At 71.1% G+C, this 57,671-nt stretch carries 48 protein-coding genes, 1 tRNA gene and 1 pseudogene (1 of these 50 running past the window's edge); 23 read left to right on the top strand and 27 right to left on the bottom strand.

Features of this window, described 5'->3' with window-relative positions; all coding sequences use genetic code 11:
* Both FB453_RS25900 and FB453_RS25895 read right to left on the bottom strand, forming a co-directional pair.
* A protein-coding gene (locus FB453_RS25900) for an NACHT domain-containing protein (RefSeq protein WP_145794418.1) crosses the window boundary here: on the bottom strand, positions 1–2,855 show its beginning. Its footprint begins 3,451 nt before the window's first position; only the first 2,855 of its 6,306 coding nucleotides appear in the window; it begins with the start codon at positions 2,853–2,855; its stop codon lies beyond the left edge, outside the window.
* 224 nt (positions 2,856–3,079) lie between these two features.
* Positions 3,080–3,636, bottom strand: a pseudogene (locus tag FB453_RS25895) (transposase); the annotation flags it as partial.
* 207 nt (positions 3,637–3,843) lie between these two features.
* Here FB453_RS25895 and FB453_RS25890 point away from each other — a divergent pair.
* Entirely contained in the window at positions 3,844–5,361 is a 1,518-nt protein-coding gene (locus FB453_RS25890; protein ID WP_486480453.1) for a recombinase family protein, read from the top strand.
* A 2-nt stretch (positions 5,362–5,363) separates the two neighbouring features.
* Here the strand turns inward: FB453_RS25890 and FB453_RS25885 are convergent.
* Positions 5,364–5,447 (bottom strand) — tRNA-Leu (locus FB453_RS25885).
* A gap of 232 nt (positions 5,448–5,679) precedes the next feature.
* Here FB453_RS25885 and FB453_RS35070 point away from each other — a divergent pair.
* The 5 genes from FB453_RS35070 to FB453_RS25855 all read left to right on the top strand — a co-directional run bounded on the left by FB453_RS35070 (position 5,680) and on the right by FB453_RS25855 (position 15,893).
* On the top strand, positions 5,680–8,562 hold the full coding sequence (locus tag FB453_RS35070; protein WP_486480452.1) for a tetratricopeptide repeat protein: 2,883 nt from the start codon (positions 5,680–5,682) through the stop codon (positions 8,560–8,562).
* Between the two features lie 171 nt (positions 8,563–8,733).
* Positions 8,734–11,358: a fibronectin type III domain-containing protein gene (locus FB453_RS25870; protein ID WP_486480451.1), complete on the top strand. Its 2,625-nt coding sequence runs from the start codon at positions 8,734–8,736 to the stop codon at positions 11,356–11,358.
* A gap of 28 nt (positions 11,359–11,386) precedes the next feature.
* Positions 11,387–12,382 (top strand): AAA family ATPase, encoded by a 996-nt coding sequence (locus tag FB453_RS25865; protein WP_112583044.1) that lies wholly within the window; start codon positions 11,387–11,389, stop codon positions 12,380–12,382.
* Between the two features lie 14 nt (positions 12,383–12,396).
* Positions 12,397–13,569, top strand: a complete 1,173-nt coding sequence (locus FB453_RS25860) for a DUF58 domain-containing protein (protein WP_145794413.1) — start codon at positions 12,397–12,399, stop codon at positions 13,567–13,569.
* Positions 13,563–15,893, top strand: a complete 2,331-nt coding sequence (locus tag FB453_RS25855) for a transglutaminase TgpA family protein (RefSeq protein ID WP_486480450.1) — start codon at positions 13,563–13,565, stop codon at positions 15,891–15,893. Before FB453_RS25860 ends, FB453_RS25855 begins: the two co-directional genes overlap by 7 nt.
* Before the next feature lie 159 nt (positions 15,894–16,052).
* Here FB453_RS25855 and FB453_RS25850 read toward each other — a convergent pair whose 3' ends face one another.
* Both FB453_RS25850 and FB453_RS25845 read right to left on the bottom strand, forming a co-directional pair.
* Complete coding sequence (locus FB453_RS25850) at positions 16,053–16,844, bottom strand: SDR family oxidoreductase (RefSeq protein ID WP_112698979.1); 792 nt, start codon at positions 16,842–16,844, stop codon at positions 16,053–16,055.
* Positions 16,841–17,824 carry an LLM class F420-dependent oxidoreductase gene (locus FB453_RS25845; RefSeq protein WP_145794642.1) on the bottom strand — a complete coding sequence of 328 codons (984 nt, stop codon included), beginning with the start codon at positions 17,822–17,824 and terminating at the stop codon, positions 16,841–16,843. The genes FB453_RS25850 and FB453_RS25845 overlap by 4 nt, the downstream gene beginning before the upstream one ends.
* A 154-nt stretch (positions 17,825–17,978) precedes the next feature.
* Between FB453_RS25845 and FB453_RS25840 the strand changes: the two genes are divergently transcribed.
* Both FB453_RS25840 and FB453_RS25835 read left to right on the top strand, forming a co-directional pair.
* On the top strand, positions 17,979–19,199 hold the full coding sequence (locus FB453_RS25840; protein WP_145794408.1) for a low temperature requirement protein A: 1,221 nt from the start codon (positions 17,979–17,981) through the stop codon (positions 19,197–19,199).
* Positions 19,200–19,250: 51 nt separating this feature from the next.
* Positions 19,251–20,114: a DUF1028 domain-containing protein gene (locus tag FB453_RS25835; RefSeq protein WP_145794406.1), complete on the top strand. Its 864-nt coding sequence runs from the start codon at positions 19,251–19,253 to the stop codon at positions 20,112–20,114.
* 32 nt (positions 20,115–20,146) lie between these two features.
* Here FB453_RS25835 and FB453_RS25830 read toward each other — a convergent pair whose 3' ends face one another.
* Both FB453_RS25830 and FB453_RS25825 read right to left on the bottom strand, forming a co-directional pair.
* A complete protein-coding gene (locus tag FB453_RS25830; RefSeq protein WP_145794403.1) occupies positions 20,147–20,845 on the bottom strand; it encodes a maleylpyruvate isomerase N-terminal domain-containing protein in 699 nt (232 codons plus the stop codon).
* Positions 20,846–20,868: 23 nt separating this feature from the next.
* Positions 20,869–21,756 carry a phosphatase PAP2 family protein gene (locus FB453_RS25825; RefSeq protein ID WP_186718546.1) on the bottom strand — a complete coding sequence of 296 codons (888 nt, stop codon included), beginning with the start codon at positions 21,754–21,756 and terminating at the stop codon, positions 20,869–20,871.
* 221 nt (positions 21,757–21,977) lie between these two features.
* Between FB453_RS25825 and FB453_RS25820 the strand changes: the two genes are divergently transcribed.
* On the top strand, positions 21,978–22,595 hold the full coding sequence (locus tag FB453_RS25820; RefSeq protein ID WP_145794640.1) for a DUF3159 domain-containing protein: 618 nt from the start codon (positions 21,978–21,980) through the stop codon (positions 22,593–22,595).
* Between the two features lie 337 nt (positions 22,596–22,932).
* Here the strand turns inward: FB453_RS25820 and FB453_RS25815 are convergent, their stop codons facing one another.
* Positions 22,933–25,839, bottom strand: a complete 2,907-nt coding sequence (locus tag FB453_RS25815; protein ID WP_145794399.1) for a glycoside hydrolase family 48 protein — start codon at positions 25,837–25,839, stop codon at positions 22,933–22,935.
* 847 nt (positions 25,840–26,686) lie between these two features.
* On the opposite strand from FB453_RS25815, the gene FB453_RS25810 reads away from it, so the two are divergent.
* The gene (locus FB453_RS25810; RefSeq protein ID WP_145794397.1) at positions 26,687–28,030 is read left to right on the top strand and encodes a GH1 family beta-glucosidase; all 1,344 of its coding nucleotides are present in this window, start codon (positions 26,687–26,689) and stop codon (positions 28,028–28,030) included.
* A 79-nt stretch (positions 28,031–28,109) separates the two neighbouring features.
* Here the strand turns inward: FB453_RS25810 and FB453_RS25805 are convergent, their stop codons facing one another.
* The 3 genes from FB453_RS25805 to FB453_RS25795 all read right to left on the bottom strand — a co-directional run bounded on the left by FB453_RS25805 (position 28,110) and on the right by FB453_RS25795 (position 32,578).
* The gene (locus tag FB453_RS25805) at positions 28,110–28,532 is read right to left on the bottom strand and encodes a roadblock/LC7 domain-containing protein (protein ID WP_088988684.1); all 423 of its coding nucleotides are present in this window, start codon (positions 28,530–28,532) and stop codon (positions 28,110–28,112) included.
* Positions 28,529–30,949: a sensor histidine kinase gene (locus FB453_RS25800; protein ID WP_112583033.1), complete on the bottom strand. Its 2,421-nt coding sequence runs from the start codon at positions 30,947–30,949 to the stop codon at positions 28,529–28,531. Before FB453_RS25800 ends, FB453_RS25805 begins: the two co-directional genes overlap by 4 nt.
* Before the next feature lie 216 nt (positions 30,950–31,165).
* Positions 31,166–32,578 carry an FGGY family carbohydrate kinase gene (locus FB453_RS25795; protein ID WP_145794395.1) on the bottom strand — a complete coding sequence of 471 codons (1,413 nt, stop codon included), beginning with the start codon at positions 32,576–32,578 and terminating at the stop codon, positions 31,166–31,168.
* 204 nt (positions 32,579–32,782) lie between these two features.
* Between FB453_RS25795 and FB453_RS25790 the strand changes: the two genes are divergently transcribed.
* Complete coding sequence (locus tag FB453_RS25790) at positions 32,783–34,705, top strand: anthranilate synthase family protein (protein ID WP_145794392.1); 1,923 nt, start codon at positions 32,783–32,785, stop codon at positions 34,703–34,705.
* Positions 34,706–34,792: 87 nt separating this feature from the next.
* Here the strand turns inward: FB453_RS25790 and wrbA are convergent, their stop codons facing one another.
* The 4 genes from wrbA to FB453_RS25770 form a co-directional block, all read right to left on the bottom strand.
* Positions 34,793–35,410 carry an NAD(P)H:quinone oxidoreductase gene (wrbA, locus tag FB453_RS25785; protein WP_112583030.1) on the bottom strand — a complete coding sequence of 206 codons (618 nt, stop codon included), beginning with the start codon at positions 35,408–35,410 and terminating at the stop codon, positions 34,793–34,795.
* Between the two features lie 292 nt (positions 35,411–35,702).
* Positions 35,703–36,071 carry a DUF3037 domain-containing protein gene (locus FB453_RS25780; protein WP_091404117.1) on the bottom strand — a complete coding sequence of 123 codons (369 nt, stop codon included), beginning with the start codon at positions 36,069–36,071 and terminating at the stop codon, positions 35,703–35,705.
* Complete coding sequence (locus tag FB453_RS25775) at positions 36,068–36,826, bottom strand: HipA family kinase (protein WP_145794389.1); 759 nt, start codon at positions 36,824–36,826, stop codon at positions 36,068–36,070. The genes FB453_RS25780 and FB453_RS25775 overlap by 4 nt, the downstream gene beginning before the upstream one ends.
* Positions 36,827–36,890: 64 nt before the next feature.
* Positions 36,891–37,331, bottom strand: coding sequence for a hypothetical protein (locus FB453_RS25770; RefSeq protein WP_486480449.1), 441 nt, complete (start codon positions 37,329–37,331; stop codon positions 36,891–36,893).
* 90 nt (positions 37,332–37,421) lie between these two features.
* On the opposite strand from FB453_RS25770, the gene FB453_RS25765 reads away from it, so the two are divergent.
* Complete coding sequence (locus FB453_RS25765) at positions 37,422–38,531, top strand: winged helix DNA-binding domain-containing protein (RefSeq protein ID WP_145794386.1); 1,110 nt, start codon at positions 37,422–37,424, stop codon at positions 38,529–38,531.
* A 10-nt stretch (positions 38,532–38,541) separates the two neighbouring features.
* On the opposite strand, the gene malQ is transcribed toward FB453_RS25765, so the two are convergent.
* The 5 genes from malQ to FB453_RS25740 all read right to left on the bottom strand — a co-directional run bounded on the left by malQ (position 38,542) and on the right by FB453_RS25740 (position 45,070).
* Positions 38,542–40,542, bottom strand: coding sequence for a 4-alpha-glucanotransferase (gene malQ / locus FB453_RS25760; protein WP_145794383.1), 2,001 nt, complete (start codon positions 40,540–40,542; stop codon positions 38,542–38,544).
* A 192-nt stretch (positions 40,543–40,734) separates the two neighbouring features.
* A complete protein-coding gene (locus FB453_RS25755; protein ID WP_145794381.1) occupies positions 40,735–41,943 on the bottom strand; it encodes a sn-glycerol-3-phosphate ABC transporter ATP-binding protein UgpC in 1,209 nt (402 codons plus the stop codon).
* Between the two features lie 10 nt (positions 41,944–41,953).
* A complete protein-coding gene (locus FB453_RS25750; protein WP_091404101.1) occupies positions 41,954–42,790 on the bottom strand; it encodes a carbohydrate ABC transporter permease in 837 nt (278 codons plus the stop codon).
* A gap of 1 nt (position 42,791) precedes the next feature.
* The gene (locus FB453_RS25745; protein ID WP_112674542.1) at positions 42,792–43,787 is read right to left on the bottom strand and encodes a carbohydrate ABC transporter permease; all 996 of its coding nucleotides are present in this window, start codon (positions 43,785–43,787) and stop codon (positions 42,792–42,794) included.
* Positions 43,784–45,070, bottom strand: coding sequence for an ABC transporter substrate-binding protein (locus FB453_RS25740; protein WP_112583026.1), 1,287 nt, complete (start codon positions 45,068–45,070; stop codon positions 43,784–43,786). The genes FB453_RS25745 and FB453_RS25740 overlap by 4 nt, the downstream gene beginning before the upstream one ends.
* Positions 45,071–45,481: 411 nt before the next feature.
* On the opposite strand from FB453_RS25740, the gene FB453_RS25735 reads away from it, so the two are divergent.
* Together FB453_RS25735 and FB453_RS25730 are read left to right on the top strand one after the other, a co-directional pair.
* Positions 45,482–45,805 carry a hypothetical protein gene (locus tag FB453_RS25735; RefSeq protein WP_145794378.1) on the top strand — a complete coding sequence of 108 codons (324 nt, stop codon included), beginning with the start codon at positions 45,482–45,484 and terminating at the stop codon, positions 45,803–45,805.
* Positions 45,802–46,200 carry a hypothetical protein gene (locus tag FB453_RS25730; RefSeq protein ID WP_124858603.1) on the top strand — a complete coding sequence of 133 codons (399 nt, stop codon included), beginning with the start codon at positions 45,802–45,804 and terminating at the stop codon, positions 46,198–46,200. Before FB453_RS25735 ends, FB453_RS25730 begins: the two co-directional genes overlap by 4 nt.
* Positions 46,201–46,218: 18 nt before the next feature.
* Here the strand turns inward: FB453_RS25730 and FB453_RS25725 are convergent, their stop codons facing one another.
* The gene (locus tag FB453_RS25725; protein WP_145794376.1) at positions 46,219–46,473 is read right to left on the bottom strand and encodes a flavin reductase; all 255 of its coding nucleotides are present in this window, start codon (positions 46,471–46,473) and stop codon (positions 46,219–46,221) included.
* 280 nt (positions 46,474–46,753) lie between these two features.
* Between FB453_RS25725 and FB453_RS25720 the strand changes: the two genes are divergently transcribed.
* From FB453_RS25720 to FB453_RS25700, 5 genes are all read left to right on the top strand, one after another.
* Entirely contained in the window at positions 46,754–47,554 is an 801-nt protein-coding gene (locus FB453_RS25720) for a Scr1 family TA system antitoxin-like transcriptional regulator (protein ID WP_145794374.1), read from the top strand.
* Entirely contained in the window at positions 47,548–47,730 is a 183-nt protein-coding gene (locus tag FB453_RS25715; protein ID WP_145794637.1) for a DUF397 domain-containing protein, read from the top strand. The genes FB453_RS25720 and FB453_RS25715 overlap by 7 nt, the downstream gene beginning before the upstream one ends.
* A gap of 218 nt (positions 47,731–47,948) precedes the next feature.
* Complete coding sequence (locus tag FB453_RS25710; RefSeq protein WP_145794372.1) at positions 47,949–48,653, top strand: VOC family protein; 705 nt, start codon at positions 47,949–47,951, stop codon at positions 48,651–48,653.
* A 185-nt stretch (positions 48,654–48,838) separates the two neighbouring features.
* Positions 48,839–49,270 (top strand): RusA family crossover junction endodeoxyribonuclease, encoded by a 432-nt coding sequence (locus FB453_RS25705; RefSeq protein WP_112583019.1) that lies wholly within the window; start codon positions 48,839–48,841, stop codon positions 49,268–49,270.
* Positions 49,271–49,317: 47 nt separating this feature from the next.
* Complete coding sequence (locus tag FB453_RS25700) at positions 49,318–49,593, top strand: hypothetical protein (RefSeq protein WP_112583018.1); 276 nt, start codon at positions 49,318–49,320, stop codon at positions 49,591–49,593.
* Positions 49,594–49,606: 13 nt separating this feature from the next.
* Here FB453_RS25700 and FB453_RS25695 read toward each other — a convergent pair whose 3' ends face one another.
* The 3 genes from FB453_RS25695 to FB453_RS25685 form a co-directional block, all read right to left on the bottom strand.
* Positions 49,607–50,392: a L,D-transpeptidase family protein gene (locus tag FB453_RS25695; RefSeq protein WP_186718544.1), complete on the bottom strand. Its 786-nt coding sequence runs from the start codon at positions 50,390–50,392 to the stop codon at positions 49,607–49,609.
* A gap of 410 nt (positions 50,393–50,802) precedes the next feature.
* Positions 50,803–51,513 (bottom strand): HAD family hydrolase, encoded by a 711-nt coding sequence (locus FB453_RS25690; RefSeq protein WP_112700140.1) that lies wholly within the window; start codon positions 51,511–51,513, stop codon positions 50,803–50,805.
* A gap of 238 nt (positions 51,514–51,751) precedes the next feature.
* The gene (locus FB453_RS25685) at positions 51,752–52,330 is read right to left on the bottom strand and encodes a TetR/AcrR family transcriptional regulator (RefSeq protein ID WP_486480448.1); all 579 of its coding nucleotides are present in this window, start codon (positions 52,328–52,330) and stop codon (positions 51,752–51,754) included.
* A gap of 175 nt (positions 52,331–52,505) precedes the next feature.
* On the opposite strand from FB453_RS25685, the gene FB453_RS25680 reads away from it, so the two are divergent.
* Entirely contained in the window at positions 52,506–53,705 is a 1,200-nt protein-coding gene (locus FB453_RS25680) for a low temperature requirement protein A (protein ID WP_145794367.1), read from the top strand.
* Positions 53,706–53,850: 145 nt separating this feature from the next.
* On the opposite strand, the gene FB453_RS25675 is transcribed toward FB453_RS25680, so the two are convergent.
* A complete protein-coding gene (locus FB453_RS25675; protein WP_222431412.1) occupies positions 53,851–54,744 on the bottom strand; it encodes an RNA polymerase sigma-70 factor in 894 nt (297 codons plus the stop codon).
* A gap of 179 nt (positions 54,745–54,923) precedes the next feature.
* Here FB453_RS25675 and FB453_RS25670 point away from each other — a divergent pair, with 179 nt between their 5' ends.
* Together FB453_RS25670 and FB453_RS25665 are read left to right on the top strand one after the other, a co-directional pair.
* Positions 54,924–55,307: a DoxX family protein gene (locus tag FB453_RS25670; RefSeq protein ID WP_145794363.1), complete on the top strand. Its 384-nt coding sequence runs from the start codon at positions 54,924–54,926 to the stop codon at positions 55,305–55,307.
* Between the two features lie 53 nt (positions 55,308–55,360).
* Positions 55,361–55,750: a hypothetical protein gene (locus FB453_RS25665; protein ID WP_145794360.1), complete on the top strand. Its 390-nt coding sequence runs from the start codon at positions 55,361–55,363 to the stop codon at positions 55,748–55,750.
* Positions 55,751–55,805: 55 nt separating this feature from the next.
* Here FB453_RS25665 and FB453_RS34395 read toward each other — a convergent pair whose 3' ends face one another.
* Together FB453_RS34395 and FB453_RS35065 are read right to left on the bottom strand one after the other, a co-directional pair.
* On the bottom strand, positions 55,806–56,126 hold the full coding sequence (locus FB453_RS34395) for a hypothetical protein (RefSeq protein WP_186718542.1): 321 nt from the start codon (positions 56,124–56,126) through the stop codon (positions 55,806–55,808).
* Positions 56,123–56,248 (bottom strand): hypothetical protein, encoded by a 126-nt coding sequence (locus FB453_RS35065; protein WP_486480447.1) that lies wholly within the window; start codon positions 56,246–56,248, stop codon positions 56,123–56,125. Before FB453_RS35065 ends, FB453_RS34395 begins: the two co-directional genes overlap by 4 nt.
* A 345-nt stretch (positions 56,249–56,593) precedes the next feature.
* Between FB453_RS35065 and FB453_RS25650 the strand changes: the two genes are divergently transcribed.
* On the top strand, positions 56,594–57,484 hold the full coding sequence (locus FB453_RS25650; RefSeq protein WP_145794358.1) for a hypothetical protein: 891 nt from the start codon (positions 56,594–56,596) through the stop codon (positions 57,482–57,484).
* The last annotated feature ends 187 nt before the right edge of the window (positions 57,485–57,671 follow it).

The following is a 57,671-nucleotide window of genomic DNA, read 5'->3' as shown; positions in this document are numbered from 1 at the left end:
GCGTACGCAGGACGGCTCTTCGCTTCACGAACCTCCTTCCCGGCAATAGCGCCGGGATCGAACGCCTGCCCACGAACGCGAGCCAGAAGAGCGAATCCAACGAGGAGTTCGAGGGTGCCCCTCTCGTATCGATCTCCGGTACGGTATCCAAGGTCCTCGGGAAGATATCGACCGAGAATCTCGGCCGCCGTGGATTTGTCCACAAGGTCGTAGCGCAGCCCAGAACCGACTGCCCATGTCACCGCTGCCACCCCACCGTCCGCTACGCCAGCCTCAGTGACGTCGTGCGTTGCTCGGTCCGATAAGGGCAGGCGACTCGTCTCCGATCTCAACACGTCGAGCACGCGTCGGACTGCCGGCACTCCAAGTTGCTGGCCTGCCTCGGCACACGCATGCGCAACAGCGATTGCGAGGTACCGCGGGCCCTCCACCGACCCCAGCAGGTCCAGCTCGGCAATCCGTCCCGCGTCGATGAGGCGCCGGGAGACAATAAGGCCCGCATCAAACGCGACAGTCTCCGGCGTCCAGCGGCGTAGGTAACCAGCACACGCCTTGGCACCGTCGGTATTGAGAAGCCCCCATGCCACCAGAGCGATGTCACTGTGGCCGACCTCTGAGCGCTCACCCTGCTCTCGCGCGCCTTGTGTCCATGCCTTCATCCAGGTCTGAGCACTCCGCAGCCGGTTCCGCGCCTGATGGATTCGGCCAGCAGCCCCGGACAGCAACGCTCCTTCAGCCGGAAGGTTCGAGTTGGGCCAGCTACCGGACAGGCTGCGGGCGGCGACGAGTTGCTCAACGATGTGGGGATCGAGGAAATCGGCAGCGAGATCGGTGTGCTGCCGGATGAGTTCCAACCGGCGAGTACGGCCGGCAGCGAGCGCACCCACCTTGACTGCCAACCGTCCCGCCTCGAACTCAAGGCCCTCGCGTAGCGCTGCTTTAAGCGCGAACTGCGCCCGTTCCTGATCGATCTCGGTGCGCTGCAGGTTTCGTGGCTGTTCACCCTCGACGGCGCCGAACGGGAGGTCGTCGTCGGACAGGGCCAAGCGGATCAGGTCGTCGACTCGGCGTGCCTCCCACAGCAACGCGGGAATGGACGCAGCAGCGTAGGGATCCTCGGCAGCCATCGGTCTGAGCCTGCCGAGGAGGTCGTCGAGGCCCTCCCCAACAGGGCGAAAACGTTCCCGGAACCAGGTTTCCGTCGGTTCGTCCCGGAACTGGACGGCCCCTGCGTCGATGAGCAGAGGATGGCCGAGATCGGCGACGAAGCTCTCCACCAGAGCAACGTCTACCTGTGCAAGCTGAGCGAGCACTCGCACGGGAATCATGGGACGCAGGGCAGCTAACCCGACACAAATCTGATCGATCTCAGCCGACTGGTGGTGCCGATCTTTGAGTTGCTCCACCAGCTCCCGCATTACTGCGCCGAAGACATCACGATCAGCTTCGCCAACCTGACCGAGACGGCTGAGAACCTCGGTCAGACTTGCCGCTGAACCAAGCGCAGTGATCTGAACACGAGGGTTTCCGCCGGTCCGTGCATGGAACTCGGCTGCATCGCGATCATCCGCGTCGGGGAACGACGCCCGCAGCAGCGCCGCACTCTCGTCCTGAGTAAACCCCGAGAGCGCGATTGCGCGATAGCCGGCCGGCGGGGTGAGAAGGTGCAGACGTTCAGTCCTGCACAGCGTGATGAGCCGAGTGTTCGGCGGCATCTGCTCCCGGAGAAGCCCAGGGGCGAAGGCACGGGTTCCGTTCTCGTCGGCGACCAGCACCGCGTTGTCCGCCGCGTCGATCACTAACACCAACAGCGTGTCTGGCCCCCGAGTGGCAACAACCTGAGCGGCGTTGGCTACCCGCTTCATGAATACCCGGAAATAGTCGTCGTACCCAGCGGTGTCCGAGGGAATCAGTGGATCACACAGGCCCTGAGCGGCCAACTCATTGACGATTTGAACCAGCGCCCGCTTGGGTTCGTGCCTCCAGCTACTCGGAAGCCGGTAGGAGCCGTTGCCGAAGCAGTCGTAGACCAGCGTCACGGATCCGGCTGGCAGCGAAGCGCCGATACTGTGCGCCAGGACCGACTTGCCGACACCGCCAGGCGCGTGAATCAAAATGGGCCTCGTGTCGGGGTGCCTGAGCTGGTCGACCACCGTAGCGAGATGAGCAGTAGGGACGACCGTCGCAGGCGTTTGCAGGAGGCTGGGCGCAGGCAGCAGCGCCTCCTCCGACACACCGATCGCGGCGAGGACGGCCACCTTGTCGACGCGCGGATTGCCCCCGTGCTGCGACGTGGCTCGGCCGCCGACCATCTCCTTCAGCCGCAGCGCGTAGTCGGCGGGCGCGCCAGGTAGGAGGGCATTCAGGTCTTGTTCGAAGAGCGGTCGAAGCCGGAGCAATCCGGGTGCAGTGTCATCGATACGCAGTTGCCGGCAGAACTGCGCGATCTGTGGTGAAGTTAGGACGGCGGCGAGTTCCCTCCGGATGTACCTGACCGCGCTACGTGATACCGCAGAAGGGGGACGGCCCGACGCGAGATCTGAGATGGCCGCGTGGACGCCAGGCGATGCGGGCCGGTTCGAAACAACCTCAAAAAAAATTCGGTCGCCTAGACTCGGATCTTTTTTCAGAATCTTAGAGAATCGCTCCGCGAATCCAGCGAGAGTGCCTTTCAGGAACGAGGCGGTCCATTCGGTACTTGTTTGTAAAGTCGAGTGTTTTAACTGCCGATAGACCACTCGATCGGCCGAGGCCGGGTCACTCGCGCCCCAGTATTCGGCCAGATCAATGACTTCGAGACTTTTTCCGGTCGCGCCGTCACTAGGCGAAACTCCTTCGACGTAGATCGAGTCCAAGCGGGTGCCAGGCTCAAGCAGTCTCAGCGCCTGCCGGGCAGCCCACACGTAGTGAAACTGGTCGCCGTCGCGGCTTGGCCGCAGCAAGTCCGTCGTCATCGGGCACCATTACACACGGTCGACTCGCCTTGTCGCCAACGGCTACCCGCCGCTGCCCTACCAAATGAGCATCGGCGAAATCCCTTAGAAGGTCTGATTCGCGTATTTTGCGGGTGATGTGATCTTCAGATGCCTCGCGAGGTCGGGGTGGTTTGGTCGGTGACCCGTTTGGTGAGGTTGCCGATCATCGCGATGCGCGATCATGCTGGCTGAGTTGTCGGGTAGGGTTTCGTAGTCGCGGGCCAGGCGGCGTTGCAGCATGATCCAGCCCAGTGCGCGCTCGACGACCCAACGGCGTGTGACCACCGCGAACCCTTCGATTGTGCGGGTCTTTGGTGACGACCTCGACCTCGACGTCGATGCCGAGGGTGGCGCCTTGTCGATGACCTTGTTCTTGAAGCCGGCGTCGACCCAGGTCGTGGCCAGGGCAGGGCGGGGCGGTTCTGGCCTGGCCGGGCAGGTCGATGCCGATGGTGTTGTCGCTGGTGCTGGCTGCGGTGACGATGACGGCGAGGAGCAGTCCGAGGGTGTCGGTGACGATGCCGCGTTTGCGTCCGGCAATCTTCTTGCCGGCGTCGATGCCCTGGCTGGCCAGTGGTGCGTTGGTGGAGGTCTTCACGCTCTGGGTGTGGATCACTTCGGCCGATGGCTCAACGGCGCGCCCGGCCTTGGTGCGGGCCAGGTTGCTGCCGCGTTCTGAACCAGCACGCCACGTGCCGACGGCTAGCTTTGTTGCCGCGCCGCGCCGCATGGCGCTATGCATGAGCCGCACCGGCTAGGGACTATCGATATCACCCGAAAGGGTGATCGACCGGCATGAGTCGTGCAATACCTCTTACCCTGGATGTGGGAACCAGGACGGGGTAGACGCACCGATCGTGGAGGTCCTATGGCGACGAGGGCGGCGGCAGAACCGGGACGGAGCACTCTTTCGTCCTGGGCTGCCGGGCAGCGGAAGCTACGGCCGCAACGGTTCACCCCGTCCGCGGACGGACTGCGGTTCGCGTTCTATGGACGGATGTCCACCGTCAACTTTCAGGATCGGGCGTCGTCGTGCCGGTGGCAGCGTAACTACGCCGAAGACTTGGTCGCCGGTCATGGCCGGATCGTGGTGGAGTACTTCGACGAGGGCGTCTCCCGCCGGGCGCCCTGGCCGGACCGGCCGCAGGCGGCACGGCTGCTCGACGCCGTGATGGACTCGGCACGCGGATTCGACGCGATCGTTGTTGGGGAATACGAACGCGCCTTCCACGGCCAACAGCTTGAACAGTTGACCCCTACCCTCCTTCGGCACGGCGTGCAGCTGTGGCTGCCGGAAACCTACGGGCCGGTGGACTTCGATAACCCGCGGCAGCTGGCCTTGCTGGACCTGCTCGGCGTGCACTCCCAGCGGGAGGTGTCCCGAGCCCGGCATCGCACCACCGCGGCCATGCGCGCTCAGGCGGAGTTGCAGGGCCGACATCTCGGCGGCCGGCCTCCCTACGGCTACCGGCTCGCCGACGCCGGCCCTCATCCGAACCGCGCCCACGCCGCCTGGGGACGACGCCTACACCGCTTGGAGCCCGACCCTGCCACCGCACCCCACGTCCGGTGGATCTTCGAGCAGCGGCTCGCTGGCCGGAGCGTGGCCAGCATCGCCCGCGCCCTCAACGACAACGGCGTCCCGTGCCCGTCCGGCGCCGACCCAGCGCGTAACCCCCACCGCAGCGGCCGCCAATGGATGCTCACCACTGTCGCGGCGATCCTGGCCAACCCCCGTTACACCGGGCGGCAGGTCTGGAACCGTCAACGGACCGACCGTGATGCCCTCCCTGACGAGGGAACCTTCGATCGACACCACGAGATCCAACGGTGGAGCGCCTCAACTGACTGGGTCATCTCCCGCGAGATCGCGCATTGTCCGCTGGTCAGCGAAGAACACTTCGTCGCCGTCCAGGCAATCCACACCGCGCCGATCCCAGCCGACGGCATCCCCCGCTGCTATGTGTTAGCCGGAGTGATCTGCTGCGGCGTGTGCGGCCGGATCATGGACTCCCACTGGGTCCACGGCCGACCCGGCTACCGATGCCGACACGGACACACGAGCACCCGCACCAGGAGCTTCGCCCAACCGAAGATCCTCTACATCCGGGAAGACCACCTGCTCGACCGCATCCGACACGACCGCGGGCTACACCGTCGCCATCCCGCACTGCGCAGCCCCGACCCAGAAAAGCTTGCCGCCTACTTACGCACCAACAACATGATCATTGTGTGTGACCACCACGCGTGGACCATCGAAGCCGAAACCGCGATCTACCCGCTCACCCCGGCGGGGAGCTTCCTCGCCACGACAGCAAAAATCCCCGCCCAACGGGACGGGGATCACGCAAAACACGAACAACCATCACAGTTCGTGTGGAAATAATGTGTCCGAGGGGGGACTTGAACCCCCACACCCTATACGGGTACTAGCACCTCAAGCTAGCGCGTCTGCCATTCCGCCACCCGGACCTACACGTTCAGCCTACCTCGCCGACCAGATGATCTTCCATCCGGCAGTCAGCAAAGCGGGCCGCACGGGGAGTTACTGTACACGCCGCTCGTGGATCATGCACATCGCCTTCCAGCGCCTCTCCCACGGCGCTTCCGCCGCTGCTCAAGCCGCCTCAGAACGGCCGCACCGACACACCGCCGAGGCGTGTCCGGGTAGCGTCCGGCGGCCCTCTGACGGCAGCATTGCCACGTGTCCCATCCCTCCCCCCTGGCGGCCGCCCAGCACCGAGCCCTCGCCCTGCGCGCCGCGGGCGACCTCAGCGCCGCCCGGCAACTGCTCGCGGAGGCCGTCAAATCCGCTCCCCCGCCATACGGTGACGACCATCCCGAGGTGCTGCACACCACGCACCTCCTGGCACGGCTGCACCGGGAGGGGGACGACCCCCTCGCCGCCCGCCGGGTGCTGGAGGAGGCGTTCGCGGCGGGCGAGCGCCGCTGGGAGCACTCCGACCCGCTGATGCTCGCCCTCGCCTTCGAGCTCGCTGAGGTGGCGGAGGAGCTCGGCAACCGGCACGAGGCCCGCCGCAACTACACCCGCGTCGCCACCGCCGGTCCCGCCGCGCTGGGGGAGAACCACCCGGCGGTACGCGCAGCCCGCGACTACCTCGGCCCACCCCCGCCGACGCCGGGCGAGCAGCACCCCGCGCCGACGTCCGGTCCGGCCGCGGTCGCCCCGGTGACCGAGCCCGGTGCCCGGTCGGCGCTCTCCGGCCCGACCCTGTCGCTGGCGACCCTCGCCGCGATGCGGCCCTCCGCCGGTGGCCCGCCGCCCGCCGTCTCACAGTGGGCGCCGCAACCGCCGGCCACGCCCCAACAAACCCCTCCAGCGGTACGCGCACCAGCCACACCCACGTCGCCCGGCCACGCCACCGCGGCATCCGTTCCAGCCCCTCGGGCGACGCCCGTTCAGCCGGCAGAACCCTCTATCGCGCCAGCGCAGCCCGGCCCGCCGACGGCCCCACCCAGACCCGTGACGCCGCCCCGCCCGCGCGCCGACACGCCACCGCCGGCGAATGCGATGTCGCTCGGCTCGGGCGTCAGCGGGCAACCCACCACGGACGCGCAACCACCGCTTCGGCGCACCGATGAGCAACCACCCGAGCGTGCGATGCCACCCGGTGAACACCCCGATGAGCAACCGCTCGGACCGTCCCGGCCACCGGTCGGCCCGATGCTCCGGCCGAAGGCTGAAGGCTCGCCGACGACGCCGGCCGGGCAGCGGTCACCAGACCGACCACCGTCCGGGCCGGCCGTGGCACCACGTCAGCGGGTCGGCGACCAGGCGACCCCGCCGGTCGTCCCCCAGCCGGCGACCGCCCCGCCGGCGACACCGGCGGTGCCGGCACCTCGCTGGGACAACCCCACGATCCGGGTACGCCAGATCGAGCCGCTGCTCGCCGAGGAGGCCGCCCGAGCCGCCGCCCGGCCAACCGCGCCGACCGAATCGCACAACATGTCCGGCGCCGAGGCGACATCACCGGGCAGGCCCTCCCCGAGCGTTGACCACCCGGGGCCGGCGTACCCGGTGAGCGGTCCACCGGCCCAACCCACCAGCGCACCGCCGGTGACCCCGCATCCGATCTCCGCACCACCCAGCCAGCCATACCCGGTCTCCGGCCCACCGGCCCAGCCATACCCGGTCTCGGGACCACCGGCCCAGCCATACCCGGTCTCCGCACCACCCGGCTACAGCCCACCCGTGTCCGGACCGCCCGGCTGGGGCCCACCTGTTTCTGCACCGCCCGGCTACGGCCAACCCGTGCCACCCGGCTACGGCCAGCCCGTATCCGCACCACCCAGCCACGGCCACCCCGTGTCCCGACCACCCGGGCACACCTACCCGGTGTCCGCGCCGCCCGGTTTTGGGCCGCCTGTCTCGGGGCCGCCCTACGGACCACCCGTCTCCGCGCCTCCGGTGAGCGCACCACCCGTGCCGCCCTGGGGGTTGACCGCACCGCCCTGGAGCAGCAGCGCCCCACCGCAGCCCCTGCCAAATCCAGGTGCCGACTCCCCCACCCCCACCACGACACCTCCGCAGACCACGGCGGCTGCGCAGGCCGTCGCCGCCGGGCAGAGCACGCCCGCCGGGCAGAGCATGACGGACGCGGGCGGCACCGGCGCGGACGGCGACTCCGGGCTGGGCATCCTCGACGCCCCGGTGGTGCCGACTCAGCGGGCCCGTAGCGCACTGTCCGACCAGACCGTGGTGTTGCCGTCCGTTCCGGCGCACGGCGGCCCGGCCGGGGCTGAGGCCGGTCCGGGCTGGCCCACCGCCGCCCAGCCCGCCCCGGCGAACCGTGCCCCCGCGCAGGCGAGCCCCAGTGCCGCCCAGGCGCACTTCACCGCCGCCCAGACAAACCCGAGCCTCGCTCAGGCAAGCCCCATCGCCGCGCAGCCGAGCCCCGGTGCGCAACCGGCCTGGTCACCGGGCACCGACCCGGCGCTGGCGCCGCCGGCCGCGCCGCCACCGGTCCAGCAGTACCACCACCAGCCGCCCCAGGCGCCATACCCGACCCAGGGCCAGCACCAGGCGCCGTACCCGGGTCAGCAGTACCACCCGGCACCGGATGCGTACCGGCCGGCGTACGTCGATGAGGGTGGGTCGACGGGCCGCAACCGGGGGGCGCTGATCGGCGCGGTCGTGGCGGCCGGGGTGGCCGTCGTGGCGGTGGTGGGCCTGGGTGCGGTGCTTCTGACCCGCGACGATCCGCCGCCGGCCGGGACCACGCCGACGGCGGCGGCACCGACGGCGGCCGGGCTTCCGCCGGGCGACCTGAAGCTGCGGGACGATTCGACAACGATCACGTTGACCTGGACGGACCCGACCGGCGGCGCGGTGCCGTTCATGGTCGCCGCCGGGCGGGCCGGGCAGGCCCTGGGCGTGATCGCCACCGTGGACCCGGGTCGGACCAGCTACACGGTCAACGGGTTGAACTCCCGAGTGGATCACTGTTTCACCGTGTTGGCGGTCTACTCCACTGACAGCTTTGCGACTTCCGGGCAGGTTTGCACCGCGCGGGAACGCGAAGCCACGTCGAGTGGGGAGCCCTCCGGCCGACCGTCGCCGCGCTGAGTCGAGCAGAAACCACGCTGAGCTGGACGTCCACAACGCACACTCTCGGTATCCACAGGGGTGACGGTGCGGGTTCCCCCGCCACCACCAGCGCCATATGATGGCACCCGGCTCAGGGGAGGGGTCGCCGGAAGGCGCGCCACCTGCCACGACTCAGGGAGGCAGCCGGCTGTGGCCAGCATCGACGACGCCGTACAGACCGAGGCCCCCCGCTCCCGGTCCCGGCTGCGCGGCGGGCTGGTGACCGTCGGCACGGTGGCCGCGCTGTTGGCCGCCATGGGGCTGACCGTCCTCGGGTTGGGCGCGGCGGACAACGCGGTGGCCAACTACGACGCGAGTTCCTGGCTGTGGAGCGCGGCGCGCAGCGAGCTGGCCCGGGTCAACGGGGTCACCGCCCGGGTGGACACCCGCACCGAGATCCCCGGTGCCCGGCAGCACCCGATGCAGATCACCCAGACCGACCGGCTGCTGATCCTGCGGGACCTGCAGACCGGGCAGGTCAGCTCCCTGGATCTGGCCACCCTCCAGCTCAGCGCGACCACCCGGACCACCCCCGGCCTGGGCGTGAGTGTCGCCCTACACGAGGACGCGGCGTTCGTCGTCGACGCCGTGCAGGGCATCGTCCGGCAGCTCGACCCGCGATCGCTCACCCCGGTCGGCGAGCCGGTGCGATATCCGCCGGGCATCACCGGCGGCACCTTCGACGGTAAGGGTCGACTCTGGATCGCGGTGCCCAGCCAGGGCACCGTCTCGGCGATCACCGCCGCAAAGCTGCCCTCCGCGCCGGCGTCGGCCGCGCCCGCGGGTGCCGGGCTCAGCCCGCAGCGGGTCGAGTCGTACGACGTCGCCGACGCCAGCCACGAGCTCGTGGTCTCCACCCTGGACGACGGGGTGGCGGTGCTCGACCGGACGGCCGGGAAGCTGGTGCGGGTGCAGCGCGGTGAGGTGCACCCGACGGCGCTGACGCTGTCCGGCCCGGCGGCGCTGCCCGCGCGCACCAGCGGCCCACGGGTGCCGGTCACGGTGACCGCCGACCGGCGGGTGCTGCTGGTGGGTGACGGTGGACAGGAGAGCGGGTTCACCGTGCCGGGTGAGGGGGACCGGCTCAGCCCGGCGGTGGCCTGGGCGAACCGGTTCTACTGCGCCGACGAGGCCACCGGCACCATCTACTCCTTCGACGCGGCGGGTCAGCTGGTCGAGACCATCCGCGGGCGGGCCAACGGGCCGCTGGAGCTGGAGGTCCGGGAGAACCACCTGTTCATCAACTCCCCCGACTCGGCGACCGCGCGGGTGGTGGACGACAAGCACCAGGTGCGCGAGGTCAACAAGTACGCCAACGACGTGCTCGGCGGTGACCCGCCGCCGGTTCCCCCGCCGCCGCCTCCGCCGAAGAAGCCGCGGGTGGGCAAGCCGAGCGCGCCGCGCAGCGTCACCGCCGCCGCCGGCAACGCCCAGGCGCGGGTGAGTTGGCGCCCGGCCGCCGCCAACGGCGCCGAGATCATCAAGTACGTGGTGCAGGGCGCCGGGCAGCGCCTGGAGGTGGGCGCCAACCAGCGTGCGGTGGAGGTCAAGGGTCTGACCAACGGCGAGACGTACCGGTTCGCGGTGCACGCCGTCAACGCCAAGGGCGACGGACCGCCGCGCAACAGCAACCCGGTGACCCCGACCGCCGCGGTGCCCGACCCACCGGCGAGCGTCACCGCGCAGGAACGGCCGGACGGCACGGTCCTCGTCAAGTGGCCGGCGGCGAACGGGCAGGGCAACACCATCGCGAGGTACGCGGTGACGGCAAGTTCGGCGGGGACGAACGCGCCGGCCGGTGAGTCGACAAAGACGGAGCTGGTGGTGCCCGCCGGTGAGTTGGAGTTCGGCACCCAGTACGCGTTCACGGTGGTGGCGGTCAACAGCAAGGGCGCAGGGTCGGCGGCTTCCCCGGTCAGCAACACGGTGGTGCCCTTCGCGGCGCCCGGTCGGCCGCTCAACCTGCGCGCCGGCACCGTCGCCAACCAGCCGGGCGCGGTGACGGTGCAGTGGGCGCCGGCCGAAGCCAACGGTCGGCCGGTGACGAAGTACCTGGTGGACGTCGGTGGGCGGGTCAGCGAGGTGACCGACACCCGCACGACCGTCACCGGGCTGGGCAACGGCCAGAACGTCACGGTGAAGGTGAAAGCGGTCAACGAGGCGGGGCCGGGCCCGGAGGCCACCGCCACCGCCCGCACGGTGGCCGAGCCACGGGTCACGGTGACCGGCTCGTCGTCGACGGCCACCGGGGCGACTGTCACGTTCACAGTGGACGCCGGTGGCGGTCAGGCCACCTGCACGCTGACCACGACGGGCGAGCCGGCGAAGGCCGGGGCGTGCTCCAGCATCACGATGACGGGCCTGGCGCCGGGCACCAACTACACGTTCACGGTGACGGCGAGCAACGCCGCCGGCAAGGGCACCGCGAAGAAGGCGCAGGCAACCCAGCCGATGTTCGGGATCGCGACCTGCAACAACGGGCCCGACGGTGACCAGCGGACCTACTGCAACAAGGAAGTCGACGGCCGCAACGGCAACGAGGTCTTCAAGGTCACCCGGCAGGACAACGACCAGCAGGCCGGCTGGGCCAAGCCCGGCACCCGGCTCAAGGCGTACTGCAAGAAGTCGGGCGAGAACGTCGACTCGTGGATCTACAACAACCAGAAGCAGAGCAACTGGTGGGTGCAGGTCGAGTTCAAGGGGAAGAACTACATCCCCTGGGCCTGGCTCAACCTGGAGGGCGGCGACAACATCAACGTCCTGCCCACCTGCTGAGGACACCAGGCGAGGAGCACCACCGACCGTGAACACCCACGAGCCGCTCACCCAGCCGGAGGTGCAGGGCTTCGCCGCCCTGGCCGCCCGGCTGGCCGAGAACGTCAACGCGGTGGTGCTCGGCAAGCCGCAGGTGGTGCGGCTGGCACTGACCGCGCTCTTCGCCCAGGGTCACGTGCTGCTGGAGGACGTGCCCGGGGTCGGCAAGACGACCCTGGCAAGGGCCATCGCCGCCACGGTGAAGGGCGAGTGGCGGCGCATCCAGTTCACGCCCGACCTGCTCCCCTCGGACGTGTCCGGCGTGACAATCTTCAACCAGGCGACCCGGGACTTCGAGTTCCATCCGGGGCCGGTCTTCGCCAACATCGTCATCGCCGACGAGATCAACCGGGCGTCGCCGAAAACCCAGTCGGCGCTGCTGGAGGTGATGGAGGAACGGACGGTCACAGTGGACGGGGTCCGGCACCCGGTGCCGTCGCCGTTCCTGGTGGTCGCCACCCAGAACCCAGTGGAGATGGACGGCACCTACCGGCTGCCCGAGGCGCAGTTGGACCGCTTCCTGGTGAAACTCTCCGTCGGGTACCCGGACGAGGCCGTCGAGGTCGAGGTGCTGCGCGGCGCGACAGTGCGATCCCCCGAGGCGCTCGCCCCGGTCACCGACACCGCCACCGTCGGCGAGATGGTCCGGATGGCCCGCCGGGTGCACATCGCCGAGCCGCTCTACGCGTACGCGGTCCGGTTGGCCGCGGCCACCCGCACCCACCCGCAGGTACGCGTCGGGGTCAGCCCCCGGGGCGTGATCGCGTTGACCCGCGCGGCGTGCGCGTACGCGCTGATCGACGGGCGGGGCTGGATCATGCCGGAGGATCTCAAGGCGCTCGTCGAGGCGGTGTTCGCGCATCGGCTGCTGCTCACCCCGGACGCCCAGGTGCGCGGGATGACCCCCGCGGAGGTGCTGCGCCAGGCCGTCGCCTCGGTGCCGGTGCCACTGCCGTCGGGGCAACCCGCTCCGGTGCAGGGCTGACCGGCAGCAGCGCGATGGGGATCACCGCCCGTGGGGTCGGGCTGCTCGTCGCCGCCGTGGTGCTGCTGGGGGTGGGTTTCCGGTTCGCGTACCCCGAGTTGACGTTGCTCGGCGCGGCGGCCGGCGCGGCCGTCGGCTACGCCGCGCTGGTCGCGGCCTGGCGGCCCCGGCTGACGGTCACCCGCCGCGCGGACCCGGACCGTGTGGCGCGCGGCGAGCCGGCGAGCATGACGGTGACAGTGCGCAACACCGGGCGGCTGCGCTCGGCGAACCTGCTGGCCGAGGACCGGTGCGGGCAGCGGGCCGTGCCGGTGCCGGTGCTGCGCCTGCGACCCGGCCGGGACACCGAGGTCCGCTACGACGTGCCGACCGACCGTCGTGGGGTGGTCCCGGTCGGTCCGCTGCGGGTGACCCGACGCGACCCGCTGGGGTTGGTGGCGCTGGCCCGCCCGTACGGTGCGGCGGTGCCGGTCTGGGTGCACCCCCGGATCCATCCGCTGACGGCGGTGCCCAGAGGCGCCGGGCGCAGCCTCGACGGCCGGGTGGACGGGGTCCCGCACGGGTCGATCACGTTCGACTCGCTGCGGGAGTACGTGGTCGGCGACGAGCTGCGGCGGGTGCACTGGCGCACCAGCGCCCGGGTGGGTGAGCTGATGGTGCGGGAGAACGTGGACACCAGCCTGCCGCGTCTGGTCGTCCTGCTGGACAACCGTGCCGCCGCGCACCCGCAGCGGGTCGGCGGGGTGGCGGAGTCGTTCGAGTCGGCCTGTGAGGCGGCGGCGTCGGTCGTCACCGCCGCGCACCGCGCCGACCTGCCGGTGCTGTTGCTGTTGGCCGCCGCGGAGCCGGCGGAGGTCACGGGCCCCGACGGCGAGGCCGACGGCGCGCTCGGGCCGCTGGACCGGCTCGCCGCCGCCGACCTGTCCGTCGACGGTGACGCGGTGCGGGCGGCCACCACCCGGCTGCGGCAGGACCGGCTCGGCGACACGCTGATCTTCCTGACCGGGCCGGGTGGTCGCGACGAGCTGGGGCACGTCGGGGCGCTGCGCGGGGCGTACCCGTCGGTGGTGGTCGCTGTGTTCGGCGCGGCCGAGCCGACGCCGCCGGGCGCCGCCGGCCTGGTGGTCGTCGACGCGGCCGACGGCGCGCAGTTCGCCGCCGAGTGGGACGGGGTACGCCGGTGGTGACGGGCGCCGTGCGGGTGCTGCGGGCGGCGGTCCTGCCGCTGGCGCTGATCGGGCTGACGGCGCTCGCCGGGGTGGTGCTCGGCCGGGTGTACGCCGGTGGCCTGCTGACCTGGCTGGTCGTCGGCGCGGCGGCGGGTTCGGTGCTGGTCAGCGTGGCCGCCCGGCGGCTGCCGTCCTGGCTGGTGGCGCCGGTGTCGGTGGCCGCGATGGCCGGCTGGACACTGTGGTCGCTGCGGCTGGCCGCCACCCAAGCGGAGTTGCCGGGCGGCCTGCTGGAGGTCACTGCGGACGCCGCCCGCAACGGCATTCCCCGGCTGCTCACCGCGATGATCCCGGTGGAGCCCACCCCGGACACGGTGCTGGTGCCGGTCGTCGCGGCCTGGCTGGCCGGGCTGACCGGCGCGGAGGTGGCGCTGCGCACCGGCCGGGTGCTGCTGGGTTACCTGCCGGCGGCGGGGCTCTACGCTGCCGCCCTCTACGTGGTCGGCCCGAACGCCGAACCGGCGCTGGGTTCGACAGTGGCGTTCGTGGCGGTCGCGGCCCTCGGCCTGGCCACCCCCACCCGGACCGCGTCCGGCGGCGGCGATCCGACCGCCGAGCTGACCCCCCGGGTACGCGCGGCGGTGCGACTGCGGCTGGCCACCAGCGCGGCGTTCGGGGTGGCACTGGTGGTTGGGCTGGTGGCGTTGCTCGGTCCGGTCGTCGCGGAACAGGTCGACGGCCGGCCGGTGGACCCGCGCCGGTACGTGGAGCCGCCGCAGGTGCAGACGCTCGACGAGAACCCGTTGATCCGGATCTCCGGCTGGGCGCTGCACCCGGAGCAGAAACTCCTCGACGTAAGCACGCAACGCCTCGACGCACCGCCCGAGGCTGACCCGGCGTCGGACGCCGTGCGCAGTGTGCGGATCCGGTTGGCGGTGCTCAGCGACTACGACGGGGTGACCTGGCGCGTCGGCGCGACGTACCGCAACGCCGGTCGGATCCTGCCGGCCGCGACCGCGGCGCGGGACAGCACGGTGCAGACGGTCCGGCAGCAGATCAGCGTGGCCGAGTTGAGCGGCCGGCTGCTGCCCGCCGTGGCGACACCCCGGGAGGTCAGTGGGGCGCGGGTGGCGTACGACCCGGCGAGCGGGACGCTGATCCGGCCGGAGGGGCTGACGCCAGGGCTGCGGTACTCGGTGACCTCCGCCGAGGAACGCCCCGACTCGAACCTGTTGGCCAGCGCGAACGTGCCCGCCGGCGACGAGGTGGCCCGGGTGCTGCGGGTCGCGGACGGGGTGCCCGACCCGATGCGCCGGCTGGCCACCCAACTCGCCGAGGAGAACGGCGCGCCGTTCGCACGGGCGTCGGCGATCGAGCAGTTCCTGGCCGAGCACTACCGGGTGGTGGCGGACGCCCCGAGCGGGCACGCGTACCCGAATCTGGGTTTCTTCCTGTTCGGGCCTCGCAACGGCGGCGGGCAGGAGGGCACCTCGGAGCAGTTCGCGGCGGCGTTCGCGGTCCTCGGCCGGCTCTCCGGGCTACCCACCCGGGTGGTGGTGGGCTTCCGGACCAGCGGGCAGGGGCCGGTGCTGGCCGGTGACGCGTACGCCTGGCCGGAGGTGCTCTTCGACGGGCTGGGTTGGGTGGCGTTCAACCCGCTGCCCCGCCCGAACGACGAGCCGAGACCGGTGGAGGAGGATTTCCGCCCGACGCCGGAGGACCCGCCGCCGTCGGAGGCGCCGGCACCGACCGCGGAGCCGAGCGCCTCACCAGAACCGGCGGCCGTCGCCGACGCCCCGACCGGCCCGGACGGGGTCTCCACGCCGGTGCTGGTCGCCGGCGGCAGTGGCGGCCTGCTGCTGGTGGTGGGGGCACTCCTGCTCACCCTGCTGGCGATGCGCCGCTCCCTCACCCGCAGCCGGCTCGTGCGGGGCGACCCCGGCCAGCGCATCGCCGGCGCCTGGCGGGAGGTCACCGACGCGCTCCGGCTGGCCGGCAGACCGGTCGGGGACGACCTGGCCGCCACCGAGATCGCCGGGCACGCCCGCCGGACCCTCGCCGACGCGCGAGCGGGCACGACCGGCCACGACACAACCGCCGACGCGTCCATCGGCAGCGCAGCGGCGGTGGGCGAGTCCAGCCCGGCCGTCGACGAGTTGGCGGCCCTGCTCAATCAGGTGGGCTTCGCCCCCGGCGCCGCGACGCCCGACCAGGCGGCTCGCGCCGCCCAGGTGGCCACCGCCTACGTGGCCGCCCTGCGCTCGGCCCGCCCCTGGTGGCGCCGCCTGCTCTGGTCCGTGCACCCCACTCCCCTGCGCCGCGCCCGCCGCGCCCCGCGCTGATCAAGAGCTTTGCGTCGACTGCGGGTCCACTTCTGACGCAAACTTCTTGATCACCGGCGGCGGGGTCCGTGGCGGCAGGGTCAGCGGCGGCGGGGCGGCGCTGATCAGTTCCAGTGCCCATCTCCTGGCCGCCGGGCACGTTCCGGCGCGGTAGCGGGGTTAGGCGGTCAGCCGGCGGATCAGTTTTCGCATGCCGGCCTGCCAGCCGTCCGGGTCCTCGGCGCGGCGGCGCGCGTAGTCGGCGACCTCTGGGTGCGGCAGGATCAGGAACCGTTCCTCGGCCAGCCCGGCGATGGCCGCGTCGGCGACCTGGTCCGGGGTGAGCACCGCACCGGACGCGGCGACCACCCGGGCGCCCAGGTGACCGTCGGCGAGCCCGTCGGCGAGCATCGGGGTGTCCACCCCCTGCGGGCAGAGTGCGCTGACCCGGATGCCCCGGTCCCGGTAGGTGATGGCCAGCCACTCGGCGAACCCCACCGAGGCGTGCTTCGTCGCGGTGTACGCGGCGTCGCCCACCGCGGTCAGCACACCGGCCGCGGAGCAGGTGTGCAGCAGGTGCCCGCCGCCCCGGGCCAGCATTCCGGGCAGCACCGCGCGGGCCGAGTAGACGTGGGCCAGCACGTTGACCCGCCAGGAGCGGTCCCAGCCGACGTCGTCGACCTCCACTCCCCCGCCGGTGGTCACCCCGGCGTTGGCGCAGAACAGGTCGATCCGGCCGTACCGCTGCTCGGTGTCGGCGACCAGCGCGCGGACCTGCTCCTCGTCGGTGACGTCGAGGGCGCGGGCGTGCGCGACCGGGCCGATGCCCTCGGCCACCGCGCGGGCCGCGTCGGCGTCCAGGTCGGCGACCACCACGGCGGCGGCCCCCTCGGCGGCGAACCGGCGCGACAGCGCCGCGCCGATGCCGCCGGCTCCGCCGGTGACCACCACGATCCGGTCGGTGAGGTTCACGCGGACGCCTCCACGGAGTTGGTGCCCAGTTGGGCGATGAGGCTGAGCAGCGCGGTCGCGCCGCCGGCGGTGACCTCGGGGGTGGGCAGCAGCGCGACGATGGGCACGTCCACCCCGTTGTCGGCGTAGCGGCGCACCTCGGCGCGGCACCGCTCTGGTGAGCCGTGCAGCACCAGCGCGTCGACCACCTCGTCGGGCACCGCCGCGCTGGCCCCGCGCCGGTCACCGGCGGCCCAGGCCGCCCACATGGGCGCGAGCGCCTCGTCGCGGCCGAGCCAACGGTGGAACTCGGCGTACGCCGGGACGGTGAGGTAGCTGGTGATGAGCCGACGGCCCAGCGCCCGGGCGTACGCGGCGTCCTCGGTGGGGCAGACGAAGATCCGGGCGGCGACCTCGAAGCCGGTGCGGCGCTCGCCCAGCTCGGCGAGGGCGCGCGGCACGTCGTCGGCGCTGAGCCAGTTGAGGATGACCCCGTCGGCTTCCGCGCCGGCCAGCCGGAGCATGCCCGGGCGCAGCGCGGCGAGCAGGATCGGTGGCGGCACCGCGGGCGGTCGTTCCAGCGTGAACCGGCGGACGGTGAACGTGTCGTAGGCCTCGTCGACGGTCTCGCCGGCCAGCGCGGCGCGCAGGAAACGCAGCATGTCGCGGGTGCGGCGGAACGGCTCGTTGAACGGCACCGCGTTCCAGTCCCGTACCAGCACGGGTGAGGACGCGCCGATGCCGAGCGAGAACCGGCCCGGCGCGGCCTCGGCCAGCGCCGCCGCGCTCATCGCGAGCAACCCGGGGCCCCGGGTGAAGACCGGTGTGATCGCGGTGCCGAGCCGCAGCCCCGGCTGCCAGGCCGCGGCGAGCGCCAGCGGGGTGAACGCGTCTGTCCCGGCGACCTCGGACGACCAGACGTCGGTGAACCCGGCCCGGTCGAGGGCCGCGTAGGCGGCGTCGTGCTGCGCCAGCGCGATTCCGCCCAGCGGCACCGTCATGCCCCATCGATTCGTCACCGGTCGATCGTGCCCGTTGACGCGGGCCCGAGCAAGATCCCCGGGTTGGGCAGAATCGCCGGTTTCCGGCCGTGCGCGCCGGTGGGAGGTGCTACCACTTCGGGGTGGACCGGACCGAGGGCGCAGGCCGCTGACCATGGTTTCCAGGGCGGCGGGACACCTGGAGCCGGTCCCGGCGGCGACGGGGCCCGGTCGGGCGACGTTCCTGGAACTCTTCTTCGACCTGGCCTACGTCTTCGCGCTCACCCGCATCTCCGCGCGCGCGTTCGAGGATCTGACCAGTGGGCCGGGCCGGGAGAACGGCTGGGCGGCGGTCACCGGCGGCGGCAAGACGCTGCTGTTGCTGCTCGCGCTCTGGTCGATCTGGCAGGGCACCACCTGGACGACCAGCCGGTACGACCCGTACCGGATTGTGTTGCAGAGCGTGGTGCTGACCGCCCTGGTGGCCGGGATGGTGATGGGGGTGGCGATCCCCCAAGCGTTCAGCCAGACCGCGCTGATGTTCGCGGTGGCGTACGTGGTCGCGCAGGTCTCCCGACCGGTGGTCCTGTCGATGGTGCTCGGGCCGCGCCCATACCGCTGGCTGAAGGTGCGCATGGCGGTGGTGTTCGCGGTGACCGGGGTGCTGTGGATCACGGGGGCGCTGCTGGGGACAGGCGCTCAGGTGCTGCTCTGGACGGCGGCGCTGGTCCTTGAGTACGCGGCCGCCTGGTTCGGCTGGCCGGTGCCCGGGCTGGGCCGGTCGACGGTCTCGAAGTGGGAGGTCGCCGGGGAGCACCTGGCCGAGCGGTACCAGCAGTTCTTCCTCGTCGCGCTGGGCGAGACGCTCCTGGTGGCGGGTCTCACCTACAGCAAGGCACCGTACAAGGCGGGGCACGCCTGGGCGTTCTCGCTGGCCCTGGCGACGTCGATCCTGCTGTGGCGGGTCTATGTGCAACGGGCCGGGCAGGTCTTGGCCGAGGCGGTGATGAAGGCCCGGCGCCCCGCCAGTATCGGCCGCTCCGCGGCCAACACCCACCTGGTCATGGTGGTGGGCCTGGCCGCGACCGCGATCGGCTACGAGCTGATCATCGAACACCCGTTGGACCGAATCCCGGGGCCGTGGCTGGCCACGGTGCTGGGTGGGCCGGCGCTGTTCCTGGCCGGCCGGGCCCGCTTCGAGTACGAGGTGTTCGGGCGGGTCTCCCGCGCACGGTGGATCGCCATCCTGGTACTGGCGGCGGCTGCCGTCCCGTTGCTGCACCTGCCCGGACTGGCCGCCACCGCCGTTACGGCGCTGGTGCTCGGCGCGGTCGCGGTCGCCGACGCCCGCCGGGCCCACGGCGCCCCACCGGAGGCCGCCGCGCCACCGTCCTGATCGAACGATGTACGACGATGTGAAGCCGGCGGGTCCGGTTAGTCTCGGCGGGTGACCTTCTCGCTCGTCGCCCGCTCCGCCGACGGCCGCCTGCACGGCGTGGCCGTCGCCAGCAAGTTCCTCGCCGCCGGGGCGTTGGTGCCGGCCGCCGCCGCCGAGGTGGGCGCGCTGGCCACCCAGGCGCACGTCAACCTCGCCTACCGCCCGCAGGGCCTCACCCTGCTGCGCACCGGGGTGGCCGCCGCCGACGTGGTGGCCGGGCTGATCGCCGCCGACCCCGAGCGGGAGCACCGCCAGCTCGGCATCGTGGGGGCCACCGGCTCGGGCGCCAACTGGACCGGGCCGGCCTGCCATCCGTGGGCCGGCGGCCGGACCGGCGACGGCTGGGCAGCGCAGGGCAACGTGCTCACCGGCCCGGAGGTCGTCGACGCCCTCGGCGAAGCCTGGCTGGCGGGAACGGCGCTGCCCTTCGCCGAGCGGCTGGTCGCCGCGCTGCGGGCCGGCGACGAGGCCGGCGGCGACCGGCGTGGCCGGCAGAGCGCCGGCCTGCTCGTGGTCGAGCGCGGCGGCGGGTACAGCGGCACCAGCGACGTGGTGGTGGACCTGCGCGTGGACGACCACCCGAACCCGGTCGCCGAGCTGGGTCGCCTGCTCACTGTGCACACCATGCTGTTCGGCCGACCCGACCCGGCCACCCTGCTCGACCTGAGCGGCGCGGTCGCCGACGAGGTGGCGGCGTTGCTCGGCGCGCTGGGCCATCCAGTGCACGAGGACGGCACGGAGGCGGCGTTGGTCTCCTGGGCCGGGTTGGAGAACCTGGAGGAGCGGCTGGTGCCGGGGCGGATCGACCCGGTGGTGCTGACGCACCTGCGCGGTGTCGCCCCGCACGTCCCCGCGCCCCGTTCCGCGAGCTGACCCGCCCAGGCCGGTGCCGGCCGCGACCAGGGTCAGCGGCCGAAGGCGAGCCAACGGAAGTTGGCGGCGTCGATCGCGGCCTGTTCCGGGGCGGTCAGCGCCGCTCGGCCGGTGGTCTTGCGGATCAGGGTCAGCTCGTCCCAGCGCAGCCCGGCCGGTGTCGGTCGTCCGCCGGTGAGCAGCTCGGCGATGACCACGGCCGCCGGTGGGGTGAGCCACGGGGGCCGGCCCAGCGCGGCGGCCAGGTCCAGACCGTGCACACCCACCTCGACGACCCGGGTCCGCAGGAACTCGGTGAGGAGCATTGCGTCGCCGTGCCGGGTGCGTACCACCCGATCGGTCGGCGCGGCGGCGACCGCCACGTCGGTGGTCCGCCAGGCCCGGTCCAACTCGGTTGCCAGCGCTGCTCGGTCCACCTGTAGCGCGTCCTGCCGGCCACCGGCGATCCGGTCGGCGTCCACCTGCGCGGTGAACTTCGCCCTGCCGAAGTAGCCCGCGGCGTCCACCTCGGGGCGTGGCGGGGCCGGCGCAGCGAGCATGTCGGCCAGCCGGCCCACTCCGGTGCGGATGTGGGCGATCAGCTCCCGGACGGTCCACGGCGGGCAGCCGGTGGGTCGGTCGAGGTCGGCATCGACCAACTCGGCCAGGATCTCGGTGAGCTGCGCGCACTCGGCGGAGAACGCCACGCGGACGGGGTCCCGCAGGCTGCGGGCATCGAGGTTCCCGATCATCCGCGGATCCTCCTGATGCCCGCTCAGCCCTTGACCCTGGGCACCAGCCGGTGCACCACGGTGAGCGCCAACGCCATCACCACCGCCATGGTGCCGGCGATCCCGGCGGCGCTGCCCGCGTACCCGACGAACAGGGGGCGGCGGGCCAGCTCCTCCGGCCCGGTGCCGCGCAGGTCCAGCAGCCAGGACAGGGAGAGCCCGCAGACCACCAGGGCGAGCACACCACCGAGCCCGAGCACCAGCGCCGCGACCCGGTGCGCGTCACCGGGGGCGATCTCGGCCTGCTCCCGCTGGGCGACCAGCAGCAGCAACCCGGCCAACGCCGCCCACACACCCACCACCAGGTACGCGGCGACCGCGTCGCTGGGCCGGTGCCAGCCGGCGGAGAGGGTGGCGACTCCGGCGACGGCGGCGTAGCCGGCACCGATGAAGGCGCCGACGGCCCGCACCTTGCGCGGCAACACGAGCATCAGCGCGACCGCCACCGAGGCGGCCACCGTGGCGTGCCCGCTCGGGAGGCTGTTGCCCACCGCTGCGCGTTCCGGGTCGACACCGTAGTCGGGCCGGCTCAGCCCGTACTTGAGCAACTGGGTCGTGACGTTCGCTCCGGCAATAAGCAGAGTCGCGGTGATCGCCAGGGCGATCCGCCCCCGGATCAGCGCGATGAACCCGATCATCGCGGTGGCGGCCAGCAGCGAGACCACCGACATCGCGTTGAGGATCCGGTCGACCGGACCGTCGATGGTGTCCTGCCCGATCCGGTTGCCGGTGAGGGCTACCGTGTCCACCCACTGACCGATCTCAAGGTGCACGGCCACCCGCCACACGGCGAGGAAGGCGGCCGCCTGGACGAGGGCCAGTACGACCAACCAGACCGCGGTCCAACCCCGTGCCGTCGCGCGCATCCGCACACCGTAGCGGCAGGTGTCGGCGGTCCGGCCGGTGGCCTGCCGCCAACCGCCGGTTAGGTTGTGCCGGAGGCGAGGAGGCGGTGGTGAGCGGAACACCGGAGCGCGACAACGGCCCGGCCGAACCCGGCCCGGAGCAGCGTGAAGGCGACAACCCGGGGTCGCGAGGGCCGGCTCGGGCCGGCGCGGACACCGGTCCGGGTGGGCCGGCGCGCGCCGAGTCGCTGACGGATCTGCTGGGCGGGCGACGCGGTGCCATCGACGCCACCCTGCCGCCGCTGGCGTTCGCGGCGGGCTGGCTGCTGGGCGGCGAGTCGCTGTGGGGCGGGGTCGGCGCGGCGCTGGTCGTGGGCGCGGTGGTGGCCGGCGTACGGTTGCGTCGAGGTGACCGGCCGCGCTCGGTGCTGATCGGGCTGCTGGCCGTCTGCGTTGCGGCGTTGATCGCGGTGCGCACCGGCCGGGCCGAGAACTTCTTTCTGATCCAGGTGCTGTCGAACGCCGCGAGCGCTCTGGCGTGGACGGTCAGCATCGTGGTGCGGTGGCCACTGCTCGGTGTGCTGGTCGGCGCGGTGCTGGGCCAGCGCGCCCGGTGGCGGCGCGACCCGGCGCTGCTGCGCGGGTACGGCCGGGCCAGTTGGGTGTGGACGGCGACCTACCTGCTGCGGCTCGCCGTGTTCGTGCCGCTCTACCTGGGTGGGCAGGTGCTCGCGCTGGTGGTGGCCCGGGTGGCGCTGACCTGGCCGCTGGTCGCCGCGGCGCTGGCGCTGAGCTGGGTGGTGCTGCGGCGCTCGCTGCCGGCCGGGCATCCGGGGCTGCGTCACCCGGTCGCGCCGCCTCTCTGAAACCAGTCCCGCAGGGCCAGACCGGGGCAGAGAAGCGGCCGGACCCGGGGCAAAAAAGTGGAGAGGCCGCCACGGGGGGAGCGGCCTCTCCGGTGACGTACGTTACTCCGTCACAGTCCTCGGTGTGATCCCGCGACGGCCCGAATTTCTGGGCTTTTTCGCGCGTAGCTCCAGTCCGGGCGGTGGGGTGGGCCAGCCGATCCGCTGCGTCGGCCAGATGGCTGGCCCACCCCGGCCTGACCGTGGGTGTCAGGCCGTCCGCCAGCCCCGGTCCGCGTTCCCCGGACCCGGGCCGGATCCCGGGGTGGGCGGTCCACGCCACCCACCCCGGGTCGTCTCAGCCGTTCGGGAACATGCTGCCGTAGTCGGCGTACGCCATGGCGACGTCAGCCTGTGCCCAGAACCGGTGGTAGTTGAAGCTCGGCTCCGCACCACCGTCCAGGTACGCCTGCACCTTGGGCCAGTCCGGGTCGTTCTTGTAGAAGGACCGGATGTCGAGGAAGCTCTTGCCGGCGGCGATGGTGTCGCCGTTCGGCATCTTCCCGGTCCAGCCCGACGGGACGTAGAGGCCCTGCCCGGTGGACGCGTTGTAGACGTCGTCGAAGCGCCGGTAGTCGCCACGCTTCTCGGTGGTGGAGACGCCCTTGGCGTCGCTGGCGGCCGACAGGGCGTCGAGCAGCCCCTTGGCGGTGTTCTTCGCCGCCACGTTGCCCGACTTGGCCGCGTAGGCGATCAGGATCCGGGCGTAGGCGGCGGTGACACCGACGTCCTGCCCCTTGCTGATGACCTCGACGTGCAGGCCGGTGTTGGGCTGCGGGTTGGACGGGTTCCAGGTGGTCGGCTGACCGGTCCACGCCATGTCCGACGGGATCGACCAGTTGGTGCCGAGGGTGGTGTTGGCGATCGCCCACGGCACCCACTTGTCCAGCAGCGCCTTGGCCTTCGCGTTGCCGGTCTGCTGGTACAGCTCGGCGATGCGCTGCATCGACCAGGCCTGCATACCGAACCACTGGTTCGACGGCGGGTCGTTGTAGACCGGATCGACGTCGTAGAACATGCCGTAGAAGGTGCTGGTGCCGGCCGGCGGCTGGGCGTAGCTACCGTCCCAGCTGTTGGTGGCGCCACCGGCGATGCCGCCCTCGGCGGACTGCAACCAGGTGTAGAACTCCAGCTGCCGCTCGAAGCTCTTGGTCCAGTCGGCGACCGCTGTCGACGACTGCGGCTTGAGCTCCGGGGTGTTGGTCAGCGCCCAGGCCGCGAACGGGTTCTGGTAGCCGAAGTGGTTGTGGCTGGAGCCGATCCGCCAGGACCAGTTCTGGCTGGCGTCGTACGCGCCGCCCCAGGCGTAGTACCAGGACAGCAGGTAGTGCGCCGAGTCCTTGCCGCTGCCGGCGGGGCAGGTGCTGGCCCCGACGCAGTTGCCGATCTTCTTGAAGTACTTGTCGAACATCGCGTACCGCAGGTAGTCGCCCATCTTCGCGGCCTTGGCGATGGTGGCCGCGACATCGGCCTGCTTGTTCTGCGCCTTGGACCAGGTCAGCGCCCAGTACGCGGCCTGCACGGCGCGGGCGTCGGCGTCCGGGGCGTTGGTGTACTTCCACTGCTTGGCGGGGGCGCCGGTGTCCTTGACGAACAGGTCGAGGTAGCCGTACTGACCGCCGTGCTTGAAGGTGTCGCAGGAGGGCTGCGGAACGGTCTCCCACACCGACTCCTGGGTGCCCCGCTGGAAGGTGTTGATGTAGGCCGGCTTGGTGGTGCCGTCACCGCAGCGGCCGAAGCCGTAGGTGTTGTCGACGTCCATCAGCCAGTGCATGCCGTAGATGTCGCCGGTGCCGTAGGTGGACTGCAGCTCCGAGCGCAGCGGGTCCTGACCGACCGGGACGTTCGGGTTCAGCGCCGACGGGTACTGGCTGGGCAGGTTGTACTCCGCGGCGTACTGCGGGGTGCCCGCGGAGCCGGCGGTCGGCTGGTCGGCGTGCGTGGGGATGATGTACTTCTCCATCACCGTCCAGGCGTTGTTGAACGGGGCCCAGTTCTGGGTGACCTTGCCGTAGTAGGCCTCCAGCCAGAGCCAGAAGCTGAACGCCTCGGAGGTCGTTTCGTGGCCGTGGTCGGGCGCCTCGACGATCAGCGTCTCCACCGAGTGGTACGGCACGCCCTCGGGGCTGAAGTAGCCCGAGTTCTTGATCTTGCCGTACTGCTCGAGGAACTTCGCGGTGTAGGCGTTGTCGCCGCCGGGGGTGTCGTTGTCGATCTCGGTGGCGCTGACCGCCAACGAAGCGAGACCGGTGGCGGAGGCGGTGATGGTGGCGGCGCCGCCGACGGTGTCGGTGTCCTCCGCCGCGGCGACCGTGACGGTGACCCCGGTGTTCCAGTTGCTCGGGGTCAGCGTGGCGGTGGCCGGCGAGACCGTGACGTCGGTGTCACCGGCGCGGGTGAGGGTGACCGGCACGTTGGCCGTCGGGGCGGCGCTGAGCTTCAGGTTGAAGGTGGCGCTGCCACCCTCGGTGACGCTCACCGCGGACGGGGTGGCGACCAGTGTCGGGCCATTGGCGGCTCCGACGGTGAACGCCTTCTCGTCGACCCCGATGCCGTTGGCGTTGTCGTACGCCTTGGCCTGGACGGTGTAGCTGCCGGCCGGCAGGTCCTCCTGGGTGTACGCGTACGGGGCGGAGGTGTCGGTGTTGATCAGCAGGCCGTTGCGGTAGAACTCGACCTTGCTGATCGTCCCGTCCGGGTCGCTGGCGGTGGCCGTCAGCGGCACGTCGGCCGGCGCGGTGAACGGCCCGGCCGGCACGCCGAGGGAGACCGTCGGCGGCTGGTTGGCCGGGGTGCCGTTGCAGGGAGTGCCGTTGAGCGTGAACGAGGTGGGCTTCGGGTTGCTGCCCGAGTGGGCGCCGTTGAAGCCGATGGTGGTGGAGGCGCCGGTGGCAAGGTTGCCGTTGTACGACTCGTTTGTCGCGGTGACCTCGCTGCCGGTCTGGCTGAACTTGGCCGACCAGCCCTGGGTGACCCGCTGACCGCTGGTCGGGAAGGTCCACTTGAGCGTCCAGTTGCTCACCGGGTCACCCAGGTTCTTGATGGTGACGTTCGCGGTGAAGCCGGTGTTCCAGTCGTTTGTCGCGTAGACCACGTCGCAGGCTGGTGCGGCCTGTGCGGCGCCGGCAGGCAGGGTCACCCCGCCGATGGCGAGCAGCGCGGCGGCGGCGATCGCCACGCGCCGGCGTATTGCCAGTTGTCTCATGTGCGCGGTGTCTCCTCGGACCAGGCCGGGATGGTCCCCGGCGAGGCGCCTGCCCGCGAGGGTGGTGGTGGTCCGCGGGGATGTCGAGGCGCCGGGAAGGTGGTCTTCCCCGGGCCCGGCCGGGGTAGGGCGTGCGGCCCGCACGGGAGGGGGTCCCGCCGGCTGCGCTCGGGTGACCGTGACCGGAGCTGGTGCTGCCGGTTGCCCTCGGTGGACCCGCACTACGCGATGTGGCTCCTGTCGCGTCGAATCGACAGTGTGCCATGGAAGCGCTCCCACAACAAGCGAACGGGGCGCTGGATCAGCTCCTTGTTTCGATCTCGTTTTGGGTCTTTCACAAAGGCGTGACGGGCGTTACAGTCGCAACATCGGTCGATGGGAGCGCTTCCATCGACAAGGTTCCAACAAGAAGATCGCTGGGGTCGTTCCTGACGAACCCAGGGAACCAGACCGAGGGCCGACGACGGGCCAGCCCGGACGCCGTCGTCAGCCATCGCCCCGCCACACGGAGGGAGGTGGAACCAGAGCCACTCGCGTGGCCCGGCTCCCGCGCGACACGCACGGCAGGACCCAAATTCCGCCCGTGTGTGTGCAGTTACGGTGGGGACGGGGGTTGCCCTCCCCCGTCCCCACATTAAACCCCCGTACACGATAGGAAAAGAGGCCGACGGGACAGGCGCGCCGCGCCGCCCGGACGGCCTCGTTCGCTGCCCGGGGCCACACACCCGCCTCCCATCCGCCAGCGCCGGCCGTCCTGACGGCCGGCTGACCGGCCGGCAGCGTCTGCCCTATCATGGGAGCGCTCCCGAATCTTTCGGCGGTGGCCCCGTATCCATGAGGAGAATCCATGTCGATACCTATCGGGCCCGCCGGCCCGCTGCGCTTCCCGGACAACTTCGGCTGGGGCGCGGCCACCTCCGCCTACCAGATCGAGGGCGCCGCCAAGGAGGACGGGCGCGGCGAGTCGGTCTGGGACACCTTCAGCCGCGTCCCAGGGCGCACCCGCAACGGCGACACCGGCGACGTGGCCATCGACCACTATCACCGCTACGCCGAGGACCTCGACCTCATGCGCGACCTCGGGTTGCGCAGCTACCGCTTCTCCATCTCCTGGCCCCGGATCCAGCCCGACGGCACCGGCACGCCCAATCAACGCGGCCTCGACTTCTACCGCCGCCTCCTCGACGGCCTGCACGAGCGCGGAATCACCCCGATGGCCACGCTGTTCCACTGGGACCTCCCGCAGGCGCTCCAGGACGCCGGCGGCTGGGAGTCACGCGACACCGCCCACCGCTTCGCCGACTACGCCGACGTGGTCTTCCGCGCCCTCGGCGACCGGGTGCCCGCCTGGCTCACCATCAACGAACCCAAGACCGTCGTGCAGAACGGCTACCTCACCGGCCACCACGCCCCCGGGCGACAGGACCCGGACGCCGCCTACCTGGTCGCCCACCATCTGCAACTCGCCCACGGGTTCGCCGTCGCCGCGCTGCGGGCCACCGGCAGCGACAGCCGCATCGGCCCTGCGCTCAACCTGCACCCCTGCTACCCCGCCGACGACTCCCCGCAGGCTGCCGCGGCCGCCCACCTCTACGACGCCTACGAGAACCGCCTCTACCTCGACTCCCTGCTCAGGGGCAGCTACCCGGAGGACCTGCTGGCCGACCTGGGCCCGCAGAGCCGGATGGTCCAGGGCATCCGCGACGGCGACCTGAAGATCATCTCCGCGCCGGTCGACCTGCTGGCCGTGCAGTACTACACCCCGATCTACGTCACTGGCGACGGTGGCACCGCGCACCGCTGGGCGACCTCCGAGGCCGAATGGCAGCAGATCTACCCCGAGGGGATGTACGACCTGCTGACCCGGATCACCCGCGAATACGGGCCGATCCCGCTCACCATCACCGAGAACGGGCTGCCCACACCGGACACTCTGGGCGCGGACGACACCGTCCAGGACGCCGGCCGGATCAGCTTCCTGCGCGACCACCTCGCCGCCGCGCACCGGGCGATCGCCGACGGAGTGCCGCTGGAGAGCTTCCACGTCTGGTCACTGCTGGACAACTTCGAGTGGGACCAGGGCTACGACCAGCGCTGGGGCCTGGTCTACGTCGACTACGCCACCCAGCGTCGGGTGCTCAAGAACTCCGCCACCTGGTACCGCTCCGTCATCGCCGACGGCGGCTTCTGACCGCGCCGCCACCCGGACGGCCGGGCCCGGACGGCTCGGCTCGGGTGAGCCGTGACCGTCCGGGCCTCGGCCGGCTCACTCAGCGGGGCAGCGCCTGCTGCAACTCCGCCCGCAGGGCCGGGGTGAGCATCTCCCCCGCCTGCTTGGCCAGCCGGGCCATCTCGTAGCCCACGACGCCGATGTCCGCGTCACCGGCGGCCAACGTGGCCAGAATCGAACCGTCGCGGATCTGCATCACCAGGAAGTAGCCACGGCCCATCTCGACCACCGTCTGCTTGACGACATCGCCGTCGAACATCGAGGCCGCGCCCGCGGTGATACTCATCAGCCCGGAGGTCACCGCGGCGAGCTTGTCCGCGTTGTCACGCGGCAGGTGATCGGAGATCGCCACCAGCAGCCCGTCAGAGGAGACCACCACCGCGTGCGCCACACCCGGCACCCGCTCCGCGAACGCGCTCACCAGCCAGCTCAGGTCACGCGCCTCCTGGCTCAACGTCGTCACTGTCGTCGTCCCCTTTCGTCGTGCCCCCCGGACGGTGGCACGGGTATCTCGGTGGTGTCCTCAGCCTCGGCGCGCCGTACTCCGCTGTAGAGCCGCGAGAGCATGCCGCCGACCGCCTCCGGGTCCGGGTCGGTGCGGGTCGGTGCCGTCATCGGTTGTGCCGAACGGGTGACCGCGCTCAACTGCGCCATGGGCACCCGCACCGGCAATCCCCGCTCATTGGTGCCGGCGGTCACCGGGATCGTCGGTGGCGCCGCCGCAGCGGGCACCACCGGCGCGGTCGGGCCCTGCCGCGAATACCAGCCCCCGCCGGCACCGCGATCAGCGGCGGGGGTCAACACGTCCTCGGCGCGTACCGGCACCGGGCGGCCCTGACGCGGCACGCCGACGCCCGGCGGGCGCCCGGCCACCGGCAGGTCCCGCACCGCGCCGTTCGGCATCGGGGCAGCGGCCTGCCGGGCTGCCCCGGGCTGCGGAACCAACCCCCGCGCTGCGCTTGACGCCAGCATCCGCGCCGACGGGGGCGCATCCAACTCCACAGTGCCCGCCGGAGCCAGCAGCACCGCGGGCAGGGCGAGCCGGGCGACCAGCCCGTCCTCACCGCCCTCCAACCGCACGCGGACGCCCAGCCGGGCCGCGAGGTGACTGACCACGAAGAGCCCCATCCGCTCCACCGCCGCGACGTCCGCGGCCGGAGGGCTGGCCAGCACCTCGTTCGCCTGCACCAACGCGGTCGGGCTCATACCCAGACCCCGGTCGACGATCTCGATAAGCGCACCCCCCGCCTCGACCCGGGCGGTCACCACGACGACGGTGTCCGGACGGGAGAAGGCAGTGGCGTTCTCCAGCAGCTCGGCCAGCAGGTGCACCAACTCGCCGACGGCGTGCCCCACCACGTGCACATCGGCAACCGACTCGATCCGGACCCGCTGGTACTGCTCGATCTCCGCGGCGGCGGCCAACAGCACCGCACCGAGCCCGACCGGCCGGTTCCACCGGCGGGTCGAGTCGGTGCCGGCGAGCACCAGCAGGCTCTCGTCGTTACGGCGCATCCGGGCGGCCAGGTGATCGAGCTTGAACAGGTTCTCCAGCTGGTCCGGATCGCTCTCCTCGCGCTCCAGGTCGTCCAGCAGCTCCAGCTGACGCTCCACCAGCACCTGGCTACGACGGGCCAGGTTGACGAACATCGCGTTGACGTTGCGCCGCATCAGCGCCTGCTCGACGGCGACCGTGACCGCGCTGCGGTGCACCGCCACGAACGCCTCAGCCAGCTCGCCGATCTCGTCGAGTGAGCGGACCACAGCCGGCGCGACATCAATGCGCGGCACCCCACCGGTGACGGTCTTCAGCCGGTCCAGGGCGTCCGGCAACTCGACCTGGGCGATCCGCAGCGCCTGGCTGCGCAGCATCCGCATCGACCGGGCGACCGACCGCCCGATGAGCAACGAGATCAGCAGGGCGGCCAGCAGGACCGTGACCACCCCGCCGACGACCAGCAGGGTCGTCCGCAGCTGATCGTCGCTGGCCTCCTCGGCCTGCCGTACGGCGTCGTCGAGCACACCCGCCTCAAGCTGACGCAGCAGCTCCTGGCGTTGCTGGCTGGCCGACCACCACTGCTCCGACGGCAGCACCTGCGGCGACGCGCCGCCGGAGGACAGGCTGCGCTCCTCCAACCCCGTGGCGACCAGGAAATTCGGCGACACCGAGGTCTCGTCGTAGCGGCGGATCTGCTCACTGGTCGCGGCCACCCGGAACGCGCCGAGCGCGGTGAGTTGCTGACCGCGCAGGTCGGCGAGGATCACCCGGTCCTCGGTGCCGTACGCACCGACGCGGGCGGCGGCGTAGAGCTGGGCCCGCACCCGGGAGGAGAGCTCCTTGACCCGGGCCAACTGGACGTAGCGCAGCACCGCGTCGTTCAACGCCGGCTGGTTCTGCCCCGGCGTCGGTTCGGCGAGCAGGTCGAGCAACGCCCCGATGGCCCGGTGGTAGTTGCTCAGGATGGTCTCGCTGCTGAGCACCGCCGGCGGAATCGCCGCGCGGATGTCGACCACCTGGTCGTACGCCTCCAGCGCCTCGGAGAAGGCCACCCGCCAGGACGCGTCCGCGTCCGCCAACGGCTCGGCGGCGCGGCTGAGGTCCACGATGGCCTTGTCGGTGGCCGCCTGCAACGGCTTCAGGTCGTTCGCGGCGGCCTGCCGGTCACCGCCCTTACGCAGCTCACCCAGCTCCCCCGCCGAGCGGTCCCGCTCCTGCTGGAGCTGGTGCACCGCCGCGGTGATCTGCCGGCCGATGCCGACCTGACTGGAGAAGTCGTTCAACGCCGTCGTCCGCCCCACCAGGGTGCTGGTCTGCACCCCGGCGAGCAGGAGGAACGCCATCGACGGCACCAGCAGCACTGTGGCGAGCTTCGTGCTCATTCGCCAGTCGCGCAACCGGAACGGCGATCGCCGTCGATGCGGAACGACTCGGACATCGAAGCGGCGTCGGCGATGGTTCGACACCGCGCCGTTCGCCGGGTCGGGACCTGCCGCCACCCTGCCTCCTCCGTCCTACCGCGTCCACCGCGGTCGGGGGAGCGCAGTCCATCCAACCAGGCTCGGTACCGCTGTCAACGGCCCGGGCGAGGCCGAGGTTCAGGAAGGATACTGCGGGTGGGAACGTCCTGCCGTGGTCGGTAAAACCAGCTCGTCCGTCCGGCCGATGTCGGCGAGCTGGATCGCGTCACCGAAGCGCCCCAGAGCCACCAACGCGGCACCGGTGGCGCCGATCTCCGGGTTGCGTTGATGCGACACCGGTCGCGGTGCGAGCGCGGTCGCGAAGGCCTGCCGCCACCACACCGAGGCGGCCACCGCACCGCCGCCCAGCACCACACCGACCGGTTTGTCGATGGTGGACTCCAGCACGCCGAGATCCTCGGCGACCAGCTCACACAACCCCTGCATCAGCCCGGCCAGGATGTCGACCGAGGTGGTGCTGAAGCTCAGACCGCGCAGCTCACCGCTGCCCGCCGGCGCCAGCCCGGGCGCCCGGTCGCCACCGAAGCGGGGATCCGCCGGCCGGCCACCGCCCGTCGGCACCAGCGCCAGCGCCGCGTCCAGCTCGGCGCCCCGGGGCAACCGCAGCTCCCGGTTCGCCCAGGCGAAAAGGTTGCCGCCGTTGGCGTACGCGGCCCCGGTCACCACGTGGTCGTGATCGACCCGGTACCGCCACAGCCGTTCGGGCAGGCGCGGCATCGGCTCGCCCGCCGGGATCCGCTGCATCAGCCGTACGGCCGCGGAGGTGCCCACTGTGACGGCGACCCGGCTCGGGTCGACGCAGCCGGAGCCGACGTTCGACGCCCCACCGTCGCCCACCGGCGGCGACCACCGGGCCTGCGCCAACTGCGGCCACCGACGGGCCAGGTCGACCCGGAGCCGGCCGTGCCAGTCCAGCTCGCCCAGCGGCGGCAGCTCCTCCGGTCGCGCCTCGGCCAGCGTCAGCGCCTCCTCGTCCCAGCGCAGGGTGCGCAGGTCCAGCAGACCGGTCCCGGAGGCCTGGGAGATCGACATGGGCGCCGTGTCGAGCAGTTCGCCCAGCACGTACTCGGGCAGACCGACGAACCGGGCGATCGGGGTGCCGGACTGCTCGCGCACCCAGGGCAACCGCATCGACCAGTACGAACGGTGCCACCAGCAGCCGGTGCGCTGGTGGAAGCCGTCCGGGTCGGCCGGGCCGGCGGTGCGCCCGACCGGGGCGGGCCGGGTGTCCAGCCAGGTGACCACCGGGCCCATGGGGGCGCCGTCGCGGTCCAGCGGGAGCACCGAGTGCCACTGGGCGGAGACCGCCACCAGCCCGACGTCGTGCAGGTGCCCCGAGTCGGCCAGCTCGTCCAGGCACTCGACCAGGCTCGCCAGATAGTCCCGACCGGACAGCGTGCCGGTGCCGTCGTCGCCGATGGCGAGGTCGACCTTGCGGCGGGCCAGAGCGCCGGGCAGCGGCTGGGTGTCCGCGTCCAGCACCAGCCCGCGTACCGAGGAGGTGCCCAGGTCGAGCGCGAGAATGTTCATCGCCGGTCAAGTTACCCCGTGCCAGCCGGGCGACGGGCGCGTAGGGTGGATCACATGCTCGCGCAGTTGACCAGTTGGTGGCCCGCCGACCCGGCGGCCATCTCCCGCGCGTAGCTCCATCCACGCGGCCGCCATCGAGGCGGTCGCCGGATCTCCCGGCTCCGGGGCCGCCCGACGGCGGCACCCAGCCCGACGGAGACCCCGATGACCCACCTGACCGACCTGCTCGCCGCCGTCGCGCACGGCGTCGACCCCGGCCCCTTCGCGCTGCTGCGCCGCGAGGGCGCGGACGAACTGGACCTGTTCACCGGCCCGGTCGACACCGTCGAAGAGCTCACCGACCTCCCGCTGCCGACGGGCCCGCCCGGGGCGCGGACGCTGGCCCTGGTGCCGTACCGGCAGATCACCGAGCGCGGCTTCGCCTGCATCGACGACGCCGCCCCGCTGGAGTTCCTTCAGGTCCGCGAGCACCAGCGGATCACGCTCACCGACGCCCTCGCCGCGCTGCCCGACGAACCGGTGCACACCACCGACGCCGGCTTCGACGTCAGCGACGAGGAGTACGCGCGGACCGTGCAGCGGGTGCTGTCCGAGGAGATCGGCCGCGGCGAGGGGGCGAACTTCGTCATCCACCGCGCCCTGCACGCCACAGTGCAGGGCCCGCCGCTGGGGGCCGCGCTGGCCGCACTGCGCCGGCTGCTGGTCGCCGAACGCGGCGCGTACTGGACGTTCGTGGTGCACACCGGCACCCGGACGCTGGTCGGCGCCAGCCCGGAGCGCCACGTCAGCGTCGACGACGGACTGGTGATGATGAACCCGATCAGCGGCACCTTCCGCTGCCCCGGTGGGGTCGCGGACCGGGCGGCCCTGCTGCGCTTCCTCGCTGATGAGAAGGAGACCGAAGAGCTGTACATGGTGCTCGACGAGGAGCTGAAGATGATGGCCACCGTCGCCGAGCACGGTGGGCAGGTGATCGGCCCGTACCTGAAGGAGATGTCGCACCTGGCGCACACCGAGTACCTGCTCGCCGGGCGGGGCACCCGCGACGTGCGGGAGGTGCTGCGCGAGACGATGTTCGCCCCCACCGTCACCGGCAGCCCGATCGAGAACGCCTGCCGGGTGATCGCCCGACACGAACGCCGGGGCCGGGGCTACTACGGGGGCGTGCTGGCACTACTCGGCCACGACGAGGCCGGACGGCAGACGCTCGACGCCCCGATCCTGATCCGGACCGCCGAGATCTCCCCCACCGGCCGACTGCGGGTGCCGGTCGGTGCGACCCTGGTCCGGCACTCGACGGCAGCCGGCGAGGTGGCCGAGACGCACGCCAAGGCCGCCGGGGTGCTGGCCGCGCTCGGCCTCGGGCCGGCGGCGTCCGTCGGCGACCGCGGGCCGGTCGCGCGCCTGGCCGACGACCCGGCGGTACGCGACGCGCTGGCCGCCCGCAACGCGCCGCTGGCGCGATTCTGGCTCGATCAGCGGTCACCGGACGCGCCCGGACTGCCCGGACTGGTCGGCCGCCGGGTGTTGATCGTGGACGCCGAGGACACCTTCACCGGAATGCTGGCCCACCAACTGAGCGCGTTGGGTCTCGCGGTGACCACCCTCCCCTGGCGCGCGAGCGGCCCGGTCGACGACTACGACCTGGTGGTCGCCGGTCCCGGACCGGGCGACCCGGGCAGCACGGACGAGCCGAAGATGCTGGCGCTGCGGAAGCTGCTGACCGGGCTGCTGACCACCGGCCGTCCCACCCTCGCGGTCTGCCTCGGCCATCAGGTGCTGGCCGGGCTGCTGGGGCTGACGCTGCACCGCCGGGACGCGCCCTACCAGGGGTTGCAGCGGGAGGTGCCGCTGTTCGGCCGGACCCGCCGGGTCGGGTTCTACTCGACGTTCACCGCCCGCTCCGACGCCGACCGGCTGACCACCGCGTACGGGCCGGTGGAGCTGGCCCGGGACCCGGACGACGGCGCCGTGCACGCCCTGCGGGGACACGGCTTCGCCGGGGTGCAGTTCCACGCGGAGTCGGTGCTCAGCCCGGACGGGCTCGCCGTGCTCAGCGAGCTGCTGACCGAGCTGCTGCCCGCGCCACGCCCGGACGAGCTGTCCGCGACGCGCGGAGGCGCATAGTCGCCCCGGCCCGGGGGTAGGGCTGGATGGACCGGTGGCGCGGACGGGCCGAGAGCCCCCGCCCGCGCCGCCGGTCGCCCTCGTCCGTCAGCCGGCCAGGCCCGCCTTCAGCGCCGCACCCATCTGCACGGCGCGCCGGGCGGTCAGCGCGCACGCTCCGAGCGCCACGGCGTCCGGGGCGATCTCCCCGTTGTTGCTGGTGTGCGAGGGGCCGTACGGGTTGCCGGCGATGAACTGACTGGTGTCGGTGTAACCGGGGGTGACCACCACACCGCCCCAGTGGTAAAAGACGTTGAAGAGCGAGGTCAGCGTGGTCTCCTGACCCCCGTGCGAGGTCGCCGTCGAGGTGAAGGCGGAGTAGACCTTGTTGGCCAGCGCGCCCTGGGCCCACAGCGGGCCGGTGGTGTCGATGAACTGCTTCAGCTGCGCCGCGACCATGCCGTACCGGGTCGGCGCGCCGAGGATCACCACGTCGGCCCAGGCCAGGTCGTCGACCATCGCCTCGGGCACGTCCTGGGTCTCCAGGCGGTGCGCCTGCCAGCCGGAGTTGGAGCGGATCGCCTCGTCCGGCGCCAACTCGCGCACCTTGCGCAGGCGCACGTCAGCACCGGCGTCCCCGGCGGCCTCACACACGGCCTGCGCCATCTGGTAGGTGATGCCGGTGGCGCTGTAGTAAATCACCGCTACCTTGGTCTGGGCAGCCATCAGAGTGTCCCCTTCTCGTCTCGGATCAGCTCCCGCGACTACCCGTTGCGGACCCGCTCTAACGACAGCCCCGGCGCTCCCGGTTACCGGTCCGCCGGCTCAAGTTTTCCGCAACTTCCCGGTCGTTCCGGCCCGACGTCGCGACCGGACCGCGATCCTGGTGCCATCGGTGCCGGCGGGATCGAGCCGCCGCCCCGCACCGGGCACCTGAACGGGGGATCGCGCTCCGCCGGCAACGGCGCTGGCGCAGCGCGATCAGGGGACGATCACCGCTCCCGCGCCCCGCTCTGGCTCAGCGGACCAGGGTCGCCATCAGCCGGTCCAGCTCGGCCGCCGGGTCGACGGTGAGACCGGTGTGCACCGGCCCCGTCTGGATCATCGTGCTGCGCGGCGCGGCCAGCCAGTGGAAGCGCTCACCGAGGCGCATCCGGGTCGCCGGCCCGTCACCGGAGCAGGTCCGGTCCCAGGAGTCGAGCACCGCGGCCACCGCAGGCAGGTCGACGTCGGGCGCCAGGGCGCGAACCCGGTCGGCGTCCAGGTGCGTCCGCGCGGCCAGGAAGTCGCGCTGCTGGCAGTAGAGCAACACGCCGACGTTGATCTGCTCACCGCGCTCGATGCGGGGCACGAGCCGGATCAGCGCGTACTCGAAGGGTTGCCTCATGCCCCGCTCCCCGATGGCAGCCAGTCGGCCGTGCGGGCGACCCGGCGGGACAGGTGATCCAGGTACGCGTCGCGCGCCGCGTCGGCCGTCTCGAAGTCGGCGGCGGTCAACCACTCCCCCGGCACCAGGGCCAGCACCTCGGTGAGCAGCTCCGGGGTGACCTGGGGGGCCAGTTCGGCGTCGGCCTCGGCCAGCCGCGACGCGTACGGCGCCAGCACGTGGTCCTCCGCGCGGTAGGCCCGGTGCACAGCGGCCTCGGCGCGTGGCCAGTTGTGGTGGAAGTACAGCGAGGCGCCGTGGTCGATCAACCACAGCTCCCGGTGCCAGACGAGCAGGTTCGGATTGCGCCAACTCCGGTCGACGTTCTCCACGTACGCGTCGAACCAGAGCACCCGGGAGGCCAGCGCCGGGTCGACGGGGTGCGCCACCGGGTCGAAACCCAGCGCCCCGGGCAGGAAGTCCATCCCGAGGTTGGCGCCGCCGCTGTTGCGCAGCAGCTCCTGCACCTCCTGGTCGGGCTCGGCCCGCCCGATCACCGGGTCGATGTCGAGGACCACCAGCGGCGGCACCCGCAACCCCAGCCGGCGCGCCAGCTCACCGCAGATCACCTCGGCGATCAGCGCCTTGGGCCCCTGCCCGGCGCCTCGGAACTTTGCCACGTAGGTGCCGAGGTCGTCGGCCTCCACCACGCCCGGCAGCGACCCACCCTCGCGCAGCGGGGTGACGTAACGGATCGCGGTGACCTGGCGGAGCACGCCGCCCACCCTACTGGGGCCGGCCGGGACGGGTGGCGGGCCGGCCCAGACCGGCACGCCCGGGTCAGTCGAGCTTGTCGCGCAGCTTGTCGACCTGGGTCTGCAGGCGGTCCACAGCGTTCTCGTTGTTGACGAACGTGGTGATGCCCGCGGCCAGACCGAGCCCGATCAGCACGGCCAGGATGCTGAGCACCAGGCCGCCGATCGACACGCCGCGACCGGTGACCCCGGGTCGGCGCGCCATCTTGAGGCCGACGATGCCGAGGATGATCCCGATGATGCCGAGCACCAACCCCAGCCAGGCGAGGATCGCCGTCAACACGCTGAACAGACCAGCCACTCCGAACACCAGGGCGAAGGTCGCCGCGGCGCTCGTCTTCGCGCGGGTGTCCCCCCGATGGCCGCGGGATCCGGCCGTTACGCCGGCGCCCCGCGCCGGCTCGCTTGCGGCAGTCATGAGATTCCCTTCCGTACGCGCGGCGCGCGTACTTGCGGCGAGCGGCATTCCCCTGACGACCGCCGTTACGCCTCCCACCAGCAGAAGTGTCGGTGGTCGGCCCTAGGCTGGCCGCCCGGCCACGAAAAGGAGCGCCCGATGCCTGTCGACCTCAGCGCGGCCGACGCGCTGGCGCTGCGGATGACCAGCCTGCTGCTGCGCCCACACCCGAGCACCCGACCCGGCACCGTCGCCGAGGTGGTCGAGTGGTTCGGCGCGATGCAGGCACAGGATCTGGCCAGCGGGCTGTGGTCGCTGGGCGCCCGGCTACCCGGTCGCAGTGTGGCCGACGTGCAGGCGGCGTTGGAGCGGCGTGAGGCGCTGCGGACCTGGCCGATGCGGGGCACCGTGCACCTCGTCCCGTCCGCTGACGCCCGCTGGATGCTGGAGCTGACCGGCGTACGATCCCTGGCCGGCGCGGCGACCCGGCGGGCACAGCTCGGGCTCACCGAGGCCGACGCGGACCGGGCGGTGGAGGTGCTCGGCACCGCGTTGGCCGGCGGCGGGCGATTCACCCGCGCGCAGTGCCTGGCCACCCTGCGGGCGGCCGGCCTGGGCACCGACGGGCAGCGTGGCTACCACCTGCTGTGGTATGTGAGCGTTCGCGGCGTGACCTGCGTGGCGCCGAACGTCGGCACCGAGCAGACCTTCGCCCTGCTCGACGAGTGGGCGCCCACGTCCCACCGGCTGGAGCGGGACGAGGCGCTGGCTCTGCTCGCCCACCGCTACGTTCGCGGGCACGGCCCGGTCACCGACCGCGAGTTCGCCGGGTGGAGCGGCCTCACCCTGACCGACGCCCGGCGCGGCCTGGCCGCCGCCGACGACGCGCTGAGCACGGTACGCGTCGACGGCACTCCGATGTACGTCGACGCGGCAGTGGCCGACGCGCCACGCACCGCGCCGGACGACGTGTTGGCGCTGCCCGGCTTCGACGAGTATCTGCTCGGCTTCCGGGACCGCACGTTGATGCTCGACCCCGCCCACCAGGCGGCCGTGGTGCCGGGAAACAACGGCATCTTCCAGGCCACAGTGGTCCGCGCCGGTCGGGTGGTGGGTGTGTGGAAGCGCAAGGTCGGCCGCACCGCGGTCACCGTGACGATCCAGCCGCTCACCACGCTCGACGTCGCCGCGCGGGCCCGGGTGGAGCAGGCGCTCGGGCGCTACGCCGACTTCCTCGGGCTGCCGGCTCGCTTCGACTGGTTGACCTGACCCGGCGGCGTCACTGCTCCGGTGGTGCCGGGTCGGACGGTCGTGGGCGGGCGGCGCTGAGCAGGTCGACGATCCGGGTCACCCGGGGGTCCGCGCGGATCTGCGCCACGCTGGCCGGCAGCGGCAGCCGCCAGTTCGGGTACTCGTCCACGGTGCCCGGCATGTTGGGTTGGCGCACCTCACCCAGCACGTCGTAGAGGGAGACGCCGACCAGCCGGGTCGGGCTGGCCGCGAGCGCGGCGTGCATCGCCACCACCACCTCGCCGTCGTCGGGCGTCTTCGCCGGTTCAGCCGACTCAGACCCCGCAGCCGGCTCGGGCAGCAGGTTCTCGGCAGCCAACATCGTGAGCAACCGGTCCCGATCGGCGGCGGCGCGGGCCCGCTCCACCGCCAGGTCGGTGCCGAGCAGCTTCAACTCGTCACGCACCCGCACGTGCTCACCGGTCAGGAAGCCGGGCGCGGTGGGCAGATCGTGGGTGGAGATGGTGGCGAGGGCGTTGCGCGGCCACCGGGACGGCGGGACGAAGTCACCGGCCTCGTCGCGGGCGAACCACAGCACTGTCGAGCCGAGCATGTTACGCCCCCGCAACCCTCGGGTCACCGCCGGTTGGACCGTGCCGAGATCCTCACCGACCACCACCGCGCCGGCCCGGTGCGCCTCCAACGCGAGGATGCCGAGCATCGCCTCGGCGTCGTAGCGCACGTAGGTGCCCTCGGCGGCGCCGCCGCCCGGCGGCACCCACCACAGTCGCCACAGGCCGGCGACGTGGTCGACCCGCAGGCCACCCGCGTGCCGCAGGACGCGGCGCAGCATGTCCCGGTAGGCGGCGTAACCGGTGGCGGCGAGCCGGTCCGGGCGCCACGCGGCGAGCCCCCAGTCCTGGCCGAGCTGGTTGAAGTCGTCCGGTGGCGCGCCGACCCGCACGCCCTGGGCCAGCACGTCGGCGAGCTGCCATCCGTCCGCGCCGCCCGGGTCGATGCCGACGGCCAGGTCGTGCACGACACCGACCGGCATTCCCGCCGAGCGGGCCGCCGCCGTGACGGCGTCGAGCTGCTCGTCGCAGAGGTGTTGCAGCCAGGCGTGGAAGGTGACCCGGTCGGCGAGGCGCCGACGTTGCTCGGCGACCGCCGGGGCGTCCGGGTGGTGCAGGTCCGCCGGCCAGGCACGCCAGTCGTTGCCGTGCCGCTCGGCGAGCGCGCACCAGGTGGCGAAGCTGGTCAGCGCCGGGTCCGCGGCAAGATCCACCGGCTGGGCGTACGGATGCAGCAACTCCAGGGCGCGCCGCTTGGCGGCCCACACCTCGTCGTAGTCGATCAGGGGCCCGCGGTCGGGACGCAACGCGTCGACCACCGCACGGGTGGCCGGGTCGGCCGCCCGGTACGCGGCGGTGTCGCTGACCCGCAGGTAGAGCGGATTGACGAAGCGTCGACTGGCGGGTGAATACGGTGAGGTGGCCACCGGATGCGCCGGCCCGACCGCGTGCAGCGGGTTGAGCAGCACCAGCCCGGCCCCGGTGTCACCGGCCCACCCGGTGAACTCGGCGAGGTCACCGAGGTCTCCCATCCCCCAGGAGCGTTCCGAGGTCAGCGCGTAGAGCTGGAGCATCCACCCCCAGCTCGACGGCGGCACCGGCAGTCGGCGCGGCACCACCACCAGTGTCACCTCCCGGTCGGCGCAGGCCAGCCGGTGCCAACCCAGTGGCAGGTCCGCCGGCAGCTCACCGTCGACCGCGCGACGGCCACCGTCCTCCAGGGTCACCACCCCCGGGCCGGGCAGCGCCCGGCTGCGTCCGTGGGTGAGCACGACCGTCTCCGGCAGGGCGCTCCGGTCGACCGCGCGGGCGGCGGCGAGCGCATCGGCGATCGCCGACGGGCTGGTGGCGTCCACGCCGAGCAGCCCCAGCACACCCACCACGGTCTCCGGTGCGACAGCGACGCGGCGGTGCCGCCAATCCTCGTACCAGGTGGAAACACCGTGCGCGTTTGCCAGCGCGGCCAGTCGTCGGTTCATCCCGTCCGTCCCCCGCTTCACGACGAAACCTGCGACCACCTTGCCACGCCCGCCCCCGCGCCGCAGAACACGGCGGGCGCGCCCCTCCCACGCCCCCGCCCCCGCCGCGCCGATCTTGCACTTCCTGTCCCGACACAAGGGCATTCCACCTGTATCGACAACCGAAAGTGCAAGATCGGCGCGATCGGGCCGTCAGTCGGCGAGCGCGCCGGCGGCTCGACCCTCGTGCAGGGTCAGGTTGCGGCCGTTGGCCGGGTCGAACAGGTGGATCTTCTCCAGGTTGAACCAGACCCGCCGCGTCTGCCCCTCGGCGACCGGGGACTCGGCGGACAACCGGGTCACCAGGTTGCCGCCGGCACCGGCGAAGTCGGCGGCGCCCGCGTCGGCGGCCAACTCCTCCAGCTCGGCGGCGCTGGCCTTCTCCCCCTCGACTGTGAAGTAGACGTACTTGTCCGAGCCCATCGACTCGACGATGTCCACCGGCGCCTCGAACTCCATGCCCCGCCGACGGGTGTCGTCGTCGACCAGTTCGGCGTCCTCGAAGTGCTCGGGCCGGATGCCGAGGATCAGCTCCCGGGGCGCGTCGGCCGACTCCAACTCCCGGCGGACCCGGTCACCGATCGGCACCTTGCCCAGGGCGGTGTGCAGCTCGCCGTCCTGCACGGCGGCGTGCAGGAAGTTCATCGACGGCGAGCCGATGAAGCCGGCCACGAAGAGGTTCTTCGGGTGGTCGTACAGCTCCTGCGGCGGCCCGACCTGCTGCACCGCGCCCCCGCGCATGATCACCACACGGTCGCCGAGAGTCATCGCCTCGGTCTGGTCGTGAGTGACGTAGACGGTCGTGGTGCCGAGCTGCTTCTGCAGGCGGGACACCACGGTGCGCATCTGCACCCGCAGCTTGGCGTCGAGGTTGGACAACGGCTCGTCCATCAGGAACGCTTTCGGCTGGCGGACGATCGCCCGGCCCATCGCCACCCGCTGACGCTGGCCACCGGAGAGGTTGGCCGGCTTGCGGTCCAGCAGCGAGGTCAGCTCCAGCACCTTCGCCGCCTCGTCGACCTTGCGGTCGATGGTCTCCTTGTCGAGTTTCGCCAGCCGCAGCGGGAACGCCATGTTCTCCCGCACTGTCATGTTCGGGTACAGCGCGTACGACTGGAACACCATGGCGATGTCCCGGTCCCGGGGGGCCTTGTCGTTGACCCGCTGCCCGGCGATGCGCAGCTCACCGGAGCTGATGTCCTCCAGCCCGGCGATCATGTTGAGGGTGGTGGACTTGCCGCAGCCCGAGGGCCCGACCAGGATCACGAACTCGCCGTCGGCGATCTCCAGGTCGACGTCCTGCACGGCGATGGTCCCGTCCGGGAAGCTCTTGCTCACCTTGTCCAGCACGATGTCAGCCATGACTACCCACCTATCCCTTTACCGCGCCGGAGGTCAGGCCGGACACGATGCGACGCTGGAAGAAGAGAACGAACAGGATGATCGGAACGGTGATCACCACCGCGGCGGCACAGATCGCCCCGGTGGGGTCCTCGAACTGCGACGCGCCGGTGAAGAACGACAACGCGGCCGGCACCGTGCGGGACCGCTCGGTCGAGGTCAGCGAGATGGCGAACAGGAAGTCGTTCCAGCAGAAGATGAAGACCAGGATCGCCGTGGTGAACAGCCCGGGCGCGGCCAGTGGCGCGATCACCCGCCGGAACGCCTGCCCCTGGGTGGCGCCGTCCATCTTCGCTGCCTTCTCGAGATCCCACGGGATCTGCTTGAAGAACGCCGACAGCGTGTAGATCGCCAGCGGCAGCGCGAAGGTGATGTACGGCAGGATCAGCCCGAGCCAGGTGTCGAAGATCTTGAGCTGACGCTCGATCTCGAACAGCGGCGACACCAGTGACACCTGCGGGAACATCGCGATCAGCAGGGAGACGCCGACCAGCAGCTTCTTGCCGGGGAAGTCCAGCCGGCTGATCGCGTACGCGGCCATCGCGCCGAGCACCACAGCGATCAGCGTGGCGATCAGCGCGATGCCGATCGAGTTGACCAGCGCCCGGACGAACTGGTCGGTGTCGAAGATGGTCCGGTAATTGTCCAGCGTCCACTCCCGGGGGATGAAGTTCCCGTCGGTGAGGGTGGCCGGCGTCTTGAACGACAGCGACGCGATCCACAGCACCGGGACCAGCGCGAAGACGACCACGAGGACGTCGAGCAGACCCCAGCGCAGCTTTGCCCTGGTAGTGGTTTCGACAGCCATGTCAGCGCCTCTCTCCGTCGTCGCTGCCCGGGGCAGCAGTGCCGAACAGCTTCACGAAGACGAAGGCGATGATCGCCACGGTGATGAAGATCAGCACCGACATCGTCGAACCGATGCCGAGGTTGAGGCCCCGGATCAGGTTGTTGTAGGCGAGCATCGACACCGACGACGTCTCGTTGCCTCCGGCGGTCAACACGAAAATGTTGTCGAAGACCCGGAACGCGTCCAGGGTGCGGAACAGCAACGCGACCAGGATCGCCGGCTTCATCACCGGCAGCATCACCTTGGTGAACTTCTGCCAGGCGGTCGCGCCGTCGGTGGAGGCCGCCTTGAGCAGGTCCTCCGGGACCAGCGCCAGGCCGGCCATCAGCAGCAGCGCCATGAACGGGGTGGTCTTCCAGATCTCCGCCAGCATGATGATCGCCAGGGAGCTGGCCCGTTCGGTGAGCGGCGCGCCGTCGCTGAACAGGTCGGCCAGGTAGCCGGTGCCGGGCGTCCAGGCGTACCGCCAGGAGAACGCGGCGACCACTGTGACGATCCCGTACGGGATCAGCGCCGAGGTCCGGACCAGGCCGCGCCCGACCAGGGTGCGGTGCATGATGATCGCCAGGCCCATGCCGAGCACCAGCTCGACTGCCACGGTGACCACCGTGATCAGCGCGGTCACCCCGAACGCGGTCCACCAGAACTCGTTGGTGAGCACCGTGACGTAGTTCTCCAGCCCGATGAACTCACGCTGGTCGGGGAAGCGCAGGTCGAAGCGCTGCAACGACAGCCAGACCGAATAGATGATCGGGTACGCGGTCACCGCGATCATGACCAGCGCGGCCGGCGCGCAGAGGAGCAGACCGAGCCGGCGTTCGGCCTTCTTGTTCTCGCTCAACGGGGGCTTGCGACGGCCACCACGCTGGGTCGGCACTGTGGCGTGCCGGCCGGTGGATTCGCTGGTCTCGTCGGCGGCGACGTCGGCGCCGGTCGGCGTGGCGTTGATACTCACGGCAGGACCCCCTTGGACTGGAGGGCGTCAGCGATGGCGCCGCGCAGCTCGTCGGCGGTCTGCTGCGGGCGGATCCCGGACGGCGGCGACAGGATCGCCGACATCACTGTGGAGATGCTCTGGTAGGCGGGGGTCAGCGGACGCGTCGCCGGCTCCTTCAACTCCTCCAGGATGGTGTCCTTCATCGGGTACGCCTCGGTCATCTCCGGGTCGTCGAAGACCGCCTCGATGGTCGGCGGCACACCGTCGTTGATGGCGGAGAACTTCTGGTGCTCGGCGCTGCGGATGCACCGGGCCGCCTCGAAGGACTGCTCCGGGTGCTTGGAGTAGGAGCTGACCGCCAGGTTGACCCCACCGATGGTGACCTTGCTGGGGGTGCCCTCGTCGATGCCCGGAATCCGAGCCCAGCCGACCTGCTTGGCCAGCTCCGGGTTCGCCTCCTGAAGAGCCGGGTAGACGAACGGCCAGTTCACCTGGAACGCGCCCGCGCCGGACTGGAACTCCAGCCGAACCGGGTCCTCGGTGGCGTTGCTGAACGACGGCGAGGTCACGCCCGACGTGGCGAACTTCTTCAGCTGCTCCAACGCCCGGACCGTGCCGTCGTCCATCACGGCCTTCTTGCCGTCGTCGCTGAGGATCTTCCCGCCGGCGCTTTCGGCAAGGGTGTTGTAGAGGACGACCAGACCCTCGTACTGCGCGCCCATGGTGAGCACCTGGTACGGCTTGCCCTGGTCCTTGAGCTGCTGGGCCGCGCTGATCATCTGGTCCCAGGTGGTCGGCGGCTGCGGCACCAGGTCCTTGCGGTACCAGAGCAACTGGACGTTGGTGTTCTTCGGCGCCGCGTACAACTTGTCCTCGTACCGGGCGGTGTCCAACGGCCCGGCGAGGGTGCCCTGCTCGACCTCGGCCTTGTCCTGGCCGGTCCACTCGCGGATCCAGTCGGCGCTGGCGAACTCCTGGGTCCAGGTGACGTCCAGCCCGAGCAGATCCATCCCGCTGTCCTCGGCTGCCAGCCGGCGCACCATCTGCACCCGCTGGTCGTCGGCCTGCCGGGGCAGCACCCGGTAGGCGATCTCGTACCGTCCCTGGGCCTGCGCGTTGCAGTCGTCGACGACCTTCTGCAGGTTCTGCTCGGGCGGGTAGTACAGGTTGATCGTCGGTGGGCCACCCGCGTCGTCCGCGCCGCACGCGGCCAGCGGCGCCACGAGTGCCAGCGCGGCAGCCGCCGCGCCCAGCCGAACAACCGGCCGGCGTCGGTGTCGAGCCGTTTCGGGGTCCGTCATCGCCCTCCCCCTCTCCTCGGCGAAAGACCGGGGAGGGCATCCGTGCCCCGGCGCACGGCGAGCCGATTCCGAGTCGGCAAGCTGCGGAAACTCCGGCCCGGATGCTCTGTAGCGGCTACTCTGCCCCACCCGCGAAGTCGCGAAACCTGGCTGTCACAGCGAGCGTGCGCACAGCGACCGACCCTGTGCGCCCCGCGCCCCGACGCCGCGCGCGTGATCAACTCGACTTCCTGAACCGGCCGCCCAAAACGCGGATGATCGACTCAGCTTCCTGGAAGTCGCGCCATCACCGCGCCAGGAAGTCCCCGCCTTTCAGGAAGCGGAGTCGATCATGGGCTGGGACCGCGGGCCTTGAGCCAGACGGCGGCCGAGCGTGGAGGCGCAACAGTATGACAGGTGTAAGCTGCGCGTATGACAGAGCCTCAGCGCCGCTTCACGATCTCCGTTCCCCCGGACGTGAGTCAGATCCTGGAGAGCCAGGGCAATCGCATGGCCAGTGCCTACGTCACTGAGTCGGTGCGTCGGCGCAAGCGGGTGGAGCAGCACAAGGAGTTGTTGCTCGCCGCCGGCATTCACGTCAGCGAGCAGGGTGTGGCCGAGGCTCGGGCCCGCCGCCTGGGCGTGGAGGCTGAGTGGCCTGCCGAGCGGTTCGAGGCGGAGCGCGCCAAGATCCGCGCCGCCATGGAGGCCGAGATGAACGGTGACGACGCCGCGCCCCGCGCCGACGCCGCATGACCTCGGAGACAACACCACCAGTTCGGCTCATCCTGGACCGGTCGGCCCTGCTGGGATACGCCGTCCTCCGGACGGTGCACGTAGGCGAGCCCGTCCACGAGGTGATTGAGGACGGGGTGCGGTTCGGGGTGCCGGTGGTGGCAGCGACCGAAGCGTTGACCATGGCGACCGGCAAGGACCTGGCCCTCCTGCACAAGCTGCTGGCCTTGACTTCCTGCGCGCTGCTGCCCGAGCAGGCGGAGGATCTACCGGAGCTGACCTTCTGGCAGCGCAGGACCCGCCGTTTCGACCTGGCCGCAGCCGCCGTGGCGGGCCTGACTCACGACGCCGCGGTGCTGACCAGTGAGGGGCCCGGATACTCCGACGGGGTGCCACTGATCCACTTTCCGGGATGAACGACGGCGGACCGAGCGTCAACCCCGGGCCCTGGCCCAGGAGAGGAAGCGCTCGGTCATCCTGGTCGGTGGATGATCCGGGTGGAGTTGGGTGAGCTGGTTCGTCGCCTCGTGCATCAGAGTGCCGAGGTAGATCAGCAGCGCGGTCCGGCTGGTCCGGTACTCCGTCAGCAGGGCGAGCTTGGCCGGCTGGCAGGGCCACTCGATGCCACAGTTCCGGCACCGCCATAGCGGGCGCATGGCGACGTGCGGGACGGGCGGCCGGACCACCATCACCGCCACCGCGCCGAGGGCTGCTGGGCTGTCGGGGTGAGCACATCGACCTCCTCGGGGACGGGGAAGGGGCCGCTCCCGCAAGGGGGAAACGGGAGCGACCCCGGAGGGCAGGGCCCGCCGCCGCCATTCCGGCCACCAGCGGACCCGCCACTGGTGACAGTCTGGTGATGACGCGACTACCGTCGATACGTGCTCGCGCCATTTGTGCAGCTCAGCGCTCCAGGTGAGCACCCATGACGGACGCGCCGAGCCAGACTGAGCGAAGGTTGGGGAATCGATGGGGACCGTCACCGACTACGTGCTGGAGGAACTGCGTCTGTTCCGGACGGGGTCCGGGCTCAGTCAGGACGACTTCGGCAGGGGCATCGGTTATTCGGGTTCGCACGTCAGCTCGGTGGAGACCGGCGGGCGACCGCCCACGAAGGAGTACATGAGGGCGGTCGACACCCACCACCAGACTGGCGGACGCTTCCTCCGCATGCTGGACGGGTTGGCCCGGCTCGACGCGGAGCCGGCCTGGCTGCGCGAGTGGATCGAGTTCGAGCGGGAGGCGACCACGCTGCGCTGGTTCGAGTTGGCCTACGTGCCGGGCCTGCTCCAGACCGAGCGGTACGCCCGCGCGACGCTGGCCGGTGGCCGGTTCGATGCCGAGGACGTGGACCGGATCGTCGCCTCCCGGCTGGAGCGCCAGGCGATCCTGCAACGCCCGCGCCCGCCGCAGCTCATCGCCGTGCTGGACGAGGCGGTGCTGCGCCGGCCGGTGCTCGACCAGCCGGGTCTCATGGTCGAGCAGTGCGAGCACCTGGCCCAGTTGGCCGCGGCGGAGCATATCCAGGTGCACATCGTGCCGGTGGATGCTGGGATGTATCTGGGGCTGGCCGGTCAGTTCATCATCGCCGAGATGCCCGACGGTGAGCGGGTGGCGCACGCCGACAACCAGCTCACCGCGCAGTTCGTCGATGCACCGACCGACGTCGCTAAGCTGGCGAAGACGTGGGAGATCGTGCGGAACGAGGCGCTCCCCCGCCGGCAGTCAACCGAGCTGATCAAGGAAGTGGCGAAGTCATGGGCATGCTGACCCCACAGTGGCGAAAGTCGACCCGGTCCGGCGGCAACGGCGGATCCTGTGTCGAGGTCGCCGACAACCTGCCGAGTGTGGTGCTGGTGCGCGACACCAAGGACCGCGACGGCGGCACCCTGCACGTCGACCCGACGACCTGGAAGGCATTCGTCGCGTACGCCAAGCAGCACTGAACGCGGCACTCGGAGAAACCCTCAATCGAGACTTCCCCGAAGGAGACACGCCCCGACCCGGGTCCGATTGATCATGGAGTTATGGTGCCGGGTTTGGGGTTGTGCGCAGACTTTGTCACCCACCACAACCTCATGATCGACGAGGCGCCGAGCAGCGCTGACTTCGCCACGCGGCGCTCTTCCACGGACGGACCGCCCGGACCGGGCATGCTGGAACGATGATCGCGCGCTTCAAGGACCTCTGTCTGGACGCCGCCGACCCGCTCGCACTCGGCGCCTTCTGGGCCCGGATGCTCGACGGTGACGTGGCCGATGCCGGTGACGGTGACACCCGGGTGGACCCCCGCTCGGCGCGCTCCGACGCCGAGTCCATCTGGGTCAACCGAGTACCCGAGCCGCGGGTCGGCAAGACCCGCGTACACCTGGATCTGCGGTTGGCCGACGCGGACCCGGCGGCGCTGCTCGCGAACGGCGCCCGACTGGTTCGCGAACCGGCCGGCGACGCGTCCTGGTGGGTGTTGGACGACCCGGAGGGCAACGAGTTCTGCGCGTTCCCGGCCCGCGACGGCACCCGGCCGGGCCCGTTCGAGCTGGTGGTGGACTCGACCGACCCGGCGGCGCAGGCGACCTGGTGGGCCGGGGTGGTCGGCGGCACCGTCGAGCACGAGTCGAGCACGTCGTCGGTGGCCGGCGCGGCCGGGTTCCCGTGGGAGTACTGGGTGTTTGTCGCAGGGCCCGAGCCCAAGACGGTCAAGAACCGGCTGCACTGGGACGTCGACCTGGTCGACCCGGAGCCGATGGCGCTGATCGCGGCGGGCGCGACACTGCTGCGGGAGCCGCTCGACGAGGCGCACTGGTGGTGGGTGCTGGCCGACCCCGAGGGCAACGAGTTCTGCGCCTTCGCACCACGCCCCACCGGGTGAACGACCGACTACCGAGCGCGGGCGTCGTCGGCTAGCGTTTTCCTAGCGCCGTAGCCGGCGCGTTCGCCGCCGCCGTCGACACGCCTCCGGCCGACCCATGCCTGCCCGATCGGTTGGTAATCGCGGGAACGTCCCACCGCCGCGCCCCCGGTTCGGCAGGATCGTCCCAACGAGGAGGTGCCGTCGTGCAGGACACCCGCGCTCTCGCCCTGACGTTCGAGGTGAGCGGCCTGCCACCGGTCAAGACCGAAGCGTTGTCCATCTTCGCCGCCGGCCACCGGCAGGCGACGAGGGTCCGCACCCTGCTCCAGGCCGCCCTCGCCGCGGCCCAGCGCACCGGCTGGACGCCGTTGCCCGGGCCGATCGAGGTGGACCTGGTGTTGCGCTGCCCGCCCGGGCACCGTACGTCCGACGCCAGCACCCTTCTCGGCGGCGTCTGTGCGGTGTTGCAGGACAAGAAGCGGGTGTCGAGCATCGGCCTCGCCCACCTCGGCGTGCTGGTGGACGTCGCCCTCTACGACGACGACCGGCAGATCCGCCGGTTGTCGTACCACGAGGAGCCGGCGGAGGAGTTCTCGTACCAGGTGCGGGTCGCCGCCGTACCGACCGGGGTTTGACCGACGTTCGCGGTGGGGTATCGCGGACGCCGAAGAAGGGAGCACCGATGTCGGAGCCACATGTCACGCTCGACCCCCGCGGGCTCGATCCTGTGCAGCAGAAGCTGCGCGGCCCGCTGGAGGAGCAGCTGACCTCGGCGCTTCAGGCGGCCACCGAGCGGATCCGCGCCGACTACGGCGGCGAACCGGTCGAGCAGGTCTGCCAGCGACTGTTGGAGGAGACTCGCTCCGGGTTGCATCCCGACATCGCTGCCGGGTTCAACCCGGACATGGACGAGTTCTGCCGGGTCGCAGTGTCGATCGTCCGGCGCGACGCCGGCTGAGTCGCCCCGGTTGTCAGTAGCGGCTGAGCTGGGCGTACGGGCTGAGCACGATGCGTGGCGACAGCGCCGGGTCCAGCCAGTTGAGCACGTCGACCAGGTGACCGTTGGCGAGGGAGACGCAACCAGCGGTGGCGTTGCCGGCGCTGGTGCTGAACTGGTGCAGGAAGATCCCGCTGCCCGCGTTCGGCACCGGCTTCGGCACGTTCGGCGGCATGTTGTAGGTGATCACGGCGAAGTGCGTGTACGCGGGGACCTCCTTCCACAGTGCTTCGCTGGCCCCGCCCGGGTTGGTCGCACTCTGCTGGAAGGTGTTGTAGAGCGGGGACGACGGGTTCTCGTTCCACCAGTCACCGCTGACGAGCCGGTGGTAGGGGAATCGCACGCCCGGGTTGGCGGCGATGCCGTACATGGTGGGGCCGATCGAGTAGACGCCGGTCGGCGTGGTCGGCACACCCTCCACGTGGTTGTCGCTGAAGCCCTTTGAGCCGATCCGGGCGGGCAACGACGCCGAGGCCGGCTGCCAGGTGCTCCTGACCCGCACGAACGCCTCCAGCGTGGCGTAGGTGGTGGTGTAGCTGCTGGCCCCGACGATGATCACCTGCTTCGTCTCCGCCGGCAGCGTGGTCAATGCGCTGGCGCGGTTCTGGGGCTGCCACTTCGGCAAGGGTCGCTGCACCGCGGCCGTGCCCCAGCCCGGCCGCAGCGGCCGGTCCGCCGCGAGTGCGGGCGCGGCCGGGACGATCACGGCTGGGGCGACCAGACCGGCCGCCGCGCCGAGTAGGAGAGATCTGCGCTTCATGCCGCCATCCTGACAGTCGAACCGGCGCGCGGTCTGCCCCGCTCGCATCGGTCGAACGACTCGCGGGCCGGGTCAGGACCGGGTCCGCAACTACCCGGCCCTGACCCTCGGCCGTCCGGCAGGGAAGCGGACAGCTCCGGCACCCCGCCGCGCGGGCGTGGCACGACGCCACGCGCCAGAACGGGGTGAGCCAGCCACTTCGCACTCAGCTCCACGGTGCTCACCCGCCGAAGGCCGACGCGCCCCCGACACACCCCGAAGGGCCGTGAGCGCCGGACCAGGCTAGGCGCGCTCCGGCCGGCCGGACAAGCCGGGTCGGACGACCGGCGGCAGGACTGATCCCACGCTCAAAATCGGGCAGTTTGGCGTAACGCGACCATGATCGCCGACGCTGTTTGGCTTCGGTACGGTCAGAAGTGGCGCAGCAGGTCCCGGAACGCGGCGAGCCGCAGCACCCCGCCGTCGGTCGGGTCCAGCTCGTCGTCCTCCAGCACCCAGGTGTTCGCGTTCGGAATGAACACCGCGTTCAACCCGGCGGCCCGCGCCGGCAGGATGTCGGACTTCGGGGAGTTGCCGATCATCCACGCGCCGTCCGGCGCGAAGCCGTGCTCGCGAGTGAGCCACCGGTACGTGTCGACGTTCTTCTCGGCGACGATGTGCGCGGCCCCGAAGTGGTGCAGCAGACCGCAGGCGTCCAGCTTGCGCTGCTGCTCCTCCCGATCGCCCTTGGTGAGCAGCAGCAACTCGTGCCGTCCGGCCAGCTCGTCGAGCGCGTCGGCCACCCCGGGCATCAGCTCCACCTGGTGCTCGACGAGGGCCACCGCCAGCCGGTCGATCTCCTGACGTTCGGAGTCGGTGGCCGGCCGCTCGCGCAGCCGCTCCAGGCACTCCGCCAGGCTGCGCAGGAAGACCTTGCTGCCGTACCCGTGCGCCACCGCGTTGGCCCGCTCGATGTCGTCGAGGACGGCCCGCAGCGCGGCCCGGTCCAGGGTGGGGTGGTCCAACCAGCCCAGGAAGTCGTCGATCACCCGCTCGAAGACGACGTTGTTCTCCCACAACGTGTCGTCCGCATCGAAGATCAACACCTGCGCCTGTCGTCGCGCCGCCACACCGACCGTCATGCCATGCCCTCCCCGTGCCACCGTCGCCAAGGCCGAGAGACAGGATAGGCGGGAGATCGATTTGAGATCTTCCGGATTTTCGTGAACCGTTCCGGCTCGGCCGCTCCCCGGCAACGGCCTCGTCCTCAAGGAGTTGGGTAACGCCAAGCTGGACACCACGTTCCGGTTCGCCGACAAGGGCCCGGCCGACCGCCAGCCCATCAACTGACCGCGATCAGGGGGCGTCGGTGCGACCTGGTCAGGGCCACCGCAGCAACCGTTGCGCGATCAACGCTTCGCGGTCCTCCTGCCCCTCGGGTCGCAGCCGGCCACCGCGGGTGAGCATCACCACGCCGTGCAGCAGGCTCCAACCCACCTCGGCCAGGGTGTCCGGGTCCCGCCCCTCGGCCAGCGGGGTCAGGGCCGCCCGCAGCTCGGCGAAGACCGCCCGCGGCGCGGCCGGCACGCCATCGACGCCGAGGGCCAGGTCGGGGGTCAGCGCGAGCATCGCGTCATAGACCTCGGGATTCGTGTACGCGAAGTCGAGGTACGCGGTCGCGACCGCCGGCCAGACCCCCTCGGGGCTCCCAGCGGTTTCCGCGTGCGCCTCGGCGAGGTCGGCGGCCAGATCGGCGAAGGCGCACACCGCGACCGCGGCGATCAGCGCCTCCAGACCGGCGAAGTGCCGATAGATGTCGCTCATGTCGATCTCGGTTCGTTCGGCGAGCCGTCGGGTGGTCACACCCGCCCAGCCCTCCGTCTCGGCCAACTCTCGCGCGACCGTGACGATGAGGTCACGCCGGTCCTGTTCAGTGGCCTTCTCGGCAGGTCCGGGCACGCCCACGAGCGTAGAGGCGTACACCTGCCGTAGCGGTCGGGTGACGGATTGGTGACTGTTGTGGGTCGCCGGCCCCTTCGCTCCACGTGCCACAGCCGCCCCCTGGCTCGTTAGGCGAGGAGATCACCGCGACGGGAGGGCACGTGGTTCGGCGACACCGACGCGTGGCGAGCCGATGAGGAACACCCCCGACAGGCTGTTGCGCAGCGAAGCCACCCGCCAGCGGGCCACCTTTCTGGAGCTCTTCCTCGACCTGGTCTTCGTCTTCGCCCTCACCCGGATCTCCGCCCGGCTGATCGCCGACTTCACCGACGGTCAACGCGGCGTGTACGCGGGTCTCGGCCAGGCTCTGCTGCTGTTCCTGGCGCTGTGGGCGGTCTGGTCGGTGACCGTCTGGTCGACAAGCTGGCTGGACCCGGACGCCCCGATCGTCCAGACCGTCATCATCATGACGTTGGTCGGCGCCATGACGATGGCCGTCGCCGTGCCGCACGGCTTCGGCGCACGGGCCTCCCTCTTCGCCATCACCCTGGTGACTCTCCAGATCGGCCGGGTGGTGTTCTTCCACGTCGCCGGGCACGGCCGGCCGGACCCACAACAGTCGATCCGGATTCTGTTCTGGTTCGGCCTGAGCGCACCGCTCTGGGTCTCCGGCGGGCTGGTCAACGACGGCACGGTTCGCGGGGCACTCTGGACCCTCGCCGTGCTGATCGACTACGCCGGGCTGTTCCTCGGCTGGCCGACCCCGCGACTCGGCGCGCAACGGCTCGGCGTCCAGATGATCGCGGCCGAGCACCTGGCCGAGCGGTACCAACAGTTCCTCCTCATCGCTCTCGGCGAGGCGATCTTCGTCATCGGGCTCGCCTTCAGCGGCAGCGAGTTCCACACCGACCAGACGGGTGGGTTCGTCCTGGCGCTGGCGAGCACCGTCCTGCTCTGGCGGATCTACTTCCACGTGGCGGGAGGGATGCTGGGCACGGCCGTCGACCGTTCCCGCAACCCGGCTCGACTCGCGACCGACATGGCGTTCGCCCACATGGTCATGATCGCGGGGATCGTGCTCACCGGCGTCGGCTTCGAGCTGTTCATCGCCGAGCCGCTCGGGCACCTCCCGGCGACCTGGCTCATCGCCATCTTCGGCGGCCCAGTGCTCTTCCTCGCCGGACGATCGGCGCTCGAATACCAGGTCTTCGGTCGGGTTTCCCGGTCCCGGCTGGCCGGCCTGCTGGCGTTCGGCCTGCTGATCCCGGCAGCACTGCACCTCCAGCCACTCACCGCCGGCGCGGTCGCCGCCGTGGTGCTGCTCGGCGTCGCCGGAGCGGACGCGCGACGATCCCGTCGACACTCACCGGAGACACCCGCGCCCCCGTACTAGACGAGTAAGTCCTAACGCGTTGCCTGGCCCGGCAAGTCGATGTGCGGTCGAGCGGTATACCTCAGAGTCATATTCATACCTCTGAGGTATACCGCTCAAACCCGCATCCGCCCCGACGGAGGCGACCGACGGTCACCGCCGACCGTCAGCGGCGCAGGGCCGTTTCGCTCCGCATGTGCGACAACTTCTCGGGGTTACGCACCGCGTAGACCCCGCTGATGAGACCGTCGTCGACACGCAGCGCGAGGACCGTGTCGACCGCGCCGTCGAGCCGCAGAATCAGCGCCGGGTGACCGTTGACCTGGGCGGGGTGCAACGACATGGTCGCGACCCTGGCGTGTGTGCTGCACAGCAGGCGGGCCACCTTGTCGGCCCCGGCGACAGGCCGCAGCACGGCCTGCTTGATCCCGCCGCCATCGCCGAGGAGCACGACATCCGGCGCGAGGACGTCGAGCAGGCCCTGCACGTCGCCGGTCTCGACCGCCAGCCGGAACGCCGTGAGCGCACGTCGGGTTTCGGCCGGCGAGACCATCCCGCGCGGCCGCCGCGCGGCGACATGCGCCCGCGCACGGTGGGCGATCTGACGGACAGCGGCCGGGCTCTTGTCGACCGCCTCGGCGATCTCGTCGTATCCAAGGTCGAAGACCTCACGGAGTACGAACACCGCCCGCTCGGTCGGCGCCAGCGTCTCCAGCACCAGCAGCATCGCCATCGAGACGCTCTCGGCGAGTTCGACGTCTTCGGCGACGTCGGGCGCGGTCAACAGCGGCTCGGGTAACCAGGAGCCGACGTAGGACTCCCTACGCCGACCGACGGCACGCAGCCGGTTGAGCGACAGTCGGGTGGTGATCCGGACCAGGTAGGCGCGCTGGTCCCGCACCGCCGTGAGGTCCGCGTCCGCCCACCGCAGCCAGGTCTCCTGGAGTACGTCCTCCGCGTCGGCGGCCGAGCCGAGCATCTCGTAGGCCACGGTGAAGAGGAGGTTCCGGTGTGTGACGAACGCGTCGACGGCCCGGTCCCCCCGGCCGTCCGCACTCATGATTCCGCCTTCCGCATCCATGCGTCCTCCAGTCTCGCCGAACTCGACCGCGTCGCCCACCAGACACCGGCCTTCCGACTTCTGTGACGCCGGGCGTCCGTGCTCCTCGTCACCTCACGAGCTGTCACGGCGCACCGGCCGGCGGTGTCTCCTGTGTGACCCGAAACGGAGGACAACTCATGAACCTTGCACTGTGGATAGCGGCTGGCCTGTTGGCCACAATTGCCCTGGCCGGCGGCATCACCAAGACGTTCGTACCCAAGCAGAAGTTGTCAGCGGCCAACGGCGGCGGGTGGACCGGGGACGCCAGCGTGGGCTTCGTCAAGACCCTCGGCGTCCTCGAACTCCTGGCCGCGGTCGGCCTCATCCTGCCCGCCGTGCTGGACATCGCACCGGTGCTGGTGCCGGTCACCGCCGTCTGCTGGATCCTGCTGATGATCGGCGCGATGATCACCCACCTGCGCTACGGCGAGGCGAAGTTCATCGTGCTGAATCTGGTCTACCTCGCGGTGGCCGCGTTCGTGGCCTGGGGCCGCCTCGGACCCGAGCCCTTCACCGGCTGACCTGAGCCCACTACCGCCCCGGCTGATCGACCATGCCCCGCTACCATCGCGCGATGACGTCACGGACCGCGCTGAGGAAGCGCACCAAGCGCGCCCTCGTGGCCGTGTCCGTGACGCTGGGACTGCTGTCGTGCCTGTGGGTCCTGTCGTTCCTGTGGTTGCAGGTGTTCAAGACCGAGGGATCGTTGCCGCCGAAGTCGCGGATGCCGGAGGTGCCGTCCGGGGCGACGATCGCCGACGAGAGCATGGAGTGCGCCTCCGGTGGATGCTGGCGAACGATCACCCTGGTGCCCGCGGCGGGGCAGTCTCCCGAGGATCTGGCACGCGAGATGGGTCTCTCTGAGGAGCTGAGCCTGCCGCCGACAGTGTTCGACCCGGCGTCTGTCTACGTGGGGGCCAACCCCAGGGAGGGCAGGCTGACCGTCCACATCGGCTATCAGTGAGTCTCTCGGGGCCTGGCAGCGCCGCAGGCCGCGACGCCGCCTTGCGGCGCGGCGCTCAGGAGGGTGCGGCGGCGGGGAAACCATCAGTGAGCGCGCCAATCACCTGCTGGATCCGGTGCTCCGCCGTCAGGTCGGTGTGGCTGGTCAGCGCGACGTGGTGCAGCACGCTGACCACAACCAGGGCCAGTGCGTCAGTGTCGGCGCCGGCCGGCACGCGCCCACGGGTCTTCTCTCCGGGGCGGACCGCAACATCCCGGTCAAGGCTCAGCGTTGGATGGCCGAGCGGGCCGATGCCCGGGAAATTGTGGAGATCCGTAACGCCTCGCATGCCGTCGGTGTGTCCAACCCCGGCCCGGTGGCGGACCTGATTGTTCACGCGGCGAAAGCGCGCTGATCCGACAGCACGACATCGGAGATGCCGGCGGGCGGATCGGTGTCGGCGTACGACGGCAGTGGCGGCACCGGTGGGTGCCGCCACTTCCGTTGGTAGCGCCGCATCCCCACGCACCCAACACGATCGTTCGATGCCCGTGCGTGGCGGCGACCTCCAGCGCCGCCGGGCACGCCGGGCCAGCACCGCCGGCACATCAGCGGCGTGCTCGGGCTGGTTACGGAGGATCGCACCAAGGCTCGGCGCCGCAGCTACCGGTGCGCCGGTAGCGGGCGCGTGCGGCGGCAAGACAGCACCCTGGCTGCCGGGCCAAGGGGCTGACCCCCAGCGCGAATCACCGAGGCCAAGCAGCAGGCGAGGCCCGGCCCGCCACCAGGACAAGGGTTACATAGACAGGTCGACATCAACTGATACTCTCTTCTCGCCTTACCCCCTAGAGGAGAGACACCGAATTGAAGAAACTATCGAGCGTCGCGACCGCGCTCGCACTCTCAGTTGGAATCGCTATCGCCCCGGCGGCATCTGCCTACGCTGCTACGGACAGGAGCGGGGCGGAACGGCTGAACATCCCGAACAGCAGTGCGTGCAAGAACGGTCGCACGGTCATGCAAGGCATGGTGGCAGGGCCAGGCGGCCAGCTTTACATCATTTTCACAAAGGCGGCCGGCGCCGAGCCCGTCCTGTCCAGGTGGGTGCGCGACGGCTCGACCTGGGACGGCACTAGCTGGATCTGCGCCGGTGCGCCAACTTCCATACCCACACTCGGCCACGGTAACGACCTCGCCTACAACGCGAACTATCTGGGCCAGGGCCCGGCCCTGATTGCCACCCAGGGGAGCCAATCCGCGTTTCTGAGCGACAAGGTGACAATCGTACGCCTGAACGCCGACGGATCTATTGGCACAACCGGGGAAGTGCGTCTACCGATAGGAAACATCAGCGGCCTCTGCTACAGCGCTACGGCCGCCGGCGGAGCCGGCAAATATGCTGCCCGACGGTTGGGTAGCCTGTGGACCCATCCCGGCGCTGGCGCGCTGACGAGTGGATGGACGCTGGTGAAGAGCAACCTGACGAGTCACGATAATCGTTCCGACCAAGGCATCGACTGCTCGGAGAACTATATCTGGAACACCAAGTCAATCAACACCTCAACGCCCGCCACCGGGTGGAACTGGGTGTACCAGTACAACTGGTCTGGAGGCGATGTGGAGAGTGACATCGGAATTCCGGGCAACAACCTGGTCGATGAGATCGAAGATGTCACCCATGTGGGGAGCGAATTCTTCGTCGGCATCAACCGAAACGACGGACTAGCCGACACCGTGAAGGTGCTCACCGAATAGTTCGAGCAACTGTAATGCTGTTGACGTATCCATGGGCTGCTTGGTCAGCTTTGTCGGTTCGACCGAGGAAGTGTCTCGCAGGGCCCGCTAGCTGTACTGCCCAGGGACGTTGGTCGAGATTGTGTGACGACACGATCTGATGTCGTAGGTAGGTGAAGGCCTCCGGTTGTGGAGTGGAGCTGTCTAG

This window comes from Micromonospora sp. CNZ322 (assembly GCF_007827755.1).
This window is presented reverse-complemented; position numbering and strand designations above follow the sequence as displayed.

Bases quoted from the DNA above. Each gene is read 5' to 3' on its own strand.
- FB453_RS25780 (WP_091404117.1), bottom strand. From the start codon at position 36,071: ATGAGGCAACCCTTCGAGTACGCGCTGATCCGGCTCGTGCCCCGCATC.
- FB453_RS25735 (WP_145794378.1), top strand. From the start codon at position 45,482: ATGACAGAGCCTCAGCGCCGCTTCACGATCTCCGTTCCCCCGGACGTG.
- FB453_RS25695 (WP_186718544.1), bottom strand. From the start codon at position 50,392: ATGAAGCGCAGATCTCTCCTACTCGGCGCGGCGGCCGGTCTGGTCGCC.
- FB453_RS25755 (WP_145794381.1), bottom strand. From the start codon at position 41,943: ATGGCTGACATCGTGCTGGACAAGGTGAGCAAGAGCTTCCCGGACGGG.
- FB453_RS25665 (WP_145794360.1), top strand. From the start codon at position 55,361: ATGACGTCACGGACCGCGCTGAGGAAGCGCACCAAGCGCGCCCTCGTG.
- FB453_RS25750 (WP_091404101.1), bottom strand. From the start codon at position 42,790: ATGGCTGTCGAAACCACTACCAGGGCAAAGCTGCGCTGGGGTCTGCTC.
- FB453_RS25710 (WP_145794372.1), top strand. From the start codon at position 47,949: ATGATCGCGCGCTTCAAGGACCTCTGTCTGGACGCCGCCGACCCGCTC.
- FB453_RS25670 (WP_145794363.1), top strand. From the start codon at position 54,924: ATGAACCTTGCACTGTGGATAGCGGCTGGCCTGTTGGCCACAATTGCC.
- FB453_RS25810 (WP_145794397.1), top strand. From the start codon at position 26,687: ATGTCGATACCTATCGGGCCCGCCGGCCCGCTGCGCTTCCCGGACAAC.
- FB453_RS35065 (WP_486480447.1), bottom strand. From the start codon at position 56,248: ATGCGGCGCTACCAACGGAAGTGGCGGCACCCACCGGTGCCGCCACTG.
- FB453_RS25730 (WP_124858603.1), top strand. From the start codon at position 45,802: ATGACCTCGGAGACAACACCACCAGTTCGGCTCATCCTGGACCGGTCG.
- FB453_RS25790 (WP_145794392.1), top strand. From the start codon at position 32,783: ATGACCCACCTGACCGACCTGCTCGCCGCCGTCGCGCACGGCGTCGAC.
- FB453_RS25680 (WP_145794367.1), top strand. From the start codon at position 52,506: ATGAGGAACACCCCCGACAGGCTGTTGCGCAGCGAAGCCACCCGCCAG.
- FB453_RS25840 (WP_145794408.1), top strand. From the start codon at position 17,979: ATGGTTTCCAGGGCGGCGGGACACCTGGAGCCGGTCCCGGCGGCGACG.
- wrbA (WP_112583030.1), bottom strand. From the start codon at position 35,410: ATGGCTGCCCAGACCAAGGTAGCGGTGATTTACTACAGCGCCACCGGC.
- FB453_RS25765 (WP_145794386.1), top strand. From the start codon at position 37,422: ATGCCTGTCGACCTCAGCGCGGCCGACGCGCTGGCGCTGCGGATGACC.
- malQ (WP_145794383.1), bottom strand. From the start codon at position 40,542: ATGAACCGACGACTGGCCGCGCTGGCAAACGCGCACGGTGTTTCCACC.
- FB453_RS25770 (WP_486480449.1), bottom strand. From the start codon at position 37,331: ATGCCGCTCGCCGCAAGTACGCGCGCCGCGCGTACGGAAGGGAATCTC.
- FB453_RS25795 (WP_145794395.1), bottom strand. From the start codon at position 32,578: ATGAACATTCTCGCGCTCGACCTGGGCACCTCCTCGGTACGCGGGCTG.
- FB453_RS25860 (WP_145794413.1), top strand. From the start codon at position 12,397: ATGGGGATCACCGCCCGTGGGGTCGGGCTGCTCGTCGCCGCCGTGGTG.
- FB453_RS25815 (WP_145794399.1), bottom strand. From the start codon at position 25,839: ATGAGACAACTGGCAATACGCCGGCGCGTGGCGATCGCCGCCGCCGCG.
- FB453_RS25800 (WP_112583033.1), bottom strand. From the start codon at position 30,949: ATGAGCACGAAGCTCGCCACAGTGCTGCTGGTGCCGTCGATGGCGTTC.
- FB453_RS25715 (WP_145794637.1), top strand. From the start codon at position 47,548: ATGCTGACCCCACAGTGGCGAAAGTCGACCCGGTCCGGCGGCAACGGC.
- FB453_RS25725 (WP_145794376.1), bottom strand. From the start codon at position 46,473: ATGGTGGTCCGGCCGCCCGTCCCGCACGTCGCCATGCGCCCGCTATGG.
- FB453_RS25720 (WP_145794374.1), top strand. From the start codon at position 46,754: ATGGGGACCGTCACCGACTACGTGCTGGAGGAACTGCGTCTGTTCCGG.
- FB453_RS25690 (WP_112700140.1), bottom strand. From the start codon at position 51,513: ATGACGGTCGGTGTGGCGGCGCGACGACAGGCGCAGGTGTTGATCTTC.
- FB453_RS25845 (WP_145794642.1), bottom strand. From the start codon at position 17,824: ATGACGGTGCCGCTGGGCGGAATCGCGCTGGCGCAGCACGACGCCGCC.
- FB453_RS25675 (WP_222431412.1), bottom strand. From the start codon at position 54,744: ATGAGTGCGGACGGCCGGGGGGACCGGGCCGTCGACGCGTTCGTCACA.
- FB453_RS25890 (WP_486480453.1), top strand. From the start codon at position 3,844: ATGGCGACGAGGGCGGCGGCAGAACCGGGACGGAGCACTCTTTCGTCC.
- FB453_RS25740 (WP_112583026.1), bottom strand. From the start codon at position 45,070: ATGACGGACCCCGAAACGGCTCGACACCGACGCCGGCCGGTTGTTCGG.
- FB453_RS25700 (WP_112583018.1), top strand. From the start codon at position 49,318: ATGTCGGAGCCACATGTCACGCTCGACCCCCGCGGGCTCGATCCTGTG.
- FB453_RS25830 (WP_145794403.1), bottom strand. From the start codon at position 20,845: ATGATCGGGAACCTCGATGCCCGCAGCCTGCGGGACCCCGTCCGCGTG.